The following is a 55,222-nucleotide window of genomic DNA, read 5'->3' as shown; positions in this document are numbered from 1 at the left end:
CAGCGCCTGCGACAGCGGCGCGGTGTAGCGCACCTGCGCCTGCCTCGCGAACACCGTGCCTTCGCTCGGCCCCAGATAGTCCGTCGTTTCCGGCAGCGCCGGCAGATACTGGAAGTTCGTCCATTCCTGCCCGATCAGCAGGTTGTCGAAGGTGATGAATGCGCGGCGCAATGCCGGATTGTAGGCATTCGTAAGGCGCTGGGTGCCGACGCCGGGGGAGGACTGGAAATCCACTTCCAGCAGGCCGGCAAGCCGGTGCCCGGCCACAGGCGTGTTCGCCTTCACGACGATGCGGGTCTGTTTGGCATCGCCGCGGAACGAGGTGCTATCGTCCCCGCCGGAAACCGGGATCGTGGCTGGAATGTAGAAGTCGTTGCCGGCCGAGGTGCTCGCCAGCGCACCATCGGACAGCCGGCTCAGCGAAACGTGCGTCTTGAAGAAGCCGGACAGTTCCACCGAAGTCTTCGCGGGCGGGGCAGCCGGATCGGCCCGCTGCGCGGGCGCTGCGTGCGCAGGGTCGGACGCGGCGCCATCCGCCTCGCTCGCGCTTCGTGCAGCGGCGAGCTGCGCGCGCAGTTCGGCCATTCCCGCTTCAAGGGTCTTGAGCCGCGCCTCGAGGGCTTCGACGTCGGAGGTCTGGGCCATCGCTGGCGTGGCAGTCAGGCAGGTGCCCAGCGAGGCCACGCCGCACAGCAGCGCAACCCGCCGCTTGGATATCGTCTTCATGGGTTTTCTCCTGCGGGATATCGATCCCGGCTTGGGGCAGTGGCCAGCCGACGTGCGTGTCCGGCTGATCGAAGCGCGGCTAGGCCGCTATTGATGGAGGCTGCGAAGTCGCTGCACCGCGGGAGCCGGATCTGGATACGGGCGCCGATGCGGAGCCATGATCCGTCTTGAACTGTGCCGCGCCCTCGCTGAGATGGACCACTTCGAGCGCGAGATTTCGCGCAGCTGCAGAGGTTTCCTCGACCATCGCAGCGTTCTGCTGGGTCGACTGGTCCATGCTTCCCATTGCGGTGGTGATCTCGCCGATTGTCAGCGATTGCGCGCGGTTGTCTTCCACCACCGTCCCGACGAGCTCGTTGACCTGCTGAACGCTGCCGATGATGTTCTCCAGCGCTTCATCGACCCCGCGGACGGTTTCCACCGCCGTCGAGATGTCGGCCTGGGTCGTCGTCAACTGCTCCCGGGCGCGCTTCGCCTCCTCTTCGGAGCGCATCGCGAGCGCGGAGACCAGATCGGCGACAACGGCGAAGCCGCGGCCGGCTTCACCGGCCCGTCCCGCCTCGACCGCGGCATTCATGGCGAGAACGCGCGTCTGGAAGGCGATCTTGTCCAGCCCTTCGATCACGCTGTCGATGCCTTCGGCCCCGCCCGAAACCCTGTTCATGGCGCCGACGGCCTTTTCGGCGGTCGCCCGGCCAACGTTCACGAGCTGCGTTGCCTCGACCGTCTGTTCGGCTGTCCGGCTCGCCGCCTCTGCCGTCGTGCGAAGGCGTGTTTCCATCTGCGCGATTGCGGCGGAGGTTTCTTCCAGGCTCGCCGCATTGCTTTCGGTCCGCTGCGCAAGATCTTCGGAAGCCTGGGCGATCTCGTTGGATCCGGTACGGATCGCGAGCGTCGCGGCCGAGAACGACCCGATCAGTTCGCGCAGTTCGCCGATGGCCCGGTTGAAGTTGTTCTTCAGCGTCGCATAGGCAGACGGGAATTCGACGTCGATCTGGGTCGTCAAATCTCCGTCGGCGACTTTGGACAATCGCTGGGACAGCTCCTCGACGACGAATTTCTGCTGTGCGTCAGCCTCGGCCTTCGCCGCTTCGGCTTCGTTCTTGGCCACGGCAGCATCGCGGAACACGCGGAGCCCGCGGGCCATTTCGCCGACCTCGTCTGCGCGATCGATACCCGGAATGGAGGTGTTCGTGTCGCCTTCGGCAAGTCCGCGCATCCGGGTTGTGACCGCAGAGATCGGGCGTGTGATCGATCGGCTGAGGAACAGGTTGAACCCGCCGACCAGGAGCGCGATGACGAGGGCGAGCGTGCCGATTTCCACCGCGACCTTGGTGACCGCCGCCTGGATATCGTCAACATAGACCCCGGAGCCTATCACCCAGCCCCAGGGTGCGAAGCCCTGGACGAAGGAGATCTTCGGCTGCGCCTCTTCGAAGCCCGGCTTGGGCCATTTGTAATCGACGAAGCCGCTGCCGTTTTCCTTCACGACGCTTACCATCTCGCGGAAGATGTACTTGCCGTCCGCGTCCGCGTTGCCACTGACATCGGTGCCGTCGAGTTCGGGCTTGATCGGGTGCATGACCATGTTCGGGGCCATGTCGTTGACCCAGAAATACTCGGTTTCGCCGTAGCGCATGGACCTGATCGCGTTCAGCGCTGCAGCCTGCGCTTCCTTGCGCGTCATCTGGCCCGAGCGTTCCAGCTCATGGTAGTGGGCCGCCGTGCTGTGCGCGATCTCCACGACCTTTTGCGTGCGATCGGCAATATCGCTGCGCATCACGCTATCGATGCGGACCAACGACAGCACGAGGACAAGCGCCAGCCCCGCCAATGCCACGAGGCTCACGACGTTTAACCGCCCACCGATCTTCAACCTACCCATCCGGAAAGCTCCTGTAATTCTCCCGAATTATAGGCTGCCGACCGACTTTCGGGCCGGTAGGGCGCGCTTTTTTGAGCTTTGGGTTGGAGAGCCGGTGGCATGGCCGGGTCGGCCCTGTGGCTTATCCCTGCGCCGGTCGCGGAACGCGCCCGCACGATGTGCGCCGCGCGTTTTCCTACTCGCGCGGCCGGTGCTAGCGTCGCTGGCCCGCTCTTTCACATCGTGATCCGCCACGCCGCCACGCGCGCTTCTTCAGACGCGCTGCGCTGCATGTGCTTCGTCAACTTGCGTTTCGTGCAACCGGGCGTCGCCCCGGGGTGTCAGGCAGGCTCCAGCTCGGCCTGCATCTCGTCGCTCGCCGCTTCGACAAGCGCGGTGCGGATATTGCCCAGACGCGCCTCGTCGAGGATTTTCTCGCCCGTCAGGTCGGTCACGTAGAACGTGTCCGCCGCGCGTTCACCGTAGTGCGTGATGTGGGCGGAGCGGATCATCGCGTGCTGTTCGAACAACGCGCGCGCCAGCCGGTTGAGCAGGGCGGGGCGGTCGCGCGCGGCGACCTCGATCACGGTGAAGCGGTGCGAGGCGTCGTTGTCGAACGAGACGAAGGGCCGCACGTCGAAGGCGCCTGCGCCCCGGCGCGGCAGCGGGCGCTGCGCCAGCTTGGGCACCAGCCGCGCGCCGCTTTCGAGTGCTTCGGCGATGCTCGTCTCGATCCGGTTGAGCTGGTTGTCCTCCCCGAACGGCCGGCCCAGTGGGTCCTGCACGAGGAAATTGTCGATCGCATAGCCGGTCCGCGTGGTGTGGATGCGCGCGTCGATGATGTTGCCGCCGACGAGGTGGATCGCGCCCGCGATCCGCATGAAGATGCCCGGATGGTCGGCGGCGATTACTGTGACGAGGGTCGCGCCGCGCTCCTCGTCCGCCTCGCAATGGACCGACAGCGCCTCGCCCAGCTCGCGCGAGACCGAATATTGCACCAGGTTCTTGGCTGCGATGTCGGCGGGTTCCGCGATCCAGTAGGGGGCGGTGAACAGTTCGCCCAGTTCGTCCATCAGGGCGGCCCGGTCGCCCAGCGCATCTCGCACATGCGCCTTCTTCGCCGCCACACGCTCCTTGCGGCCGCTGGTGACATGGCCGAGCCGGAGCCGCTCGTGGCTGAGATCGTACAGCTCGCCCAGCAGCTGGCCCTTCCAGCTGTTCCAGGTGCCGGGGCCGACCGCGCGGATATCGACCGAGGTCAGGATCGCGAGCTGGCGCAGCCGGTCGAGCGTCTGCACCTCGGCGACGAAATCCTCGACCGTCTTGGGATCGGCCAGATCGCGCTTGAAGGCGGTGTGGCTCATCAGCAGGTGCTGGCGAACCAGCCACGCGACGAGCGAGGTTTCCTCCTCGCTCAGGCCGAAGCGTGGGCACAGCTTCTCCGCCACGTCGGCGCCGAGCACCGAATGGTCGCCCCCGCGCCCCTTGGCGATATCGTGGAGCAGGGTCGCGACGAACAGCGCGCGGCGGCTCTTGAGCTTGGGGAACTGGCGCGTGGCGCGCGGATGCTCTTCCGCCAGTTCGCCCTTTTCGATCATGTTGAGGAAGCCGATGGCGCGGATGGTGTGCTCGTCCACCGTGTAGTGGTGATACATGTTGAACTGCATCTGCGCGTTCACACGGCCGAAATCCGGCACGAAGCGGCCGAACACGCCCGCCTCGTTCATCCACCGCAGAACCATTTCCGGGTCGTTGCGACCGGCCAGCAGATCGAGGAACAGCGCGTTGGCGCGCGCATCTTCGCGCACCTCGTCGTTGATCAGGCCGCTGTCGCGATCGGCCTGGCGCATGGTGCGCGGGTCGATTTCGAGCTGCTCGACCTCGGCGATCTGGAAGATCTCGACCAGGCGCACGGGATCCTTGCGGAACCAGTCGTCCGATGGCGCGGCGAGCTTGCCCGCGAAGACGGTGTAGCCGCGCAGCGTGCGCGGGCGCGCAGTGAAGCCCGCCAGCAGGCCGCGCCGGGCGCGCTTCTTCGCGAACTGCTCTTCCAGCTGGCCGAGGAACACGCCGGTCAGCGAGCCGACGCGCTTCGCCTGCAGGAAGTAGTACTGCATGAAGCGTTCGACCGCGCTCTTGCCGCGCCGGTCGGCGAAATGCATCCGGCGGGCGACTTCCTTCTGCAGATCGAAGGTCAGCCGATCCTCCGCCCGGCCCGTCATTTCGTGCAGGTGGCAGCGCACCGCGAGGAGGAAGCCCTCGGCCCGGCGGAAGCTGCGATATTCGGCCTTGGTGAACAGGCCGGCATCGACCAGCTCGGCGGCGTTGCGCACGCGGTGGATATACTTGCCGATCCAGTACAGCGCCTGGAGATCGCGCAGGCCGCCCTTGCCCTCTTTCACATTGGGTTCGACCACGTAGCGCGTATCGCCCATGCGCTTGTGCCGGGCATCGCGCTCGCGCAGCTTTTCGGCGACGAACTGGCGCTCCGTCCCGTCGACCACATCGGCATAGAAGCGGCGCTTGGATTCCTCGTACAGTGCCTCGTCGCCCCACAGGTACCGGCATTCGAGCAGCGAAGTCAGGATCGTGCCGTCCGCCTTCGACATCCGCACGATCTCGTCCACCGTGCGCACCGAATGGCCGACGGTCAGGCCGAGGTCCCACAACAGGTAGAGGATCGCCTCGACCAGCGCGACGGTCCGCTCATCCTCCGCGCGCTCGACGATGAAGCCGATATCGACATCGGAATGCGGCGCCATCTCCTCGCGCCCGTAGCCGCCGGCCGCGACCATCGTGATCGCGCGCGCGCGCTCGCCATCGGGCACCGGGGCAAGATGGTCGGCTGCGTAATCGTGGATCAGGCGGATCAGCTGGTCGAGCAGGAAGCTGTGGCCGCCGGTCTGCGCATGGCCCGCCGAAGGATGTTCCGCCAGACGACGCGAAAGCTCTGCCCGGCCGTCCTCCATCGCCTTGCGCAGCAGTGCGAGCACCGCATCGCGCGAGGCGGCGCCGTCACCCGCCGCCTCGCCGATCTGCTGGGCCAGCCTGCGCCGATCGATGATCGCGCGTTGGTCTTGGAGGGGCGGTGCGCTCAAGCTGCGGTGTGGACCTTTGTATAGCGCTCGCGCAGGGCCTTGCGGTCGATCTTCTGCGTGCCGAGGCGCGGGAGGGTGGATGTCTCGCGCCAGATGTGCGCGGGACGCTTGAAGGGTGGCAGCTTCTGTTCGAGGAACGCCGAGAGTTCTTCCTCGCTCAGCTGCGCGCCCTCGCGCGTCAGATACACCGCGCCGACGACCTCGCCGAAGCGATCGTCGGGCAGGCCGAAGACCGAGCATTCGGCGATGTCGTCATGCGCGTAGATCGCCTCTTCGACTTCGAGACAGCCGATGTTCTCGCCGCCGCGGATGATGATGTCCTTCTTGCGGTCGACGATGAACAGGTAGCCATCCTCGTCCAGCCGACCGAGGTCGCCGGTGCGGAAATAGAGATCATCGGTGAAGGCCTGTTCGGTGGATTCGGCGTCGTTCCAGTAGCCGAGGATATTGGCCACCGTGCGGATGCCGATTTCACCCACTTCACCGGTCGCCAGAGGCTCGCCGGTCTCGCCCAGGATCGCCAGGTCGACAAGCGGGCGGCTCGCCTTGCCCGTGCTCGACGGTTTGGCAAGATAGTTCTCGTTGAAATTGCCGCAACCGATCGCGTTGGTTTCGGTCAGGCCATAGCCGAGCAGCGGGAAGCCGCCGGGGAATGCATCCTTGATCGCAGTGACGTGGTCGGTCGGCCGAGGTGCGCCGCCCGCGGCGAAGGAGGTGCAGGTGGAGGTGTCGTATTTCTCGCGATCGGGATGGGTCGCCATCTCGTAGCTCATCAGCGGAACGCCGGTGAAATAGGTCACCTTCTCGCGATCGATCAACCGCAGCGCCTCCCCCGCGTCCCACTTCTTCATCAGGACGAGCTTGCGGCCCAGCGCGAAGCTTTGCAGGAAAACCGGGATCTCGCCGGTCACATGGAACAGCGGTACGGCGACCAGCGCGCACGGCTGCAGCGCCGACGCCTCCCCCTTTCCGGAGAGGTAGGTGAGCGCCATCAGGCTCTGCACGACATAGCTCATCGTGCCGTTCAACACCGCACGGTGGTCCGAATAGGCACCCTTCGAACGTCCAGTGGAACCAGAGGTATAGAGCAGCGTCGCGTAATCGTCCGGGCCCAGTTCGGGCAGCGGCGTCGCTTCCGGATCGCCCCACACTTCGGCGAGGCCGTCGGCCGGTGCACAATCGTGCTTCAGGAGGACCAGCTTCGCGCCGTGATCGGTGCCGTCCAGCCGCGCGGCCCGCTTGCGATCCGCCAGCACGATGCGGCAGTCGACCATGCGGAGGGCATCGGCCATTTCCTCGCCATTGGAGAACCCGTTGATCAGCGCGGCGCATCCGCCGGCCATGGTGATGCCCATGTAGGCGATGATCCAGCTGACCGAGTTGCGCGCGGCGATACCGATCCGGTCGCCCTTGACCAGATCGTGCTGCGAGAGGAGCCCTGCCGCGACATGGCGCGCCGCATCATAGGCCTCGCCGAAGGTCAGCCGACACCCGTCATCGACGAGGAATTCGACGTCTTTGTGCTGGGCGCAATAATGCGCGAAATAGTGCGCGAGGCTGGGCGGTGCATTCTTGAAGCTCGGCATGGTCACGCCGTTGCGCGTGAACGGCACCGTCTCGGCCGGACCGCCCGGGGCGACCAGCTGGTCCATGATCGTATCCAAAGTAACGTCGAGCTGCGTCGGCATGCGTATCCTCTCTCGTGATGCCGCGCATGCCCTGTGGCTGCGCGTGCATTGTCCCTTTTGTCCTCGCCCAGCCTGTGCCAATGCACGCCGCATTGACGCAAGACGGGGCCGTTCAGGCGTTATCTCTAAGGGGTCGATGGAATGCTGTCACTAGTCGCGCAAGCCGCAAGCGATCCGATCTACTGGTCGGACCTCGGGCTGACCCCCGGGATCGATCTGGGGTTCTTCACCCTGCGATGGTACTCGCTCGCCTATATCTTCGGGATCATCCTTGCCTATTTGCACCTGCGGCGGATGATCAAGGCGCCCGGCGCGCCGATGAACCAGCAGCATGTCGAAGACCTGCTGTTCTATTGCACACTGGGCGTGCTGCTGGGCGGCCGACTGGGCTATGCGGTTTTCTACAAGCCCGATCTGTTCGTCGATTTCAGCCACGAAGGCTGGATGCCCTGGGCCCTTCCTCGCCTGTGGGACGGCGGCATGTCGTTTCATGGCGGGGTCATCGGCGTGGTGCTTGCGCTGCTCTGGGTGAGCTTTCGCAGCAACCTCAACTGGCTGCGCGTGGCGGACTATATTTCGGTCAACGTGCCCTTCGGCATGTTCTTCGGCCGCCTCGCCAATTTCGTGAACGGCGAATTGTGGGGCCGCCCGGCCGATGTGCCATGGGCGATGGTCTTCCCGTCGGACCCGCTGGGCATCGCGCGCCACCCCTCGCAGCTCTATCAGGCGGGGCTGGAGGGGCTGGCGATGATGATCATCATGCTGTCGCTGTTCTGGCTGACCAAGGCGCGGTGGAAGCCGGGCGTGCTCGTCGGCGTGTTCACCATCGGGATCGCGACCGCGCGCTTCATCAACGAATTCTTCCGTCAGCCCGATGCGCAGCTGACCGAATTTGCTGCGTCGACCGGCCTTTCGATGGGCCAGTGGCTGTCCATTCCGATGATTTTCGTAGGCCTGGCGGTGGTGGTCTACGCGCTGTCCGGGCGGTCTTCGGCATCGGTACGCACGCCCGGCCGGGTGAGCGAATCCTGAGCGGCTCGACCCAGCCTGCCAGCCTTGCAGCGCGCTTCCGGAGGCTGATCGCGACCCACGGCCCCTTGCCGGTGGCGCGCTTCATGGGGGAGAGCAACGCGCATTACTATGCCGCGCGCGATCCCCTCGGCAGCGCGGGCGACTTCACCACCGCACCCGAGATCAGCCAGATGTTCGGCGAGCTGGTCGGCCTGTGGCTCGCTGATATCTGGACCCGCGCAGGATCGCCCGGCGATGCGGTCTATTGCGAGCTGGGCCCGGGCCGGGGCACGCTGGCGAAGGACGCCCTGCGCAGCATGGCCCGCTTCGGCCTGACCCCGCAGGTCCATTTCGTGGAGGGTTCGCCCGCCCTGCGCGCCCTACAGGGTGAGGCTGTACTCGGCGCGAGCTTCCACGACGATGCGACGAGCCTGCCCGAAGGCCGGCCGTTGCTGATCGTCGCCAACGAGTTCTTCGATGCGCTCCCGGTGCGCCAGCTGGTCCGCATGGAGGCGGGGTGGCGCGAACGGATGGTCGGGCTGGGGGAGGACGAGGCCTTCGTTTTCGTCGCGGGCGACCAGCCGATGGACAGCGCCGTCCCCGCTGCACTGGGCGATGCCGCGCCCGGCACCATCATCGAGACATGTCCTGCGGCGAGCGCGGTGATGCAGGAGATGGCGCAGCGGCTGGCGAGGCAGGGCGGGGTCGCGCTCGCCATCGACTACGGCCACCTCGTGCCGCGCACCGGCTCTACACTGCAGGCGATCGCCCGGCACGAGAAGGTCGATCCGCTGGCCGATCCGGGCACGGCGGACCTGACCGCGCATGTCGATTTCGCCGCGCTCGCCGAGGTTGCGGAGGCGGGCGGCGCACGCGTGCTCGGCCGGGCGACGCAGGGCCAGTGGCTCGGCGCGCTCGGGATCGATATGCGCGCGCAAGCGCTGGCGCAGGCCGCGCCCGAGCGAGCGGACGAGATCGCGGCGGCGCGCGCGCGGCTCGTCTCCCCCGATCAAATGGGCGACCTTTTCAAGGCGATCGCCTTCGCCGGGCCCGGCTGGCCGGATGGGGCGGGGCTGGCCTGAGCCGTTCAGCTTGCGCAATGGTGCGCCATGATAGAGGTATGATCGCTATGAAAAAACTCCTCTCCGCTTCGCTTGCCGGTGCCGCCGCCTTGGCCGCGCTGGCCTCCCCCGCCTTCGCTGCCGATCCGATCGATGGACGATGGGTGACCGAGGAAAAGAACGCCATCGTCACCATCGGCGATTGCGGATCTTCGATGTGCGGGAGAATCTCCAAGTTCCTGAAGACGCCGCCGCAGGGCGCCGATCAGCGCGACACCAAGAACCCGGACAAGAGCAAGCGCAGCCGCAAGCTCATGGGCCTGCCGATCCTGACCGGTCTCAGCGAAGACGGGGATCTGTGGCGCGGTGACATCTACGATCCCAAGGCGGGCAAGACCTACCGTTCGGTGATCCGCCGCAAGAGCGCCAACACCCTCGAAGTGAAGGGCTGCATCGGTCCGTTCTGCCAGACCCAGATCTGGACACGGCCGTAAACCGCCGGGGCCGGTATCCCGGCCCCATTGCCCAACGCTATTCGAGCCCGATTTCCTGCGCGAGCCATGCTGCGGCCTCGCGCGGGCTGTGCTTGTCGCCGTCGGTCCGGTCGACCGAGAAATTCGCCTCGCGCATTGCCTCCACATTGATGCTGCCTAGCAGCGGGCGCAGCGCGGCTATCAGCCGCTCGTCATCGGCACGTTCGGGCGAAAGGATGATGAGCGTGTCGTAGCTCGGCAGCGCCTCGCGCGGGTCTTCGAGGATCATCAGGCTATCCGCCGCGATCCTCCCGTCGGACGTGTAGGCGCTGATGACGTCGGCATCGCCGGACCTGAGCGCGTTGTACATGAAGGTCGGCGAGAAATTGCGCTCGTTCGCGAAGTTCAGTCCGTAGGCATCGCGTACCGCGAACCATTCGGGCCGCTCGAACCATTCCGGATCGCCGCCCGCCACCAGCCGCGGTGCGGCGCGTGCCAGATCCTCGATCGTGCGGATGCCCAGCTCTGCCGCGCGATCTTCGCGCATGGCGAAGGCATAGGCGTTTTCGAACCCCAGCTTGCCGAGGACGCGGGTGCCCTGCACCTCGCGCTCCCAGTCGACGATCGCCTGGTACATCGCATCGCGCCCGGGATTGTCGGTTCGCTTCATCTGGTTGGCCCAGATCGTGCCGGTGTAGTCGAAATAGATGTCGATCGATCCGTTGGCGACCGCCTGCGCGACCACCGCCGAACCGAGGCCTTCGCGATATTCGACATCGTAGCCGGCCTGTTCGAGCTGCGCGCCGACCAGCCGCCCGAGGATCAACTGTTCCGAAAATTGCTTGGTGCCGATGATGATCGTCTCGCGCCCGTCGTCCCGGCTCCAGTCGACCTGGCTGGCGAAGGCGGCGGCCACGCCCAGCGCCACGGCGATCGCGCCGCCCAGCCACAGCCGCCGGTCGCGGCGCCGGAAACCCGCCTCGATCGTGCCGAGCAGCGCGTCGGCGATGATCGCGAGCCCCGCGCTGGCGATGCATCCGGCCAGCACCAGCGACCAGTTCTGCGTCTGCAGCCCGGCAAAGATCGGATCGCCCAGGCTCGGTTGGCCAATGGTGGTGGAAAGCGTCGCCGCGCCGATGGTCCACACCGCAGCGGTGCGGATCCCCGCCATGATGTAAGGCGCGGCGAGCGGTGCCTCGACCAGCCGCAGGCGCTGCCAGAAGCTCATCCCCACGCCGTCGGCGGCTTCGAGCACACCGGGGTCGAGATTCGTTTGGGCGGTGACCGCGTTGCGCAGGATCGGCAGCAGCGCGTAGAGCGCCAGCGCCAGCAGCGCGGGCAGGAAGCCGAGAGTTGGCAGGCCTTCACCGAAGACCGCGCGCAGGCTCAGCAGGATCGGGAAGAACAGCGCCAGCAGCGCGAGCGCGGGGATCGTCTGCACGAGGCTCGCAAAGCCGAGTGCGCCGCGCGCGACCGCCTGCGATCGGCTCGCCCATACGGCCAGCGGCAGCGCGACCGCGATGCCCAGCCCGATGGCGCAGGCGGCGAGGATGACGTGCTGCGCCAGCACATCGCCGAGGCCCATCAGCGCGTTCCACACGCCGTTCACGCCTCAAGACCTTTCAGCTTTTCGGCTTGGTGGCGCGGGACGGAAACCAGTTCCTGAGCCACTTCGCCGCCCTTGCCGCTGGCGAGGGCCTGCGGTGTTTCGTCGGCCACGATCCGTCCCTTGTCCATCACCAGCACCCGGTCGGCCAGGATCAGCGCCTCGGCCATGTCGTGCGTGACCATGATGGTGGTGAGGTCGAGTGTCTCGTGCAGGTCGCGCACCCGGGTGCCGAGCGCATCGCGAGTGACCGGATCGAGCGCGCCGAAGGGTTCGTCCATCAGCAAAAGGGAGGGATCGCCTGCCAGCGCCCGGGCCACGCCGACGCGCTGCTGCTGCCCGCCAGAAAGCGCATCGGGCAGGCGATTGGCCATCGCGGGATCGAGATCGACCAGCGTCAGGAGTTCGCCGATCCGCTCCGCGCTCAGCCTGTCTCCGACGAGACGCGGGCCGATCGCGATATTTTCCGCCACGCTCATGTGCGGGAACAGGCCGATCCGCTGGAAGACGTAGCCGGTGTTGCGCCGCATCGCGGTGGGATCGCGGCTCGCCACATCCTCATCGTTCAGCAGGACGCGGCCTTCGGTAGGCTCCACCAGGCGGTTGATCGTCTTGAGCAGGGTCGACTTGCCCGATCCCGAGGCGCCGACCAGCGCCACGAAACTGCCGGGCTGCACGGTCAGGTCGATCCCGGCCAGTGCCTGGGTGCTGTCATAGCGTTTGCTGATGCCTTCGAAGCGAAGCGCGGATGCCATGCGAGCGGTGCTACCCGGTCAGCATGGGCAGGGAAAGGTCGAGTACGACCGAGAGGCCGTCGTCGTCCCAGCTGCGCCCGATGCTGCCCTGCATCTGGCCTTCCACGCTCATCCGTAGCAGGCGCGAGCCAAAGCCCTCGCTCTGTTCGTCGGGCGGGGTGACACCGGGTTCGTGCCACACGATTCGCAGCGTCTCGGCTTCGGGCAGCGCGATCGTGACGGCGACCGCGCCGTCATCCTTGGACAGCACGCCGTATTTGGCGGAATTGGTCGCCAGTTCATGGAACACCAGCGCCAGCGGGGTGGCACTGCGCGCCTGGATCGACGGGTTCTCGCCCGACACCTCGACCCGTGTGCCGTCCTGCCCCGAATAGGGCGCGAAGATTTGTTCCAGCAATCCGTGCAGCGAATTGCGCTCCATCCGCCCGGTGGGCGCGACGAATTCGTGCGCGCGGCCAAGCGCCGAGATCTTCTCGGTCATTTCCGAAGCGAAGCTGCGCAGCTGCGGATCGCGCCGGGCGGACAGGGTGATGAGGCTGGCGACGACCGCGAAGATGTTCTTGATCCGGTGCGACAATTCGCGTGCCAGCAAGTCGCGGCTTTCGGACAGGCGGTGGGCATCGTCGATATCGATGATCGTGCCGACCCAACGCCAGCTGCCATCGTCCATTTCGATCGGCACCGCGCGGCTGAGTGCCCAGCGATAGGACCCGTCCTGGAGCCGCAGTCGCCATTCGTCGCTGAAGACCTGCTTCTGGCGGCTCGCCAGTTCAAGCCTGGCGATCGTGCCCTCGAACTCTTCGGGATGAATATGCGGGCGCCAGTCTTCCAGAGACGCTGGCGGGGGCGCTCCGGTCACTTCGTGCCAGCGGGCATTGAAGAAGTCGAAGGTGAGGCCTTCATCGGCGGACCAGGCGATGCCCGGCACCGTGTCGAGCACCAGCCCCAGCATGCGCGCGCGCTCGCGCGTCTCCTTGCGCGATCGCAGCGCCTCGCGCTCGTTGACGAAGCGCCGCAAAGCGGATCGCGCGAGCACCCGCAGCCCGTCCTCCTGCAGGGGGGAGAGGCCATGCGGATGCGGCTCGGTATCGATCACGCACAGCGCGCCAAGCTCGGTCCCGTCATCGGCGACCAGCGGCGCGCCTGCGTAGAAGCGGATATGAGGATCGCCCGTGACCAGCGCGTTGTCCGCGAAGCGAGGGTCTTGGGTCGCGTCGGGCACCACGAACAGATCGCGCCCTTCCATCGCATGCGCACAGAAGCTGACCGAACGCGGCGTTTCGCGGCTGTCCATCCCGTGGCGGGCGAGAAAGCGCTGCCGCTCATGCTCGACGATGGTGACGCTCGCGCTCGGCGTTTCGCACAGGCGTGCCGCGAAATCGGCAATGGCGCGCAGCTCGGGATCGTCCTCGAGCGAATCGATGCCGTACCGGGCAAGCTCGTCGAGCCGGTCTTCCGCGCGTCTGCCCGTGCCTTCCAGACGATTCGCGCCCAGGCTACTGCTGTCGATCGGCTGGTCCATGTGCCCCCCTCGGATCCCAATCCAGGATCGGTGAATATAGGGCGCCTGACGGTCTTCGCCACAAAAGCTTGCCACGCAATGATTTTTGCCAACGCCGTCGCCGCGGTTTGCCTGCGCCCGAGCGCTTGCTATGCGCAGCCCGCAAGAGAAGGAAGCACCCCCGATGCGCGCAACCCCCGATTTCGATTTCCAGCTTGGCGAAAGCGCCGCGATGATCCGCGAAAGCGTGTCGCGCTTCGCCGACGAACAGATTGCCCCGCTGGCCGAGAAGGTCGACCGTGAAGACTGGTTCCCCCGCGACGAGCTGTGGGAGCAGATGGGCGCTCTGGGCCTGCACGGGATCACCGTGGCCGAAGCCGATGGCGGGCTGGGGCTCGGCTATCTCGAGCATGTCGTTGCGGTTGAGGAAGTGAGCCGTGCAAGCGCCTCGGTCGGCCTGAGCTACGGCGCGCATTCCAACCTGTGCATCAACCAGATCGCGCGCTGGGGCAATGACGAGCAGAAGGCGAAGTACTTGCCCAAGCTCGTCAGCGGAGAGCATGTCGGCAGCCTCGCGATGAGCGAGGTGAATGCGGGTTCGGACGTCGTATCGATGAAGCTGAAGGCCGATGCGGTGGACGGCGGTTACCGGCTCAACGGCACCAAGTTCTGGATCACCAACGCACCCTACGCCGATACGCTGGTGGTCTATGCCAAGACCGACAGCGAAGCCGGATCGCGCGGGATCACCGCCTTCCTGATCGAGAAGGGGGACGAGGGCTTTTCCATCGGCCAGAAGATCGAAAAGGTCGGCATGCGTGGCTCGCCGACCAGCGAGCTGGTGTTCGACGATTGCTTCGTACCCGAGGACCGCGTGATGGGCCCGGTTGGCGGCGGCGTGAGCGTGTTGATGAGCGGGCTGGATTACGAGCGCGTGGTGCTCGCCGGGCTTCAGCTGGGCATCATGCAGGCTTGCCTCGATACCGTGATCCCGTACCTTCGCGAACGCACGCAGTTCGGCAAACCGATCGGAAGCTTCCAGCTGATGCAGGCCAAGGTGGCGGACATGTATGTCGCGCTGCAATCGGCGCGCGCGTACACCTATGCGGTGGCCAAGGCCTGCGATGCCGACCAGACGACCCGCTTTGATGCGGCGGGCGCGATCCTGCTGGCCTCGGAAAACGCCTTCCGCGTCGCGGCGGAAAGCGTGCAGGCGCTGGGCGGGGCGGGTTATACGCTCGACTGGCCGGTGGAACGCTATATGCGCGATGCCAAGCTGCTCGACATCGGCGCGGGCACCAACGAAATCCGCCGGATGCTGATCGGGCGCGAGCTCATCGGCGCGGCGGGATAAGGGACCGGACGATGTTCAGAAAATTCGCCATCACCCTCGGCCTCGCCGCAGCGCTGGCCATGCCCGCCGCCGCGCAGGAGGCCGCGCGGCTCACGATCGAGACCGTCCACAGCCCCGCGATCGAGGGCAATCTGGAAGGCAACACCGCCGACCGCGAGGTCTATGTCATCACCCCGCCGGGCTATGACGAGAACCCCGATGCGCATTATCCGGTGGTCTATTTCCTCCACGGCTACTGGGGCTCGCCCAAGCGCTACATCGAGCATCACATCGATTTCACCGCCGCGGTCGACAAGGCTGCCGAAGCGGGGCATCCGATGATCCTGGTCGTCCCCAACGGCGACTCCAAGTGGAAGGGCGCCTTCTATTCCTCCGGGCCGACCGTGGGCGACTACGAAGGCTTCGTCGCGCATGATCTGGTCGGTTGGGTGGACGCCAATTACCGCTCGATCGCCGATCCGCAGAGCCGCGGCCTTTCGGGCCATTCGATGGGTGGATACGGCACGGCGCGCGTCGCGCTGAAGAACCCGGGCATCTTCTCCAGCATCTACATGATGAGCGCCTGCTGCCTCGAACCTTCTGCGATGACGCCGCAGGTGGCGCAGCGGATCGAGCAGATGAGCCCCGAAGAGGTCGAGAATGCGGAGTTCTTCCAGCTCGCCGCGATCTCCACGCTGGTCGCCTGGTCGCCCGATCCCACGGATGAAGGCTTCCTCAAGGCCGATACCGGCCTGCGTGAGGACGGCACCATTGACCCCCTGGTCAACCAGCGCATTGCCGCCAACGCACCGGTCGTGATCCTGCCGCAATATCTGCGCTCGCTCACCACGCTCGACGGGTTTGCGATGGATATCGGCGACAAGGACTTCCTGCTCGACGGCAACCGCATCTGGCGCGCCGAGCTGGACCGGTTCGGCGTCGACTATGATTTCGAACTCTACGAAGGCGACCACACCAACCGCGTGAACGAGCGTTTCGCCGATCACGTGATGCCCTTCTTCGCCGATCATCTCGAAGGACCATCGCAATGAGCGCCGACGAAGATTACGTCTACGACGAGGAAAGTGGCGAATGGATGCCCGCCTCCGAACTCGCGGCCAAGCAGGCTGCCGAGGGCCAGGTGGAAGTGCGCGACGCGGTCGGCAACCTGCTTCAGGATGGCGACCAGGTGACGCTGATCAAGGACCTCGAGGTCAAGGGCGCGGGCAAGACGCTGAAACAGGGCACGCTGATCAAGTCGATCCGCCTGACCGGCGACGCGCAGGAGATCGACTGCAAATACCCCGGCATCAAGGGCCTCGTCCTGCGCGCCGAGTTCGTGAAGAAGCGTTGAGATAGATCATATGACCGCACCCACCCTCACCTCGACGCTCGACCGCGACGCGCCGGATGCCAAGGCGCGCTTCGATCACAATAAGGCACTGGCCACCGAACTGCGCGAGAAGGTCGCCGAGGCGGCGCTGGGCGGGAGCGAGAAGCATCGCGAGCGGCATGTCTCGCGCGGCAAGCTGCTGCCCCGCGAGCGGGTCGAGCGGCTGCTCGATCCCGGCTCGCCCTTCCTCGAGATCGGGCAGTTGGCCGCGAACGGCATGTACGGCGGCGACGTCAACGGCGCCTCGATGATTTGCGGCGTCGGGCGCGTCAGCGGGCGGCAGGTGATGGTCGTGTGCAACGATCCGACCGTGAAGGGTGGCTCCTACTACCCGATGACGGTCAAGAAGCATCTGCGCGCGCAGGAAATCGCGCAGGAAAACCGCCTGCCGTGCATCTATCTGGTCGATAGCGGCGGGGCGAACCTGCCTTTTCAGGCCGAGGTTTTTCCGGACAAGGAACACTTCGGACGCATCTTCTTCAACCAGGCGCAGATGAGCAGCCTGGGCATTCCGCAGATCGCCTGCGTGATGGGCAGCTGCACCGCGGGCGGGGCTTACGTGCCCGCGATGAGCGACGAGAGCGTGATCGTACGCAACCAGGGCACGATCTTCCTCGCCGGACCGCCGCTGGTGAAGGCCGCGACGGGCGAGGAGATCAGCGCCGAGGATCTGGGCGGCGGCGACTTGCACGCCAAGAAGTCCGGCGTGGTCGATCACCTCGCCGAGAACGACGAGCACGCGCTGACCATCGTGCGCGATATCGTCAGCCACCTCGGCGAGAACACCGACGCCGCCACCAACATCAAACTGCAGGACCCGCGCCCGCCGAAGTTCGACGCCGAGGATCTCTACGCCCTGGTCCCCGAGGATGTGCGCGCACCCTACGACGTTCACGAGGTGATCGCGCGGCTGACCGACGGCAGCGAGTTCCACGAGTTCAAGAAGGACTACGGCAGCTCGCTCGTGTGTGGTTTCGCGCATATCTGGGGCATGCCGGTGGCGATCCTCGCCAATAATGGCGTGCTGTTCTCGGAAAGCGCGGTGAAGGGCGCGCACTTCATCGAGCTGGCGTGCCAGCGGCGCATCCCGCTGCTGTTCCTCCAGAACATCTCCGGCTTCATGGTCGGCGGGAAGTACGAAGCGGAAGGCATCGCCAAGCATGGCGCGAAGCTGGTGACGGCGGTCGCCACCGCCACGGTGCCCAAGGTCACCATCCTGATCGGAGGCAGCTTCGGCGCGGGCAATTACGGCATGGCGGGGCGCGCCTATTCCCCGCGCTTCCTGTTCAGCTGGCCCAACAGCCGCATCTCGGTAATGGGCGGCGAACAGGCGGCCAGCGTGCTCGCCACGGTCCATCGCGATGCGGATAGCTGGACAGAGGATCAGGCCGAGGAGTTCAAGGCCCCGATCCGCCAGAAATACGAGGACGAGGGCAATCCCTACTACGCCACCGCGCGGATGTGGGACGACGGCGTGATCGACCCGGTGCAGACCCGCGACGTCCTCGGCCTCGCCTTCGCCGCCTGCCTCGAAGCCCCGATCGAGGATCGCCCGCGCTTCGGCGTCTTCCGGATGTAGACTTGGTGCCGGTGACACTGGGTGACACGTGTCACCCATGTGTCACCCTCGAAAAGAGACGTTCTTGCAGAGCCTTGCGCGACGCAGAGTGACATATTGCCGTTTTGCACTCCGCAGGGAGTGAAGGGCACTTGTGCGAGCAGTCACGAGACGACGATGGGAAAGAGCGGCGGCGATGGTAGCGCCTGATGCCCGGGTAGGAAAATCGCGCCGCCGATGTTTATCCGAGCGACGACGGCGTCCGTGACGGCCCTGGTCGATCTGTGAGACGCCTTTGACGCGGTCGACTTGACGCTTTCCTCTGCCTCGGGTGCTCTCGGCACCGGGTAAACAGGGGAATACCGATGCTGCATCCCATGAAACAGGTCGGGCTGACCGCCGCGATCGTCCTCGTCTGCAACGTGCTGCACGAAATCGGCCATCTCATGGCAGCAAAGCTGCTTGGCTACGAAGCGGCCATTCGGATCAACAGCGTCTCGCTCGTCGGCGGAGCTCAGGGCTGGCGGGACGCGGCGCTGGTCGATGCCGCCGGGCCGCTGGTCACCGGGGTGCTGGCAATCATCGGCGTGGCCCTCGTCAAGCGCGGCGGCACGCTTGGGCCGACCATCGTCTTCGCTGCGCTCATGATGCGCATCCTTGCGACCGCCGTGAGCGTGCAGGCTCCGAACGACGAGGCACGGATCGGTGTGTTGCTGGGGATCGGGACATGGGCGCTACCCGCACTCGTCGTGGGCGTGCTGGCGGTGCTCATGGCCATCTCCGCGCGCCGGTCGCGCGTTGGCTGGAGATGGCTGCTGGCGTCCTGGATCGGTGCCTCGATCGGCTTCGTGATCGTGGTGTTCGGGGAGCCCATGCTCCCCGCGATCACGCTCTGATCGCCTATTCCACCACCGTGATCCGGTCGGTCGCGGGCAGTGCGCGCACGCCTTCGCCGTCGAGGTAGGCTTCGGTCGCGTCGAGATCGACCGGGCCGGTGACCGCGTCGGTCCCTTGCGCGAACATCTCGAATCCGTCGCCGCCGGTGGCGAGGAAGCTGTTCATCGTCACGCGGTAGGTCGCCGCCGGGTCGATCCGGCGGCCGTTCAGCGTGGCGGAGACGAAGCGGTAGGAATCGCCGTCGCGCGCCAGCGTCTGGCGGAAGCCTTCCGACCCGGAGAAGATCGTGGTGCCATCCTCGCGGAACTGGCTGCGCAGCAGCGCGAGCAGCTGCGCGCCGGTGAAGCTCTTGGTGATCAGCGTGTTGCCGAAGGGCTGGACGGTATAGATCTGGCCGAAGGTCAGCGTGCCGTCTCCGTCCGGCACCAGGTCGGCGCGGATGCCGCCGGGGTTCATCAGCGCGATCTGCGCGCCCGCGCTGCGCGTGGCGGCGAGCTGCGAATCGGCGATGATATTGCCCAGCGCGTGCTCGATCCCGTCCTTCGTCGCCGCGCCCGAGAGCTTGCCGACCGGGCGGCTTTCGGCGCCCTTCGCGGCCTTCGCATACCGCGCGACATAGTCGGCGATGTCCCGACGCGCGGCGGGGCGCAGGATGCCATCGCGCGCGGTGCCTTCATCATTCGCGATCACGAGGTTGCGGGCGTTTTTCGCGATGACGCGACCCGCCGCCGGATCGATGGTCAGCGCGATATCGGTCAGCATCTGGCCGCCCCACGCCGCGCTGGTTACCAGCATCGGCCGTGCGGGATCGACGCTGGCGTAATCGCACACATAGGGCCGGTGCGTGTGGCCCGAGATGACGACGTCGATACCGGGATCGAGCCGGTCGAGGATTTCGCGAAGCGGGCCCGAGATCGCCGCGCAGCCGAACACGTCGGGCTGTTCGTCGGGCGCGAGGCCCTGATGGATCGCGACCACGATCGCATCCGCACCCTCGGCCCGCAGGCGGGGCAGGGCGGCGTTGATCGTGTCCGCCTCGTCGGCGAAGGTCAGGCCTTCGATCCCGTCGGGCGACACGATCTGGGGCGTGCCTTCCAATGTCAGGCCGATAATGCCGATCGCGACCTGCCGCTCGCCCTCACCCAAGCGACGGATCGCGGTGCCGGGGAACAACGTGCCGCCCTCTGCGATCTCTGGGCCGGCGAGCACATTCGCAGCGAGGAAGCCGAACTCTGCGCCCTTGTAGTCGGGCTCGACCGCACAGGGCTCGCGCATGGTCAGCTTCTCGCACCCGCCCTCGGCAAGACGGCGCAATTCGCGCCAGCCGCGGTCGAATTCGTGGTTGCCGACCGCGTTGAAATCGAGCCCGATGCGATTCATCGCGCCCACGGTCGGTTCGTCGAGGAACAGCGAGGAGACCAGCGGGCTCGCGCTGATGAGGTCGCCCGCCGAGATCACCAGGCTGTTTTGATGCTCGGCGCGCAGGGTGTCGATCGCGGTGGCGAGGTAGGCCGCGCCGCCTGCCTGCACCTGCGTCTCGCCGTCTACTTCCAGCGCACGCTGCACCGGCTGCAGGTTGCCGTGGAAATCGTTGAGCCCGATGATGCCGATGGTCACCGGCTCGGGCGCAGTGCTCTGCTCTTGGGGGACGGTGGCGCATGCCCCCAGCGAGAGGGCGAGCAGGGCGGCGAGGGTTGTGCGTGCGAACATGCTCGCGGCGTTGCTCCCGCCGCGTTGCAACTTCAAGAAGGCAATTGCGCGAGGCGGCGCTTTCGCCGCGTCAGAGCGCCTCGCCGCAGGCCTGCCCGCTCGCCCAGGCCCACTGGAAGTTATAGCCGCCCAGCCACCCCGTGACGTCGACCGCCTCGCCGATCGCGTACAGGCCGGGCAGCTTCTTCGCCTCCATCGTCTGTGAGGAGAGTTCGGCGGTCGAGATGCCGCCCGCGGTCACCTCGGCCTTGGCGAAACCCTCGGTGCCGTTGGGGTGGAACTGCCAGCCGCGCAGCCGCTCCTCCGCCTGGCGCAGTGCCTTGTCCGACAGGCCCTGCATCGGCCCGTCGAGCCCGAGGCGCCCGGCGAGCGTATCGGCCAAACGTTCGGGCAGGTGTTCGCGCAGCACTTGGGTGAGGGTGGCGCGCGGGGCGCGCGTCTTGGCCTCGACCAGCCAGCCGGGGGGCAGGTCGGGCAGGAAATCGATCCGCAGCACTTCGCCGTGGCGCCAGTAGGAACTCGCCTGCAGGATCGCGGGGCCGGACAGGCCCTTGTGCGTCAGCAGCGCGGCTTCGCGGAACTTGCTCGCGTGCTTGCCTTTGCCCGCATGGGCCTCGACCGGGGCGGAGACGCCCGAGAGCTCGCGGAACAGCACATCCTCGCCGCCCAGCGTCAGCGGGACCAGCGCGGGGCGCGGCTCGACCACCTTGAGGCCGAACTGGCGCGCGAGGTCGTAGGCGATGCCGGTCGCGCCCATCTTGGGGATCGACGGGCCGCCGGTCGCGATCACCAGCGCGGGCGCGTGATGCGTCTCGCCGTTCGCCTCCACCGAAAAACCTTCGCCGTCCCGCGCAATGCCGCCGATCTCCTGCCCGGTGCGGATATCGACCCCGCCCTTCTCGCATTCGGCAAGGAGCATGGCGACGATCTGCTTGGCCGAACCATCGCAGAACAGCTGGCCGAGCGTCTTTTCGTGCCAGTCGATCCCGTAGCGCTCGACCAGGTCGAGGAAGTCGCGTGGCGAGTAGCGGGCGAGCGCGGACTTGGCGAAGTGCGGGTTGGCCGAAAGGTAGTTTGCAGGCCCCGCGCCCAGATTGGTGAAATTGCAGCGCCCGCCGCCCGAGATGAGGATCTTCTTGCCCACCGCCTCGGCCTTTTCGAGCACCAGCACGCGCCGCCCGCGCTGGCCGGCCACGCCGGCGCAGAACAGGCCGGCCGCTCCGCCGCCAAGGATGATCGCATCGTATTCCATCGCCGCGTGCCGTGCCCGCTCCGCGCGGCGCTGTCGAGCGGGCGCGGGAAGGTTTCGGCGAAGACTCGTCCTATGCCGAGACAGCCCCGCCGGCGGGCGCGACAGCGGGACGCGAAGGGGGCAGCGCTGGGCCATGCCCGAGGCATCGCCCAGCACGAGCGCGCAGCGCTATCACCACCTCGACGCGGGGCGGGCGCTGTTCATGCTGCTGGGCATTCCCTTCCACGCCAGCCTCGCCTTTGCGGGCGGCCACTGGCTGGTGATGAGCGGCACGCGCGATCCTTTCCTCGCCGCCATCCCCCCGATCCTGAGCGATTTTCGCATGCCGGGTTTCTTCCTGATCGCGGGCTTCTTCGCCGCCATGCTGCTGGAGCGGCGCTCTCGTGCAGAATGGCTGAAGGGCCGGGCCGAGCGGCTGGGCGTGCCGCTGCTGTTCGGCATGGCGACGATCGTGCCCATGCAGGCGGCGATCCTGAGGGCGGGCCCCACGACGATTATCGACCGGGCCGCTCCGGCCGATCCGCTGTCGCATCTGTGGTTCCTGCCGACGCTGCTGGTGTTGTGCGCACTGCTCGCCGCGCTCTGGCCGTTGCTGACCCGCGTCCGGCCGATGCGCACGCCGGGCGTCATCGCGCTCGGCCTGGGTATCGCGGTTTACGAGCTTGCGCTGCTTGTGGGCGAACATGTGCTGCACAGCGATCTGAGTTTTGCGGGCGGGCTGCTCAGCTTCGATTCGCTGGCGCGGTTCGCGCCCTTCTTCGCGATCGGCGTCGCACTCCGGCGATCGCCTGCCCTGTGGGACCGCTTTGCGCGGTTCGATCCGACGGTCGCGATCATCGGGCTCGTCGCACTGGGGGCGCATGTCTGGCTATGGGAGGGCGAGGCGCGGGCGGAGCTGGTGCTCGACATCCTGTTCGACGGCTTGTCGTCGCTCTGTCTGGCGCAGACCATCCTTGCGCTGCTGCTGCGCGTGGTGAGGACCGGTTCGGCCACGATTGACCGGCTGGTCGACGCCTCTTTCACGATCTACCTGCTGCACCACCCGGTGGTGGTCGCGCTGGCGATCCTATGCATCGGCGCCAGTCTGCCGCCGCTGGCATCGTGGCTGATCATCTGCGTGGGCGCCTTCGTGCTGCCCTACGGCGCGCACCGCCTGCTGCGGCGCAGCCCGCTGGTGCTGTGGCTGATGAACGGCGTCAGACCGAAGGGGAGCCGCCGGGGCCTGCTGATGCCCCGGCCGGCGACCGATCTGAGCGCCTAGATATCGAGGTTCGCGACATTCAGAGCATTGTCCTGAATGAACTCGCGCCGGGTTTCGACCACGTCGCCCATCAGCCGCGAGAAAATCTCGTCGGTCACGTCGGCATCCTCGATCTTCACCTGCAGCAGTGCGCGGTTGTCCGGGTCTAGCGTGGTCTCCCACAGCTGTTCGGCGTTCATCTCGCCAAGACCCTTGTAGCGCTGGACTGACAAGCCCTTGCGGCCCGCCGCGATCACCGCGTCGAACAGCTGGGTCGGGCGGATGATCGTGCCCTGGCCCGCAGTGGCCGAGCGATCGGGCGTGGCGACCTCGTCCTCGCCATCGGGCTCGGGCGTATCTTCGACCGCGCTCGGCTTTACCAGCTTTGCCGCGCTTTCATAAGCGTCGAGGTTTTCGGCCGCGATCTTGTGCAGCTTGCGCGCTTCGGCGCTTTCGAGGAATTTCTCCTCGATCAGGTGGCTGTCGGTCACTCCGCGCCACAGGCGGCTCATCATGATGCCGCCGTCGGGCGAGCGTTCGCCGCTCCACTTGGCTTCGGTGTCGCCCATCTGAAGGCGCGCGGCGGCGCGGTCGAGCGCGTCGCCCGCAGCGAGGTTTTCCGGATCGAAGGCGCCCGCCATCGCCAGCGTCTCGACGATCGCGGTATCGTACTTGCGCGGCGCATAGGCGAGCAGGTTGCGCATCCGCAGCGCATGGTCGACCAGCGCTGAAAGGTCCGCCCCGGCGCGCACGCCGGTGGCGCTGTCGAGAACGCGATCCTGCAGCCCTTCGGCGACCAGATAGCGATCCAGCGCGCGCTCGTCCTTCAGGTAGACCTCGCTGCGCCCGCGCGCGACCTTGTAGAGCGGCGGCTGGGCGATGAAGAGATGCCCGTTCTTCACGATTTCGGGCAGCTGGCGGTGGAAGAATGTCAGCAGCAGTGTGCGGATATGCGCACCATCGACGTCGGCGTCGGTCATGATGACGATCTTGTGGTAGCGCAGCTTCTCGAGGTTGAAGTCGTCGCGAATGCCGGTGCCCATCGCCTGGATCAGCGTGCCGACTTCCTTGGATGAAATGATCCGGTCGAACCGCGCGCGCTCCACGTTCAGGATCTTGCCCTTAAGCGGCAGGATCGCCTGCGTCTTGCGGTCGCGCCCCTGCTTGGCAGAGCCGCCGGCCGAGTCACCCTCGACCAGGAAGAGTTCGCACTTGCTGGGATCGCGTTCCTGGCAGTCGGCCAGCTTGCCGGGCAGGCTGGCGACGCTCATCGCGCCCTTGCGGCTCATTTCGCGCGCGCGCCGTGCAGCTTCACGCGCGGCGGCGGCATCGACGACTTTCTGGACGATCGCCTTGGCGTGGTTGGGATTTTCCTCCAGCCACTCGGTCATCTTGTCGCCCATCAGGCTTTCCAGCGGAGAGCGGACCTCGGATGAAACCAGCTTGTCCTTGGTCTGCGAGCTGAACTTGGGATCGGGCAGCTTGACCGAAACGATCGCGGTCAGCCCTTCGCGCATGTCCTCGCCGCTGAGGCTGACCTTCTCCTTCTTGAGCAGGCCCGATGCTGCGGCATAGTTGTTGAGCGTACGGGTCAGCGCGGTGCGGAATGCGGCAAGGTGCGTGCCCCCGTCGCGCTGCGGGATGTTGTTCGTGAAGGCGAGCACGTTCTCGTAATAGGAATCGTTCCATTCGAGAGCGACGTCGATGCCGATCCCGTCCTTCTCCGCCGAGACGGAGATAGGCTCGGGGATCAGCGCATCCTTGTTGCGGTCGAGATAGTTGACGAAGGCCGCGATCCCGCCCTCGTAGAACAGGTCGTGCTCGGCCACGTCTTCGCTCCGCCGGTCGCGCAGCTTGATGTGCACGCCCGAGTTGAGGAAGGCGAGTTCGCGGTAGCGGTGCTCGAGCTTGTCGAAATCGAACTCGATGACGTTCTTAAACGTGTCCTCGCTGGCCTTGAAGGTAACGCGCGTGCCCTTTTTCAGGCCGTTCTCGTCGCCGTTGGAATCCACCGGCGGCGCATCGCCGCGCACTTCGAGGCTGGCGACCGCATCGCCGTGCTCGAAGCGCATCCAGTGCTCCTTGCCGTCGCGCCAGATGACCAGTTCGAGCCATTCGGACAGCGCGTTGACGACCGAGACGCCCACGCCGTGCAGGCCGCCGGAGACCTTGTAGGCATTGTCGTCGCTGGTGTTTTCGAACTTCCCGCCCGCGTGCAGCTGGGTCATGATGACCTCTGCGGCGGAGACGCCTTCGCCCTTGTGCATGTCGACCGGAATGCCGCGGCCATTGTCTTCCACCGAGACGCTGCCGTCCGGGTTGAGTTCGATCAGGACGAGGTCGCAGTGGCCCGCCAGCGCTTCGTCGATGGCATTGTCGGACACCTCGAACACCATGTGGTGCAGGCCCGAACCATCGTCGGTATCGCCGATATACATGCCGGGGCGCTTGCGAACCGCATCGAGGCCCTTGAGCACCTTGATCGAATCCGCGCCATATTCGCCGGTTCTCCGGCCATTTTCACCATTGTTCTGTGTGTTCTCGTCCATCGGGCGAATATAGGCGCGCGGGCCCCGAAACCCAAATGAAACATGGCGAAAACATGGGCTTTTCCACGGGGTGTGGAAGGAGGCGGGCACTTATCCGCCGGGCGCGCGTAAGTCCGGTGATGATGATGACCCTGATCGTGGTCGCCGTGGTCTCCGGCGCGCTCATTCTCGGCGCGGCCTGGGGGCTGTTCGCACCGCTGAACAAGAAGACCGAAGGCTTCCTGGTGGCGCTGGCCGGGGGCGCTCTGCTGCTGTCGGTCACGAGCGAACTGATCCAGCCGTCGATCGAGCGTGGATCGCTGATTGTCGCCGGGCTCGCGGTGCTGGCGGGCGCGGGCGTCTTCACCCTGGCGGACTGGCTGGTGAAAACGAAATGGGGCGGCGGTTCGGGCGGCGGGCTGCTGGCCGCCATCACGCTCGACGGAATCCCCGAAAACCTCGCGCTGGGCGTTGCGCTGATCGGTGCGGGGCCGATGGAGGTCGCGGCGCTCGCCGGATCGATCCTGCTGTCCAACCTTCCCGAAGCGGCGGGCGGCGCGAAGGAAATGCGCGGGGACGGGCGCAACAAGATGAAGGTGTTCGCGCTGTGGGCGGCGACCGCCGCGCTGCTCTCGGCGGCGGCAATTGCGGGCAACCTGCTGCTCGAAGGGGCGAGCGAGAGCCAGCTGGGCGCGATCCGCTGCTTTGCCGCAGGCGCGGTGATCGCCAGCCTCGCGATCGAGGTCTTCCCGCAGGCCTTCAAGGAAGACGATTACTGGGCCGGGATCGCCACCGCGATCGGCGCCGTCCTCGCCTTCCTGCTCGGCTCGCTCGGCGGCGGCGGATAGCAAAGCCTGCCGCTACGGCATGATCGATTGACGCGCCCGCCTGCCTGACGCATCGCGCGGCCCATGCTCTCTGTACTCGACATCTTCCGGATCGGGATCGGCCCGTCTTCCTCGCACACCGTCGGCCCGATGCGGATCGGCGAACGCTTCGTGCGGGGATTGAAGACGGCGGGCCTCGCCTCGCAGGTCGCGCGGGTGCAGGTCGAACTGCAGGGGTCGCTGGCGCTGACCGGGGTCGGGCACGGCACTCTTGATGCCAGCATCCTCGGCCTTGCCGGGTTTGCGCCCGACCGGACCGACCCCGACGAGGCGGCGCAGGTGCTGGCGGATATTCGCGCCGGCCACCGCCTGATGCTGGGCGGCGCGGACGAGATCGCCTTCGATCCGCAGGCGGACATCGAGCTTGCCGGGCATATCATCCCCGAACTCCACCCCAATGGCATGGTCCTGCGCGCCTTCGACGAGGCTGGCGAGCTGCTGCGCGAGCGGACCTTCTATTCGACCGGCGGCGGCTTCGTCGCCTCCGAGAAGCAGTTGCGTGCCAAGCCCAAGAACGACCGGGTCAAGGCGGGCCCCAGCGTGCCACATCCCTTCGGCTCGGCGGAAGACCTGCTGGCGCTGTGCGCGCAGCTCGACCTGACGATCGCCGACCTGATCCTCGCCAACGAGGACTCGATGCGCCCGCGCGAAGAAACGATCGCCGGGCTCGACGCGATCGCCGAAGCGATGGATGGCTGCATCGACCGCGGGCTCAGCCAGCGGGGCGTCCTGCCCGGCGGGCTCAAGGTGCAGCGCCGCGCGCCCGACCTGTGGGAGAAGCTCTCGGGCAATCCGCTCTCGAACGAGCGCGAGCAGCTGTTCGACTGGCTCAATTGCTACGCGATGGCGGTGAACGAGGAGAACGCGGCGGGCGGCCGCGTCGTCACCGCGCCCACCAATGGCGCGGCGGGTATCATCCCGTCGGTGATTCGCTTCTATTGCAAGACCGCCGACGACAATGACTGCATCGAGAAGCGGCGGCTGTTCCTGCTGACCGCGGGCGCGATCGGCCTGCTCTACAAGCAGCGCGCGAGCATTTCGGGCGCCGAGATGGGTTGCCAGGGCGAGGTCGGTGTCGCCTGTTCGATGGCGGCGGGTGGCCTCGCGGCGCTGTGGGGCGGATCGCCGGTGCAGATCGCCAGCGCGGCGGAAATCGGGATGGAGCACAATCTGGGCCTCACCTGCGATCCGGTCGGCGGGCTGGTGCAGGTGCCGTGTATCGAGCGTAATGCCATCGGCGCGGTCAAGGCGGTCAACGCCGCGCGCCTTGCGCTCCACCGGACGGGGGCGGAAAGCCTCGTCAGCCTCGACCAGGTGATCGAGACCATGCGCCAGACCGGGCTCGACATGAGCAACAAGTACAAGGAAACCAGCCAGGGCGGGCTCGCGGTGAACGTCGTCGAGTGCTGATTCTTTCGGCCTGATCCCGAACGGGCCGTTGGCCTGCCCGGCTCCGTTGCGCACAAGAAAAGGCCCGCCTGCCGGATGGCAGACGGGCCTCGATCCGATACCCTTTGGAGGAGAGTTTTTCGGAAGAAGGGGATCAGATCGTAACGGCGCTGACAAGGACGACGGAGCTGATCGAAACCGCCGCCAGCAGCGCGAAGACGTGCGTCGTCATCGTGCGCATGGTGTTATCCTAGTTTTTCTAAAGTTGGCCGGGGGACAGGCTTAGGGGGGGGAGAGGACAGCCCGTCGCCCCGGCTCGAGGGGGGAAATAATGTTACGCCCCGATATATGAAAGTGAGAAAACTTGCAGGTATGTTCAGTTTTTTGCACCAGACTTTAGTGCGTCCGGCGCAAAGGCAGCACTGATCTTACAAGCGCGCGATCCGCGACCGCTTGCTATCGGGCTCGTCATCATCCTCTACACCATAATTGGAGGTGGGCATGGGGGCGACCGAGCTGCCATGTTCGAGAAGCGCATTTACGCGTAGCGCAAGCTTTTCCCGGTCGAACGGCTTGCTGATGTAATCGTCGGCACCTGAATAATACGCGATCTCCTGATCGGTGCGCGATCCGCGTGCCGTCAGCATCAGGACCGGTACCCGGCGACAGACGTCCGATCCGCGAATCTCGCGCAAGACATCGATGCCCGACTTGCCAGGCATCATGCAGTCCAGGATCAGCAGGTCGGGCTGCTTGCGCTCAACCACCTCGCGCACCGTGGTGCCATCCTCGAGCGCGCCCACAATGTGGCCTTCGGGTTCCAGAATGCTGCGAACCAGCTCGACGATCAGCGGATCATCGTCGGCGATGATGATGCGTGCCATGGCGACCTCCTCCGGATGAGTGGCATTGCCTATAATTATAGACGATAAACTAAAAGCTTAAGCTGCGCGCGCGTTCCTTGCCGGGCGCACTCGCTTGCCATCGCAAGCGCGCACGGCCTAACGGGACCAATGCCCAAGAAAGCCCACCCCGATTCCATCCTCATCGTCGATTTCGGCAGCCAGGTAACCCAGCTGATCGCGCGCCGCGTGCGCGAAGCGGGGGTCTATTCCGAGATCGCGCCCTTCAGCCAGGCCGAGGAGGCGTTCCACCGGCTCAAGCCCAAGGGCATCATCCTGTCGGGATCGCCCGCAGGCGTACCCGACGAAGGATCGCCCCGCGCGCCGGAGATGCTGTTCGAGGCGGGGCTGCCGATCCTCGGCATCTGTTACGGCCAGCAGGTCATGACCCACCAGCTCGGCGGGGAAGTGCGGCCCGGCCACGAAACCGGCGAAGGCGGCGAATTCGGCCGCGCCTTCCTGACCGTGACCAAGTCCTGCGCGCTGTTCGACGGCTTGTGGAACGAGGGCGAGCGCCACCAGGTATGGATGAGCCATGGCGACAAGGTCACGCGCTTTGCCGAAGGGTTCGAGATCGTCGCGGTCTCCGACGGTGCGCCCTTCGCGGTGATCGCCGACGAAGGCCGCAAGTTTTACGGCACCCAATTCCACCCCGAGGTGGTCCACACGCCCGACGGCGCGAAGCTGATCGCCAATTTCGCGCACAAGGTCTGCGGGCTGGCGGGCGACTGGACGATGGCCGAATATCGCGCGACCAAGATCGCCGAGATCCGCGAGCAGGTCGGCGACGGCAAGGTGATCTGCGGCCTTAGCGGTGGGGTCGATTCCTCGGTCGCCGCGATCCTGATCCACGAGGCGATCGGCGAGCAGCTGACCTGCGTCTTCGTCGACCACGGCCTGCTGCGCCTGAACGAGCGCGAACAGGTGGAGACCATGTTCCGCGATCACTACAACATCCCGCTGGTGGTGGTGGACGCCGAGGAACGCTTCATGGCGGGCCTTGCTGGCCAGACCGACCCCGAAAAGAAGCGCAAGTTCATCGGCGGCGAGTTCATCAACGTGTTCGAGGAAGAGGCGAAGCGCATCGGCGGCGCCGATTTCCTCGCCCAGGGCACGCTTTATCCCGACGTGATCGAGTCGGTCTCTTTCACCGGTGGACCGAGCGTCACGATCAAGAGCCACCACAATGTCGGCGGCCTGCCCGAACGCATGAACATGCAGCTGGTCGAGCCTCTCCGTGAACTCTTCAAGGACGAGGTCCGCGAACTGGGCCGCGAGCTGGGCCTGCCCGACATCTTCGTCGGCCGCCACCCGTTCCCCGGACCCGGCCTCGCCATCCGTATCCCGGGCGAAGTGACCAAGGAACGCTGCGACATCCTGCGCAAGGCCGACGCGATCTATCTTGAGGAGATTCGCAATGCGGGCCTCTACGACGCGATCTGGCAGGCCTTCGCCGTGCTGCTTCCGGTCAAGACCGTCGGCGTGATGGGCGATCACCGCACCTACGACAGCGTCTGCGGGTTGCGCGCGGTGACCAGCACTGACGGCATGACCGCAGATGTGTATCCGTTCGACGCGGGCTTCCTGACCAATGTTGCGACCCGCATCGTCAACGAGGTGCAGGGCATCAACCGCGTGGTCTACGACTATACGTCGAAACCGCCGGGCACGATCGAGTGGGAATAAGGGCCTGACGCGAAGACATCGGGAGACCTTCCATGAGCGACACGCTGCGCCTCATCGTCAAGGATTTCGGCTGGATTCACACCTCGCTGGGCCTGGTGGGGAACGTGCTGTTCTTCGTCGGCAGCATCTTCTTCCTGCCTAGCTTCGATTCGTACCAGACGCTGGGCGTGTGGCTGTTCATCATCGGGTCGTTCCTGATGCTGATCGGAGCTTTGGGCGAACTCGGCGTGAAGATCGTCGAGAGCCGCGAATAGCGGATGCGGGCGCGAGGCAGGTGCAACTCCCCCTCGGCGATGACCCGCGTACGGATATCCTCCGCGCGCTCCAGCCCCTGCTGGTCCAGCGCTTCGGCCATATAGAGCGCGCTCCGAGAGAGCGCCGCGCGCCGGAATGGGTGCTGGTGCAGGGGGTGATCGGGGCGCGGACGCGGTCCGAGGTTTCCAATGCTGCGACCGATCGGTTGCTGGCGAGTTATGGCAGCTGGGAAGCGGTCGCGCATGCGCCGCTGGAGGAACTCCAAGCGGAGCTGACGACGCAGACCTATCCCAATGTCGCGGGCGAACGGCTCAAGGCGTGCCTCGAAGCGCTGGTTGAGCGGCGCGGTCGCGTGGACCTGTCGCATCTGGAGGAGATGGAGACGGGGGCTGCGATGGACTGGCTCGAGCAGCTTCCCGGCATCGGCCGCAAGATCGCGGCGGGGGTGATGAACGCCTCGACGCTCGACCGCGCGGTGCTGGTGCTCGACAGCCATCACCGCCGCATCCTCCAGCGCATGGGGCTGGTGCCGCCGCGGGCGGACACCGCGCGCACCTATGCCACGATCATGCCTGCGATGCCGCCCGAATGGAGCGCCGCCGATTTCGATGAGCACCACCTGCTGATGAAGGAGGTCGGCCGCACCTTCTGCCGCCCGCGCGCGCCCGATTGCCCACCGTGTCCGGCGCAGGCGCTGTGCAAGACGGGCCAGCTTGAGCCGGGCCCGGGCAGGGCGGAGCAGGCGAACCCGCGCTGACGCACGACAAATCGCGAACCCTTCGCGCCGCTCGCCCGTTGGCCGGGAAACACCCCCATTCAAGGAGCGCGCCCATGCAAGCCGTCAAAGTCCGCAACCCCGCCAGTCTCGACAGCCTCGAAGTGGTCGATATGGCCGATCCCGGCGAGCCCGGCCCGGGCGAAGTACGCGTGAAGCTGCACGCCTCCTCGCTCAACTTTCACGATTATGCCGTGGTCGCTGGGATGATCCCGACCGACGACGGCCGCATCCCGCTGTCCGACGGGGCAGGCGAAGTCGTCGCAGTGGGCGAGGGCGTCGAAGCGTTCGCAGTCGGCGACCGGGTGATCTCCACCTTCTTCCCCGACTGGAACGACGGCACCCCGCCGATGGGCAGTTTCGAGACCACGCCCGGCGACGGGATCGACGGTTTCGCCCGCGAAGAGGTGGTGAAGCCGGTGCGCGCCTTCACGCATGCTCCCGCCAATCTCGACTACGTGGAGGCGGCGACCCTGCCGTGCGCCGGGCTGACCGCGTGGCGCGCGCTGATGGAAGACGGCAAGATGAAGCCCGGGCAGACCGTGCTGGTGCAGGGCACCGGCGGCGTCTCTATCTTCGGCCTGCTGTTCGCCAAGGCGGCGGGCGCACGGGTGATCGCGACATCGAGCTCTGACGCAAAGCTGGAAAAGGTCCGCGCGCTCGGCGCCGACCACACGATCAATTACAAGACGACCGAGAACTGGGGCGAGGCCGCGTATGACTGGGTCCGCAGCGAGCTGGGCGCGCAGGGCGTCGACCATGTGATCGAAGTCGGCGGTCCGGGCACGGTCAACCAGTCTATCGCCGCGATCCGGCCGGGCGGGCACATCCACCTGATCGGCGTGCTGACCGGCCAGTCGGGCGAGGTCGAGACCGCCGCGCTGATGCGCAAGATGGGACGTTTGCAGGGGCTGACCGTCGGCAGCCACGCGATGCAGCGGCGGATGGTCGCCGCGATCGAGGCGAACGACATTCACCCGCAGATTTCGGACCGCTTTGCGCTGGCCGACCTCGCCGATGCCTTCCGGCACGAAGAAGGCGGATCGCATTTCGGCAAGATCGCGGTGGAGATCGGCTAGGCACAACCGCACCGCCTGCCAAAGAAAAGGGCCGCCCGGTTTCCCGTGGCGGCCCTGCTATTCCAATCGGGTCGGATGAAAGCGATCAGCCTTCCTTGTCGACCTTCTTGTACGGAATGAAATCTTCGAGGAAGATCACGCCGCTGAAGAAATTGCCAGTGCGATCGCGCGTGGTGATCTGGGTCGTGTTGCACAGGCTTGGGTTGGGATCGCGCACGACCAGGTAATCACCGTCGTCCAGCGCTTCGGGATCCCTCGTGTAGTTCACGTAGATCGTCGATCCGGTGTCGTAGATCAGCGCGGTCTCGTCGATGATATAGAGCCGGGCTGACGGGCGGTGCGGTACGCATTTCATCGGTTCGCCCGCAACGCGATCCTTCAGCAGTTCGTCGAGCCGTTCCTGGCCGCTCTTCGAATCGGCGGCTGCGGGAGTGGCAAGGGCCAGCGCGCCCAGCGCGGCAAAGGCGGGAAGTGCGATACGAAGGTTCATGACGTCGTCCTTTCGAACATGTGTGTATCACCCCTACATTGGGCTGGATAACACACCTTGCCTGAACAACGCATGAGGGAGCGAATGAGAGCCTGGGGGCTCCCCTTCGGTGGAATCACCTGTGGCCGGGGTCGGCACCTTCGCTTATGTCGCGCAAAGTTGCCTGGTCGACGCCATCGGCGGGGCCGCCTTCGAGGACGAAGCGGCGGTCGCAATAGCCACAATCGACATAGCCGTGCTCGTCGATCTCGAGATAGATCTTCGGATGGCCGAGCGCGGCGGGCTTGTAGTTCTTGCCCGTCCGGATGTCGGTCGCGCCGTCGCACCACACGCGGCGGGTGGTGACCTTGGAGACTTCGGGCGGAGGCGGAATGATCGACATGGCGTTTGCGCATATCCTCACGCCGCGCGGGCGGCAAGGGGCCGATCGCCGACAGGCGAACGCCGCGCAAAGCTGTGGCCAAGCGGCGGCGCGCGAACTAGGGCAGGGCCCATGACTGACCGGCCCGCGATATCGATCACGAATCTGACCAAGCGCTACGCGCCCCACAAGGGCGAGGGGGAGGGCAAGCTGGCGCTGAAGGGCGTCAGCTTCGACGTGCCGCAGGGCGGCGTGTTCGGCCTGCTCGGCCCCAATGGCGCGGGCAAGTCGACCCTCATCAACATCCTCGCCGGACTGGTCTCGAAGACCGATGGCAGCGCGGAGATCTGGGGTTTCGACACCGCGAAGAACCCGCGCAACGCGAAGCGTTCGATCGGGATCGTGCCGCAGGAAATCGTGTTCGACCCCTTCTTCACCCCGTTCGAGGTGCTGGAGAACCAGGCCGGCTTCTACGGTATCCCCAAGGGCGAGCGCCGCAGCGAAGAGCTGCTGAAGGCGGTGCACCTGTGGGACAAGCGCGATGCCTATGCCCGCACGCTGTCCGGCGGCATGAAACGCCGCCTGCTGATCGCCAAGGCGATGGTCCATTCACCGCCGATCCTCGTGCTCGACGAGCCGACGGCGGGCGTCGATGTCGAGCTGCGGCGGCAATTGTGGGAACTGGTGACCGACCTCAACCGGCAAGGCGTCACCGTGGTGCTGACCACGCACTACCTCGAAGAGGCCGAGGAGCTGTGCGACCGGATCGCGATCATCAATCACGGCGAGCTGATCGCCGACAAGCCGACCGGCGAAATGGTCGGCATGGCGCGCGAGAAGATCATCCGGCTGGAGGTCGACAAGGATCTCGCCGGTCCGCCGATGGACGAGTTGTTTACGCGGGCGGAAGTGACCGCGCCGCGAACGCTCGAGATTACCTATGATCGCGACAGGGCGACCGCGGGCCAGGTGCTCACCATCGTGCAGGGCTATGGCTACGCGATCGAGGATGTCTCGACGCTCGAACCCGATCTGGAAGACGTCTTCGTCCAGCTGACCGGCGCGGGCTGAACGCGCAATACGTTAATATTTCCGGGCTGTGCGCTAACCTTTGGTCAATGCGTAGCCGCTAGGGCGACAGGGTGAATTTCTCGTCACTCTTCAGGACGGTGCGGCAGATTGTCGCGCCGTGCGCCCTCTGTGTGGCGCTGATCGTCGGCGCGCCAGGCAGCGAAGCTTCTGCCCGGTGCTATGGAAGCGAGAATCGCGTCGTCGAACGGCTGGAGGTCGAAATTGGTCGCGATCCGGCCGCCGCAGTCGATCTCATCGCGGAAGAGATTGCCCGCACCGATCCGGCCCGCACGACCCTCCTCGCAGAACTGTATCTCGTGCAGTCGATCGCCCTCCACATGAGCGGCAAGCCGCGGGGGGAAGCTATAGAGAGGACGCGCAACGCGGCGAGCGGTCTTGCGCCCGGCCATCCCATCAACCTGATGCTGGGGCTCGACGAAGTCTACGAGATCGAAGACGATGCCGAGAGACTGCGGAGCCTCGCCCCGCTCGAGCGCGATTATCGGAGCCTTCAATCCGGAACTCCCGCGAAAACGTGCCGGGCGGTCGATCTCGCGTTCTATCACGCGCGGCTCGACAATCCGCGCAAGGCCTTCGCCTACGCGAAGCAGGCTTATCGCAACAGTGCGGGCGAGGATGAATCGCCTTATCGCGCCGAAGCCATTTCGATGCTCGCCTACTTCATTTCGACTGGGCACGATTATGATTATGCACAAAAGCTGCATTCGGACGCGCTTCGCATACAGACCGACCTCGGCATGAGCGATCTGGCTGCACAGGAACTGGCGCAGCGTGGCTACACCGAACTGGCCAATGACAAGCCCGAGCAGGCGGTGAAAGATTTTGCTGCTTCGGCAGAGCAGGCGCGCAGCTACGGCAACGCGTACGCGGTCGATTACGCTTTGCTCGGACTGTGCGAAGCGGCATTGGAAGCCGACGATATCGGGCGGGCCGCCCCTGCCTGCGAGCATGCCTATACCAATCTCAACAGGCCAAGTGAGCTCATGGCCTACCCTTCGACCGCGCTGATGGCGGATCTGCTGGTGCGACAGGACAAGCCGCGCGAGGCGCTTGGCCTGCTAAATCCGCTGATCGCCAGCGGCCGGGGCGACGAAGATCCGGCGACATGGATCCGGACGCTGAAAGCCCGTGCCGCGGCCCATTCAGCGCTCGGGCGCAACGCCCAGGCCTATGCCGATGCGCGCAGGGCCATGGAAGAGATCGAGGCTTATCTCAGGGAGGAACGGGCGAGCGGGCTAAATGCCTTGAGGGCCCGCTTCCAGACCGAAGAATTGGAGGGCCGCCTCGCGGACGAGGAGCGCGCAAGCAAAGTGCGCCTGCGGCTCGCAATCGTGGTGATTGCGGGCTCCGTTCTTGTGCTTGCGTTGCTGGGCACGTTGGTTTTCATCCTGCTGAGCCACCGTCGCCGCTTCCGCCGCCTTGCGATGATCGATCCGCTGACCGGGCTCGGCAATCGGCGCGCGACGCTGGAGAAGGCGGACGAGGCTTTGCGTGAGGTGGGCGTGGCAAGGCCGCGCGCTTCGGTGGCCCTGTTCGACATCGACCATTTCAAATCGTGCAACGACCGGTTCGGTCACGACGCGGGCGACGATATCCTGAGCGAGTTCGCGCGGATCGTGGAAGCGTGCGTCCGCCCGGGCGATATCGTCGGGCGCTGGGGCGGGGAGGAATTCCTGGCCATCTTCCCTGCCACGGACGCGCAGGAGGCGGCGGGTATCATCGAGAGGATACGCGTGCGGGCCGCACGGGAAAGGTTCGATTTCGCGCCCGATTACCGGCTGGAATTCAGTGCCGGGATCGCAATGCTCGACGAAGCGGGCGACGATATGGGCGACTGCATCAAGCTCGCGGACGAGCGCCTCTATGCAGCCAAGGCGCTGGGGCGCAACCGGACCTGTCTTGTCAAAGGCGAAGGCGAAGGCGACGCGCCGGCACGAAGCGGCGTGGAGCCCTGAACCCACGCAAGACTACTCCGCCTTCTCGGCTGCCTGCCCATCGCGGAGCAGGGTGAGAAATTCCGCCCCGGCTTGCGGCCTCCGCCCGGTCCGGCCATGACGCGGGAATGATCGACAAACACGACGGGACCACGCACGATGTGCTGGTCATCGGATCCGGCGCGGCTGGACTGACCGCAGCGCTGGCCCTGGCCGAGGAAAAGAAGGTGCTGGTGCTGGCCAAAGGCTCGCTCACCGGCGGTAGCACCGCCTGGGCGCAGGGCGGGATCGCCGCCGTGCTCGACGCGGGCGACACGTTCGAGGATCACATCCGCGATACGATGATCGCGGGCGCGGGGCTCAATGATCGCGACACGGTCGAGTTCGTGATCGAGCGTGCGCCGCATGCGATCGACCGGCTGATCGAGCTGGGCGTGCCCTTCAACAAGGAAAGCGGTGCGCTGCACCTCACCCGCGAGGGTGGCCACTCGCACCGCCGGATCGTGCATGTGAACGACGCGACCGGCTGGGCGGTGCAATCCGCGCTGCTCAAGGCGGCGGAAGAGAATCCCAACATCACGCTGCTGCCGGGCCGCACCTGCGTCGATCTGATCACCGGGCGGCACGAGCTGCGCTATTCGGGCGCAGGCCAGGTGTGGGGCGCGTATGCGCTCAACGAGGAGACGGGCGAGGTCGAGGCCCATGTCGCGCGCGCTACCGTGATGGCTGCGGGCGGGGCGGGGCGCTGCTACCTGTTCTCGACTGCCCCCCGGGGGGCGACCGGCGATGGCATCGCGATGGCCTGGCGCGCGGGTGCGCGGGTCGCGAACATGGAAATGATGCAGTTCCACCCGACCTGCCTCTACAATCTGGAGGTCAAGAACTTCCTCATCACCGAGGCCGTGCGGGGCGAGGGCGGGCGGCTTTATAACCCGCGCACGGGCGAGCGCTTCATGGAGCAATACGATCCGGAGCGGATGGAGCTGGCCCCGCGCGACGTGGTCGCGCGTGCCAACGACGATCAGATCAAGCGCTACGGGCTCGATTACGTCCATCTCGACATCAGCCACCAGCCGCCCGAGTTCGTGCGCGAGCATTTCCCGACGATCCACGAAAAGCTGCTCGGCCTCGGGATCGACATGACCAAGGAGCCGATCCCGGTGGTGCCCGCGCAGCACTATACCTGCGGCGGGGTGCTGGTGGACCTGTTCGCCCGCACCGACCTGCCGGGCCTGTGGGCGGCGGGCGAGTGCATCGAAAGCGGGCTGCACGGGGCCAACCGCCTCGCCTCCAACTCGCTGCTCGAATGCTTCGTCTTCGGCGAGGCGGCGGCGCGCGATATCCTCTCGATGTGGGAAGAGCTCGACGCGCCGCCCGAGATTCGCCCGTGGGACGCGAGCCGGGTGACCGATTCGGACGAAGAGGTCGTCATCAAGCAGAACTGGACCGAGATCCGCCGCTTCATGTGGAACTATGTCGGCATCGTGCGTACGACGAAGCGGCTCGAACGTGCGGCGAACCGCATCCGCCTGTTGCAGTCGGAGATCGAGGATTACTACGGATCCTTCCGCGTCACGACCGATCTGATCGAGCTGCGCAACCTCGTCCAGGCGGCCGAGCTGATCGTCGGCTGCGCGCTCAAACGCACGGAAAGCCGGGGCCTGCACTATACGCTCGACCATCCTCAGACCGATCCGGTCGCGCTCGACACGGTGCTGCTGCCGCGCTGAGAAAAGCGCGAGAACTTGATGCATGTTAGTTTGTGGCCGCATCGTGGCGGCTGGCCATTGCCTGTGTGAGCCCCTCCGAGGGGGTGGAGCCAACAGAGGAACTCAACCATGAAGAAGCTTGCAATTTTCGCCGCCCTTCCCGCCGCCGCCCTTGCGCTGAGCGCATGCGGTGAAGACAGCGCCGTCGAAGAGCAGGGCGACATGCTCGAAGAGCAGGCCGATGCTGTCGAAGATTACGGCGACGACCAGGCCGCCGCGCTCGAAGAGCGGGCCGACGAAGCGCCGACCGACGCCCAGGAAGACGCGCTGAACGCGCGCGCCGAGGAAATCGACGATATCGGCGACGAAAAGGCCGAGGCGATGAACGAACGCGCCGACGAAATGGAATAAGGCTTTCGCCTGATCCGCCGGCTAGCCGGCAAGGGGCCTCCGCCAGCAATGGCGGGGGCCTTTTTCGTTGGCTCCGAATTCGCGGCGCAGGCTGCTAGCCGACCGGCGCGACAAGCTGAATCCATCGAGCGAATTTTTCCCACAGTTTGGTTGTGCGTCCGGGCGGCTTCCGAATCGGCACGAGCGGTGCCTTTGCCGTCTCGTCCAGACCCTTTGGTAGGCCGTTCCGCCCTTTTTTGCCCATCGCTCCCCTTGCGCCTCCAGCCCGCCTGATTCATGCTTGTCCTCCTTCGCGATCCGGATAAGTCCGGGCGGCCTGCAACAGGGTTTCGCGAGGGGCGCATCCATTGTGTGGGGCAGCCCGCCAATGCGCATTTAGGACACGGAAATGGGGCGCCTGGCTGCGCACCATCTGGGCGAAGCTTTAGGGGCGAGTCATGGAATTCAGCACTGGCGAAACCGATATGTCCACCACGGACGAAGATACGGCCGACAGGCTGACCGAGACACGCAAGAACGCCGCCCCCGAGGCGAAGGCACCCGCGAGGGGCCACGACGCAAAGACTTCCGCCGCGGCGGACGCAAAGGCAATGACGATGGAAAAGAACGATACGGGCTCCGACGTGCTGGTGGAAACCGCTGCAGCAGATGCCGTGGCCAAGGCCGTCGCGGCAAGTGCGGCGGACGTGGCCGACAGCAAGAAGGTCAATCCGCGCCGGTTCAACATCGTCACTGACGAATCGCGCGATGCGAACCTGACCGAATTCGGCAAGGAAACGCTCAAGGACCGCTACCTGCTTCCGGGCGAGAATTTCCAGGACCTGTTCGCGCGCGTCGCCGATGCCTATGCCGACGACCAGGCGCACGCGCAGCGGCTCTACGACTATATCTCCAACCTGTGGTTCATGCCCGCGACCCCCGTTCTGTCGAACGGCGGCACCGCACGCGGCCTGCCGATCTCGTGCTATCTCAACTCGGTCGAGGACAGCCTCGACGGGATCGTGAACACCTGGAACGAGAACGTGTGGCTCGCCTCCAAGGGCGGCGGCATCGGCACCTACTGGGGCAATGTGCGCGGGATCGGCGAGCCGGTCGGCCTCAACGGCAAGACCAGCGGCATCATCCCCTTCGTGCGCGTGATGGACAGCCTGACGCTGGCGATCTCGCAGGGTTCGCTGCGCCGTGGTTCGGCCGCCTGCTACATCGACGTCAACCATCCGGAGATCGAGGAATTCCTCGAAATCCGTAAGCCCAGCGGCGACTTCAACCGCAAGGCGCTCAACCTGCACCACGGCGTGCTGGTGACCGACGAGTTCATGGAAAAGGTCCGCGCGGGCGAAGAATTCGACCTCGTTTCGCCGCGCGACGGCTCTGTCCGCAAGACGGTCGACGCGCGCAGCCTCTTCCAGAAGCTGGTCGAGACGCGCTTGGCGACGGGCGAGCCCTACATCGTGTTCTCGGACACGGTGAACCGCATGATGCCAAAGCACCACCGCGATCTGGGCCTGAAGGTTTCGACCTCGAACCTGTGCAGCGAGATCACGCTGCCCACGGGTCGCGACCACCTCGGCAATGATCGCACCGCGGTTTGCTGCCTGTCCTCGCTCAACCTCGAGAAGTGGGACGAGTGGAACGGCGACAAGCAGTTCATCGAAGATGTGATGCGCATGCTCGACAACGTGCTGCAGGATTATATCGACCGCGCTCCGCCCGAAATGGCGCGCGCCAAGTATTCCGCCAGCCGTGAACGCAGCGTCGGCATGGGCGTGATGGGCTTCCATTCTTTCCTGCAGGCGAAAAACCTGCCGCTCGAAGGGCCGATGGCGAAGGCGTGGAACATCAAGATGTTCCAGCACATCTCCGCCGCCGCCAACGAAGCTTCGATGGTTCTCGCGCATGAGCGGGGCCCGTGCCCCGACGCCGAGGAAATGGGCGCGATGGAGCGCTTCAGCTGCAAGATGGCGATCGCGCCGACCGCGTCGATCAGCATCATCTGCGGCGGGACGTCGGCCTGCATCGAGCCGATCCCGGCGAACATCTACACCCACAAGACCCTGTCCGGCAGCTTCATCGTGAAGAACCCGTACCTGCAGGACCTGCTCGCGAAGAAGAGCAAGGATTCGACCAATGTGTGGAATTCGATCCTCGAGCGGGGCGGCAGCGTCCAGCACCTCGACTTCCTGACCCCGGAAGAGAAGGCGACCTACAAGACCAGCTTCGAGATCGACCAGCGCTGGCTGCTCGAATTCGCGGCCGACCGTTCGCCGATGATCGACCAGGCGCAGAGCCTCAACCTCTTCATCCCCGCCGATGTCGACAAGTGGGACTTGATGATGCTTCACTTCCACGCGTGGGAGAAGAAGATCAAATCGCTCTACTACCTGCGTTCCAAGAGCATCCAGCGTGCAGGCTTCGCAGGCGGCGTGGAGGCGGACAACACCTCCGAAGCCGCGAAGTACGAACTGGCCGCGGGTGCGGGCGAAGAGACCGACTACGAGGAATGCCTCGCCTGCCAGTAGCCAGCAGGGGGCAGTCTGCGCCGTTCATTTGCCGTCTGGCGGAACGAGTGCGCTGACTCTCGCAGAACTGGAGGACGAGCATGGACGCGTTGCCCATATTGACCCTGGTCTTAGCGGTCATTGTCGTTGGCGTGGCAGTCGCGCTGCTGCGCCGACCGACCGACCTGCTCCGCAAGCTCAACGTGTATCTGGTGGCGCTACTTGCGCTTATGCTGTTGCTGTCTTTGCAAGGTTCGTGATCCGCAGCATTCGCGAATGAAAAACCCCCGGCTCGCGCTTCTGCGGGCCGGGGGTTTCCTTATTCGGTAAAACGAGCTTTATGAGGCCGCGCCGCGGGTGCGCTCGCGACCTATGCGATCACCCGGCCGTCTTGAGTGCCTTCAGCAGGGCCTCGGCGGCGGGAGCGGACGAGGCGGGGTTCTGCCCGGTGATCAGTAGCCCGTCCTCCAGCACGTAGGGCCCCCAGTCAGGGCCGCTGGAGTAGTCGCCGCCCTTGGCCTTCAGCTCGTCCTCGACGAGGAAGGGAACCACGTCGGTCAGGCCGACGCCTTCTTCCTCGGTATTGGTGAAGCCGGTGACGCGCTTGCCCTCGACCAGCGGACGGCCATCGGCTGCTTTCACGTGGCGCAGGGCCCCAGGCGCATGGCAGACCAGCGCGACGGGCTTGTCGGCTGCAATGAAGCTCTCGATCAGCGCGATCGAGGTCCTGTCCTCGGCCAGGTCCCACAGCGGGCCGTGGCCGCCGGGATAGAAGACCGTGTCGAAATCGGCCGCCTTCACATCCGCCAGTTTCACGGTCTCGCCCAGCCGCTTCATCGCCGCGTCATCAGCTTCGAAGCGGCGCGTGTCATCGGTCTGGGCATCGGGCTCGCTGCTCTTGGGGTCGAGCGGCGGGCGACCGCCGCCGGGCGAGGCGAGCGTGATGTCCGCCCCGGCATCCTTGAACGCGTAGTAGGGCGCGGCCAGCTCTTCGAGCCAGAAGCCGGTCTTCTTGCCGGTGTCGCCAAGCTCGTCGTGCGACGTCAGTACCATCAGGACCTTCATGATAATCTCCTTCGTTGCGGCCCGCGTGGGCCGCTGGTGAACAGCCCGGTCGGCAAGATGGCCGCCGTCGCTTGCGCGTCGATCGCGCAAGGGGGGCGGCACCAGGGCCGATCGATGACTCGGATGTAGGAATGAATAGACCGGTCGTCTAGTTCCTCGCATCTTCCCTTTATGGCCACTGCGCTCGCGAGCTGGCCGCCGGACGCGCCAACACTCGTCGAGCCATTCGCACTTCACGGCAGCGTGGTCGGAAGAGTCTCAGCGGCTAGACGATCGGTCCAGATCGTCCTATGTCGGGACCATGGTTGCCGTTTCATCCCCGCACGACACCCGTTCCGCAATCCTGTCCGCCGGGCAGGCGATTATGGGGCGTAAGGGCTATTCCGGGGTCGGGCTGAGCGAGATCCTGACCACGGCCGGTGTGCCCAAGGGATCCTTCTACCACTATTTCGGGTCGAAGGACGCCTTCGGGGAGGCGATGGTCTCGGCCTATTTCGAAGACTACCTTGCCCAGATGGATGCGATACTCGCCAAGCCCGGCCTGACCGGGGCCGAGCGGCTGATGCTGTATTTCGCCGACTGGCGCGAGAATCAGGTCGCGTATGATTGCCAGGGCCGGTGCCTTGCGGTGAAGCTCGGCGCCGAAGTCGCCGACCTGTCCGAACCGATGCGGCTGGCGCTCAAGGCGGGCACGGGCGGGGTGGTCTCGCGCATCGAGACTATGCTGGAAGGCGGTGCCTCCGATGGCTCGATGCGGTTCGAGGGAGAGGCGCGCGATGTTGCCGCGTCGCTCTACAACCTGTGGCTGGGTGCCAGCGTGATGGTGAAGATCGAGCGGACGCACGAACCCTTCGAGGTGGCCCTGCGATCGACGCGGCGGATGATAGGCAGCACCGGATCGTGACCCGCCACGAAAAACCCCGACGCGCGTGATGCGGGCCGGGGTTTTCGTCAGGCTGCGCTGGCAGCCGTCAACTCGGTGCGCCGATTATACGGTCGTCGCCTTGTTGCCGAGGCCGACGGGAAGGGGCGTGCCTTCCTTGAGGTAGATCCGGTTGTCGTCGATCTTGTCGACGGCATCCATCGCGATGAAGTGGTGCTGGCTGTCGGCAGCATCGGACTTCGTCAGCTTGATGCGCTCGTCTTCCACTTCGTCCACCGTACCGACATGCTGGCCGGTCGAATCGGCGATTTCCATATGTTCCTTGATGCGAATCTTCTCGAACATGACTGCTCCAATCTTCTCTTGGTTTTCAAGGGCCTGCTTGGGCCCGCCTTACATGAACACAATGACTGGGCCGGGTGAATCGTTCCTGCCCGTGCCCAAAGGCGGTAGTCCGAGCGCGTGGCTTGCGAGCGAGGGGCTCGTGGGGCATCCTCGTCGGCATGGGGGAGGGCGCAGCTCTGCAGATCGGCGTGGCGGGTTTGTCGTGGGAGGAGCTGCGCTGGCTGCCTCTCCCGGTGCTGGCCGTGGCGGGGTTTGCGCTCGTCCCCTGAGCGCGGTGGGAGTTTCGCGACTGGCGCATCCGCCGGGCCGAAGCGCGCGGCGACCACGAGCGGGCCGAAATCCTCGCGCTGGAGCATGAAGTGCAGGAGCCGCCGCGCACGCTGCGGCAGATCGCCGGGGGGTGGCCCTGGCGACCTTCCAGCAGAACTTCGCCAGCGAGCTCGAGCATATGCTGGGCCAAGGCTGGAGCTTTGCCGCCGGCTGCTTACCTTCGTCTTCGTCTTCGTCTGCACCTCGATGCGGGACACGGTGCGGCGCAACGCGATGCCGCCCGAAGAGCTCGCCGCGCTGGAGGAAGAGGAGGAGCATCGGCGCTGGCTCCGCTCGATCGACGGCGATTGGATGACCGGTCTAGCCGTGGCACTCGCCTTCGGCGCCGCGATCCTGGCAGGAATATTTTCTTCGCCGGCGCGATAACCCCGCTCTGAGGCCACCCCGCCGAAAGGCGGTAGGCGCGCATGCCGCTTATCCCCCACCCATTCGCCACGCTTGCTATCGAATCACCGCTGTGATTCCTTATGTTGGTACACCCGATACGATCACAAACACCGAAGAAGGCCCCCGCGCCCCGGAGAACGCCCCATGTCGCTGCTCGAAGCCCGCAAGACCTACAAGCCTTTCGAATATCCGTGGGCGTACGACTTCTGGAAGCGCCAGCAGCAGGTTCACTGGATGCCCGAGGAAGTTCCCCTGGGCGAGGATTGCCGCGACTGGGCGCAGAAGCTGTCCGATCACGAGCGCAACCTGCTCACCCAGATCTTCCGCTTCTTCACCCAGGCCGATGTCGAGGTGCAGGACTGTTATCACGAGAAATACGGCCGGGTGTTCAAGCCGACCGAGATCAAGATGATGCTCGCCTCGTTCTCCAACATGGAGACGATCCACATCGCGGCCTACAGCCACCTGCTCGACACGATCGGCATGCCCGAAAGCGAGTACGGGATGTTCCTCGAATACGAGGAGATGAAGGACAAGCACGACTACCTGCAGCAGTTCGGCGTCGACACGGACGAGGATATCGCCCGCACGCTCGCCGCGTTCGGCGGCTTCACCGAAGGCATGCAGCTGTTCGCCAGCTTCGCGATGCTGATGAACTTCCCGCGCTACAACAAGATGAAGGGCATGGGACAGATCGTCAGCTGGTCGGTCCGCGACGAGAGCCTCCACTGCGAAGGCATCATCCGCCTGTTCCATGAATTCGTGCGCGAGCGCGATTGCTACACCAAGGCGGTGAAGGAAGACATCATCGACATCTGCCAGAAGTCGGTGCGGCTGGAAGACAACTTCATCGACCTCGCGTTCGAGATGGGCCCGGTGTCCGGCATGACCGCGAAGGAGATCAAGAAGTACATCCGCTACATCGCGGACTGGCGGCTGGGCCAGCTGGGCCTGCAGCCGATCTACATGATCGACGAGCACCCGCTGCCCTGGCTCACCCCGCTGCTCAACGGCGTGGAGCACGCCAACTTCTTCGAACAGCGCGCCACCGAATATTCCAAGGGCGCCACCAAGGGCGACTGGAACACGGTGTGGAGCACCTTCGACAAGCGCCAGGGCGCCGGCAGGGCCGCGAACGAGGAAGAGGCCGACGACGGCCCGGGGCTGTTCGGGGATGATGCTGGCGGGAGTAGTCAGCCCGAGGCTGCGGAGTAGGATCCGAAATGGACTGGCGGGGTTGACCTCGCGCGGTCGGCAGGTAAGATCCTGTTTTGTTCTTCTGGAGGTTGCGATGCTGGATCCCGATGGCGTGCCTTGCGCTGCAACTGATTTGTTGAGAGTTGCCGGAGATACTCCGTACAGTACGATTTTGGCAGATCCGCCTTGGCAATTTCAGAACCGCACAGGCAAGGTCGCCCCCGAACACAAGCGACTGAATCGATATGGAACGATGGAGTTGGACGAGATTTGCGATCTGCCAGTTGAGGCAATCGCAGACAATCCTGCGCACCTGTATCTTTGGGTTCCTAACGCACTTCTGCCCGAGGGCTTAAAGGTGATGAATGCTTGGGGCTTCCGCTACGTATCCAACATCATTTGGGAAAAGGTTCGCAAGGATGGGGGGCCTGACGGGCGCGGCGTTGGCTTCTATTTTCGCAACGTCACCGAGATCCTTCTTTTTGGCGTTCGTGGCAAGAATGCCAGAACGCTCCAGCCGGGCCGGAGGCAAGTGAACATCATTCGCAGCCAAAAGCGCGAGCATTCCCGTAAGCCCGATGAGCAATATAAGATTATCGAAGAGTGTAGCTGGGGGCCCCGCATTGAGCTCTTCAGTCGCGGTACGCGCGAAGATTGGACCGTATGGGGAAATCAGGCCGACGAAAGCTATAAGCCCGATTGGCAAACCTATAGCTACAATAGCGGTGTGGCGATCGCGGCTGAATGACCACTGTGCACCTCATTCCGAAAGATATTTCGGAGCTCTACGAAATCCATGAATGGCGGAACGCGACAGGAGTTCTCGCCACTGCTTGCACGTCGGAATGGGACGAAATTCAAGACGCACTGCGCAAGTTTAGACTTCTCCGTTCGGAGGTTGTGGCTCCGGGCAAGAACCGGTCCAAAATTGTAGAACGCCTAGAACGTCCGTTAAAGAACATGGGCTGGATTGAGAAGCAGTTTGAAACTGCGATAGTGGTTGACGATGTAGAGCGCCCCTCGCCCACGCACAAGGTCGATTGCTTCAAGCGTCGAGTTGCTATCGAGGTCGAGTGGAATAATAAAGATCCGTTCTATGACCGAGACTTCAACAATTTCCGTTTACTCTTCGACCTTCAGGTTATCGACGTTGGAGTGGTAATAACTCGCTCGTCGGAACTGCAAACGATCTTTGATCGATTGGGTAAGGGTAAGAGCTACGGAAACTCAACCACGCACATGGGGAAATTGCTTCCTCGCCTGCGTGGTGGTTCGGGGGGAGGATGTCCGATCCTCGCCTTTGGGATATCTGAGAAGCTCTACATCGATGACTAAGGCTCCTCGTCCGACGCTGCCTACATCGCTAAACCGTGCCAAGCGGAATTAAGCGAGCACCCCGGACGAACCTCTCAGCCCGCCCGGAGCACTCCACCACTCACCGCCAGTAATCCTGCCGCTCGGTGCCGTCATAGCGGCCCGTGCGCAGGCAGCAGCGTTTGAAATCTCTTCCCCGAACCGCAGGGGCACGGGTCGTTCCGCCCGAGCTTTTCGAGCAGTTCGATCTGGCCGCCCTTGATGGCAACGGCAGCGCATTCACCGCCTCGCGCCAAGACACGCAGCTTGCGGCCTTCTTTGCCGTACTTGCGCTCTGGTCGTCTGGATCGCGGACCGCTATGTTTTAGGAACCGAAGGGGAGGATCACCGAATGATAATGCGACTTCTTCATCGTATCTTCAGACGGTCGCGAACTGACGATGACTCGCCAGCAATCATCTCATCTGTTGCCTCTAAAGACACCGTCCCGATTGCAGGGCGTCCGCTAAGGAGAGCTATACGCTCGAACAGAGGCAAGAATGGCTGCGCGAACAGTTGCGGCGCGACATTGCCACCGGCTTCATGAAGCGAAAAGATATCCTGCAAACTGCCGAAGACTATTTCGAGAAGGAATTCCCGGCTGCCGAGGCGCGGCGTCTGGCGATGGCGATGCTTCCCGAACTGCTCGCCGAGCGCCGCGCGGAACAGGCGGTGTGGCCAGAGACAACCGATTGCGACCGCCTCGATGCGGCATTTGCAGCGCTGGAGACCGACGGAATTGTCTCGCGGCAGAACTTCAGTTGCTGCGGCAGTTGCGGTTCGTACGAGATTTGGGACGAGATGGCGGCAGTCAAGGACGCTGGCGGGCCGACGCGTGGATACGCTTTCTATCACATGCAGGATACCGAAAGCGCGGCTGATGGTGGCAGGCTCAATCTAAATTACGGCGCAGCGGAGGAGGGCGAAACAGCCAGCCTGCAGGTCGCCGCGGAGATTGTCGCGAAGCTCGAAGAGCACGGTCTTGAGACCCATTGGAACGGAAGCTTGGATCAGCGGATCGGGATATCCCTCGACTGGAAGCGACGCAGCATGATCGAAGACGGAACACTGTTGCACTAACGTCCCCTCAGCACCACCGCTTCCGTGCCTCGCCCCGGCGCGTAGCAACACCCTCCGCCTCCAGCGCATCCACCGCACTAGCGCCATCCCGCTCCAGCACGCGCAGCTTGTTGCCGTAGCGGTCGGTGTCGCGGCCATCGGGGGTGGGGTGGACTTCGAAGGCTCCGGCATTGAGCCACGCGGTCAGGCGCTCGGTCGCGCGGGTTGCGGCGATCCGCTCCGCCTCGCAGGCGGGCTGTGACAGCTCGGGCGCCTCGATGTCGGCAATGCGGATCTTCTCGCCCTGCAGCCAGATCGTGTCGCCATCGACCACGCAGGTCGTCCGCGCCCCGGCCACGCAGGCATGGAAGGTGGCGGAGACGGTGGCGGGCGCGGGGGCGGGCTCCTGCCTCAGCGCCTGCCACGGAAAGAACGCCGCCAGCACGCCGAGCGGCAGCAGCACAGTGAGCGGAGTGAACGCGCTGCGCCAGGACGAGGCGGCGCGCACCTCGCGCGGGGTGCCACGCTGGTATGTGCGTGTCGCCACACGCCGATAATGAACTTCCCGACCCATCACTCTCTTGTAGATGAAAAGTCACCAACAAGGGGTGAAGGGGCATGATTAATAAATCTGCTAAGTCACTCAAAAAAGGTAAGTTTTTGGCCTAGCCATAGGCTGGCAGCTGGTCGCCCGCGCAAGCGACAGGATCGTGCGGATGCACGACCACACGAACAGCACCATGCCCAGGATCGCCGCACCCACAACGGCCAGGAGCACGGCGGGCGCGTCCGCAGCCTGCCCGGAGACATCGGGCGTCGATAGCTCCCCCACCGCCGTGGCCAGCACCGCGACCAACACACCCGCAAACGCGAGGACACAGAACCAGAAGACGACCCAGAAGGTGCGGATCAGATAGGTGAAGTGGGTCTTCTCCCACTCCGGCGTGCTCTCGTCCCCGCGCCAGACATAGGCGAGGATCAGCCCGATCAGCACGGTCACCCCGTTCATCAGCCCGATGAGGTAGAGCGCCGATACGATGATCGGCCGCTGGAGCATCACGCCCCCTGTTTGTGGGGTGGCTGCCTGCGGGGTGGCGTCCCCCGTCGCCCGCTCCGGCGCAGCGGCGGGTGCGCCGCGTTGGTAGTCCTCGGCCATGGCGCGTGCTTTCCCCTTCGCGTGACTGATCGGGGGACATCATAGGGGGGCGCTGGGGGCTGGCAAGGCGCGGCTCTGCCAACCGTGCGCGCTTCCTGCGGGGTGCCTCGTGCCTGGCAGTCGACAACACGTTCCGGCCCCGTGCGGCGGGCTTGCCAAGTGCCCTGCGCGGTGCGAGGTTCCGCGCGATTCACACCTTCGCAAGGAGCTTTGCCATGGCCGTCCGTTTCGCACCTTTCGCCCTCGCGCTTGTCGGCGCGGTGATGCTCACCGCCTGCAGCGCGCAGGAAGAAAAGACCTACGAGGTCGACGCGACCGACGAGAGCGGGGGCGAGCTGATCGTCGCCGACGAGAATCCCGAAGGCGTCGCGGTCGACCTGCCCGAAACCGAAATGACCAATGTGCCGCCCGAGGAACAGGCCGGCGCGATGGGCGACAAGGGCAACGGCGACGCGGCCGACGCCGCCGAATAGCACTGGCCGCCGGGGCAGCGGGGCGGTTGCCGCGCTGTCCTACAGGCGGATCGCGATGCTATCGCGGCGGGCATGGCCACTACCTTTTGCCCGCACCTTGCCCCCGCTCTGGCAGCGCGATTTGCGCCGTACAGGCGGGGAGCGCTTTTTCGGTTCAGGACACTGTGTCAGGTGTGTCAGGGCCAAGTGGGGCCGGGCGCGCGGCGGCTCTTTCGGAACCCCTCGTGCGGGCCGCTTGTTGCAATCCAGACGAACGCGCCCGGTGGCTCCGGGCCGGATTGCAACAGGAGACGACCAATGGCCAATTTGAACGACGATGCCCCGATTCAGGAAAAGGGATCGAGCAAGTGGCTGTGGGTGGGCGTGATCGTCGTCCTCGCCATCGCGGCGGTGATCATCTTCCTCAATGCCGACGGCGACGAACCCGAGTTGCCCGACAGCGCGGTGACCACGCAGGAAGAACGGCTCAACACCGATCTGACCGACGAATCCGGGCTGGCCGACGAAGCGCCCGACGGTATGGACTCGGTGGACCAGCTCGACACGCCTGAAGAGGGCGCAACGGACGAAGCCGACGGCGACATCGCAACCGATCCGGGCGCGATCCAGCCCGCCGAATAGGGCAGGTCCTGGCGGGTAAGGAGGCGGGGCCGCCGCGTCCCGCCTGTCCGTCCCGCCTTCCCAAACCGCGCATGGCGGGCTAGCGCGCGCGGCATGAGCGAGACTTCGAACCCCGCCGCCCAGCCCGCGGCAAGCAACGCCGCCACCGTGGACGCCGGTGCCAAGGCCAGCGTCCTGATCGAGGCACTGCCCTTCCTGCGACGCTACGCCGGGCGCACCTTCGTGGTGAAGTACGGCGGCCACGCGATGGGCGATACTGCCGCCGCCGCCAGCTTCGCGCAGGATGTCGTGCTGCTGAAAGCGGTCGGCATCAACCCCGTGGTGGTGCATGGCGGCGGGCCGCAGATCGGGGCGATGCTTGGCCGACTGGGCGTCGAAAGCCGCTTCGTCGATGGCTTGCGGGTGACCGACGAAGCGACGGTCGAGATTGCCGAGATGGTTCTCTCGGGCGCGATCAACAAGCAGATCGTCGCCGCGATCCAGGCCGCCGGCGGGCAGGCGCTCGGCCTCTCGGGCAAGGATGCCGGGCTCGTTACCGCGCGCAAGGTCTCGCGCGAGACGCGGGTCGAGGACAGCGCGATCGAACAGATGGTCGACCTGGGCTTCGTCGGCGAGCCTGCCGCGATCGACACGAAGGTGCTCGAAATGGCGACGCAGAGCGGCCTCATCCCCGTGATCGCCCCCATCGCCGCGGGCGAGAACGGCGAGACCTTCAACATCAATGCGGACACCATGGCCGGCGCGGTCGCCGGTGCGCTGGGCGCGGCGCGGCTGCTGCTGCTGACCGATGTGGCCGGCGTGCTCGACGGGGACGGCAGGCTGGTGACCGATCTGGACGGCGACGGAATCGCGGACCTGCGCCAACAGGGCGTGATCACCGGCGGGATGATTCCCAAGCTCGAAACCTGCCTCGCCGCGACCGAGGCCGGGTGCGAGGCGGCGGTCATCCTCGACGGGCGGGTACCGCATGCCATGCTGCTTGAGTTCTTCACCGCCAGCGGCGCCGGCACGCTCGTCAGGGCCGCACAAAACCGCTAGGGCGGCCTTGCCTTCAGGGCGGAGCGTCTTACTCTTGTAAGGCACCGCCGCCACAGACACCAGGAGACCGGGCCCCATGCAAGCCCTCTATACCATCTACCAGATCGTCGAGCTGCTGACGAACGTGCTGGTCATGCTGATCATCGTGCAGTTCGTGATCGGCCTGCTGCTCGCCTTCAATGTGGTCAGCCGCGGGAACGACTTCGTCGTCGCGGTCTATCGGTCGATCAATTCGCTGCTTGAACCGGTGCTGGGGCCGATCCGGCGGATCATGCCGCAGACCGGGGCGATCGACTTCTCGCCGCTGGTCCTCATCATTGCGCTCCAGATCCTCCTGATCGTGCTGGAGTCGATCATCCGGAGCATCGCGTGACCGCGGAGCTGATCGACGGAAAGGCCTTCGCCGCCAGTCTGCGCGAGACGGTCGGCACGCACGCGGCCACCTTTGCCGAGCAGGCGGGTCGCAAGGCGGGCCTCGCCGTGGTCCTTGTGGGCGCGGATGCCGCCAGCGAGGTCTATGTCCGCTCCAAGGGCAAGGCGACCGTCGCCGCCAATATGGCAAGCTTCGAACATCGCCTGCCCGCCGATACGTCCGAAGCCGATCTGATCGCGCTGGTCGAAAAGCTCAACGCCGATCCTGCGGTCGACGGGATCCTCGTCCAGCTGCCGCTGCCGGGCGATCTGGACGAACAGGCGGTGATCGCCGCGATCGATCCGGGCAAGGACGTCGACGGCTTCCATGTCGAAAGTGCAGGCCGGCTGATGGTCGGGCGCGAAGGCTTCGTGCCGTGCACGCCGCTGGGCTGCATGATGCTGCTGCGCGACCGGCACGGAGACCTTTCGGGCAAGAGCGCGGTCGTCATCGGACGGTCCAACATCGTCGGCAAGCCGATGGCGCAGTTGCTGCTCGATGCTAACGCCACCGTCACCATCGCGCACAGCCGCACGAAAGACCTGGCGGACGTGGTTCGCGGGGCGGACATCGTGGTCGCCGCGGTGGGCCGCGCCGAGATGGTCAAGGCGGACTGGCTCAAGCCCGGTGCGACCGTGATCGACGTCGGCATCAATCGGCTCCCGCCTGCCGAGGGTGAAACCAAGGGCCGCCTCGTCGGCGATGTCGACTTCGAAGGTGCGCGGAACGTCGCCGGCGCGATCACGCCCGTGCCGGGCGGCGTCGGCCCGATGACCATCGCAGTGCTGCTGCGCAACACGCTGGTCGCTGCCCATATGCACGAAAACCTCACTCCGCCGGAGGACCTGTGATCCGCGCGCGGCCGCTCCTTGCGCTGGCCATGGCCGGGCTCGTCCTGTCCGGCTGCGCCGATGGCCGCCAGCGCATGCAGCGCACCGCGATCGACCGCGCGCTCTCCAGCGCCCAGTATGCCGCGCAGCCGAGCCTGATCGTGGCGCGCGAATCGGAGTTCGCGCGGGCCGCGCGCGAGGACGGGCAGTGGACCGCGTTCCGCCGCTTCGCGAGTGGCGATGCGCTGCTGCACGGCCGCAACGGACCCGTTCCGGCCCGGCGCGTTCTGGCGACGCTCGACGATCCCGCAGCCCCGGTGCAATGGTCGCCGCGCACCGTCGTGATGAGTTGCGACGGCAGGCTGGCGGTCAGCACGGGCCGCTTCCGCGAACCCGAAGGCTATGTCGGCAATTTCGTCACCGTGTGGGAGCGCGACCGCTACGATGACGATTACGAATGGTCCTACGACGTCGCCGGACGCGACGATCCGCAACCCACGCCGGTAGAGCCGGTCGAGGGAGAGATCGTCGCGACCGCATTCGATGCGGTCCAGGGCCGTGTTGCCGATTGCCCGCGTGGCGGCGAACCCGTGCCCGCACCTCCGGCCGTGACGACGCCTGCGGATGTGCGCAGCGGCGAGCAGGTGTCTGCCGACGGCACGCTGCGCTGGCGCTGGGAACACCGGGCGGATGGAACGAAGCACGTCCGCGTAGACTATTATACGTCCGGGGCGTGGGAGAAGATCATCGACAAGGCCCTCGCCTCGCCGCCAGAATAACTTGCCCGTCCGCCCGTTTCAGCAGGAAGCCAAGCGCCGCACCCCATGCCCGAACTCTTCTTCTCCGCCTTCGTGACCTTCTTCGTCGTGGTCGATCCGCCGGGCTGTGCGCCGATCTATGCCGGGCTGACCAAGGGGGCGAGTGCGGAGCAGCGCCGCAACATGGCGCTTCGCGCATGCCTTATCGCCGCCGCGATCCTGCTGGTCTTCGCACTGTTCGGCGTGGATCTGCTCGCCGCGCTGCATATCGAACTCGACAGTTTCCGCATCGCAGGCGGGCTGATGCTGTTCTGGATCGCGTGGGAAATGGTGTTCGAGAAACGCACCCAGCGGCGCGAGGAACGGGCCGAGAAGATCGCCGCCAGTCCGGAGGTGGAGGATGTTTCTGTGTTCCCCATGGCGATGCCCATGCTCGCCGGGCCGGGGGCCATCGCCGCGATCATGCTGCTGATGAACGAAGCCAGCTCGATCGAGGAAATGGCGGTCGTGCTCGGCGCCCTCGCCAGCGTTCTCGTCATCACCGCCATGGCGCTGATTGCCGCAGGCCCGCTGATGCGCATGTTCGGTGACCGGGTGGAGGCGGTGGTGACCCGCCTGCTCGGCGTGCTGCTGGCGGCGCTGGCGGCGCAATACGTGATCGATGGGCTGCGCGGCTCCTTCGCATTGTGACGCCGCTGCACCGTTACTGCAGCGTAACCCGGTCATCCGTGCCGCTCTGGCGGCCGAAGAAGTACATCAGCTGGATCAGCAGCTCGCACCGTGCGGCAAGATCGGGCGCTTCGAGCAGCGCCTGCTTGGAGGCACCGTCGAACGGTGCGATCTGACTGACTCCGTTGATGAGCGACTGGTCGTCCAGCTGGGCGACCGCGTCCCAGTCGACGCTGTAGCCCTGCGCATCGGCGAAGCGGCGCGCCTCGCGTTCGAACCCGGCGCGCTCGATCCCGCTCAGCACCTCGTCGCCGTCCTCCGCGATCAGTTCGCCTTCGACCTGGCGGAAGGGGGTGGCCACATCGAGTTCGCGGATGATCCGGAAGCGGCTCTCGCCATCGAGGACGAGGTTGTAGCGGCCATCGTCCAGCGCCTCGACCTCGCCGATCTTCCCGATGCAGCCGACCTGGTAGAGTTCGGCCCCCTCGCGCGCGACCTTGGGCTGGATCATCGCGATGCGCCGGTCGCGGGCCAGCGCATCGCCGACCAGCGCGCGATAGCGCGGCTCGAACATGTGTAGCGGCAGCTGCAGGCCGGGAAACAGAATCGCATCGGTCAGCGGGAAGATCGAAAGCCGCATCGCCCTATCCGAACAGGATCTTGGACAGGCGCCGCCGCGTCGCGACGACCCACGGGTCTTCGAGGCCGGCCGCTTCGAAGATCTGGAGCAGCTTGGTGCGCGCCGCGCCCTCGTTCCACTCACGGTCCGCTTCGATCATGCCGAGCAGTTCGTCCGCCGCCGCATCGCGCTGGCCAGCGGCAAAGGCGGATTCGGCATAGGTGAAGCGCGCGTCCATGTCGCCGCCCTGCGCCTTTTCGCGCAGGGCGGCGAGTTCGCCCTCGTCGACCCTGTCGGCGGAAAGTTCGAGCTGCGCACCCGCCTGCGCGACGGCGGGGTCGGCTTTCTGCTCGTCGGTCAGCGCGTCGAAGGTCGCCTGCGCCTGGTCATGCTGCCCGTTTGCCAGCAGTGCGCGAATCAGGCCGGACTGGATTTCGGGCCGGCCCGCGATTTCGGGCGGCGCGGCACTCGCGATCTCACTATAGAGCTGGACCGCCTTCTCGTTCTCGCCCGCTTCCAGCAGCTGTTCGCCCATCGCGATCAACTGTTCGACGTCGGGCATGCCATCGTTCTGGCCGCCTTCGCCGCCTTCATCATTGGGATCGAGCGGCAATTGCGCGAGGATCTGGTCGAGCGCCTGCTTAAGCTGGCTCTCGCTGCGCGCGCTGGTGAGGTCCGCAACCGGGCGGCCCTGGAACAGCGCATAGACCGTGGGAATCGACTGGACCTGGAACTGGCTGGCGATGAATTGCTCTTCATCGACATTGAGCTTCTTAAGGACGACGCCCTTGTCGGCATATTCCGCCGCAACCTTTTCCAGCATCGGGGCGAGCGCCTTGCACGGCCCGCACCATTCGGCCCAGAA

At 65.6% G+C, this 55,222-nt stretch carries 54 protein-coding genes (2 of these 54 only partly in view); 34 read left to right on the top strand and 20 right to left on the bottom strand.

Annotation, left to right across the window (positions count from 1 at the left end):
* The 4 genes from ACYQ0L_RS06255 to ACYQ0L_RS06240 form a co-directional block, all read right to left on the bottom strand.
* Nucleotides 1-726, bottom strand: the 5' portion of a protein-coding gene (locus tag ACYQ0L_RS06255; protein ID WP_459788177.1) for a DcaP family trimeric outer membrane transporter. The gene continues 633 nt to the left of window position 1, outside the view; the window shows 726 of its 1,359 coding nt (coding positions 1-726); it begins with the start codon at nt 724-726; its stop codon lies off the left edge, out of view.
* A 79-nt stretch (nt 727-805) separates the two neighbouring features.
* Nucleotides 806-2,611 carry a methyl-accepting chemotaxis protein gene (locus ACYQ0L_RS06250; RefSeq protein ID WP_459788176.1) on the bottom strand — a complete coding sequence of 602 codons (1,806 nt, stop codon included), beginning with the start codon at nt 2,609-2,611 and terminating at the stop codon, nt 806-808.
* Between the two features lie 320 nt (nt 2,612-2,931).
* Nucleotides 2,932-5,688: a [protein-PII] uridylyltransferase gene (locus ACYQ0L_RS06245; RefSeq protein WP_459788175.1), complete on the bottom strand. Its 2,757-nt coding sequence runs from the start codon at nt 5,686-5,688 to the stop codon at nt 2,932-2,934.
* Entirely contained in the window at nt 5,685-7,376 is a 1,692-nt protein-coding gene (locus ACYQ0L_RS06240; protein ID WP_459788174.1) for a class I adenylate-forming enzyme family protein, read from the bottom strand. Before ACYQ0L_RS06240 ends, ACYQ0L_RS06245 begins: the two co-directional genes overlap by 4 nt.
* Nucleotides 7,377-7,517: 141 nt before the next feature.
* Between ACYQ0L_RS06240 and lgt the strand changes: the two genes are divergently transcribed.
* From lgt to ACYQ0L_RS06225, 3 genes are all read left to right on the top strand, one after another.
* On the top strand, nt 7,518-8,408 hold the full coding sequence (lgt, locus tag ACYQ0L_RS06235) for a prolipoprotein diacylglyceryl transferase (protein WP_459788173.1): 891 nt from the start codon (nt 7,518-7,520) through the stop codon (nt 8,406-8,408).
* A gap of 83 nt (nt 8,409-8,491) precedes the next feature.
* Nucleotides 8,492-9,469 (top strand): class I SAM-dependent methyltransferase, encoded by a 978-nt coding sequence (locus tag ACYQ0L_RS06230; protein WP_459788172.1) that lies wholly within the window; start codon nt 8,492-8,494, stop codon nt 9,467-9,469.
* Between the two features lie 47 nt (nt 9,470-9,516).
* On the top strand, nt 9,517-9,942 hold the full coding sequence (locus ACYQ0L_RS06225; RefSeq protein WP_459788171.1) for a DUF2147 domain-containing protein: 426 nt from the start codon (nt 9,517-9,519) through the stop codon (nt 9,940-9,942).
* A gap of 37 nt (nt 9,943-9,979) precedes the next feature.
* Here the strand turns inward: ACYQ0L_RS06225 and ACYQ0L_RS06220 are convergent, their stop codons facing one another.
* From ACYQ0L_RS06220 to ACYQ0L_RS06210, 3 genes are read right to left on the bottom strand one after another with little or no spacing between them, the layout of a single operon-like run.
* Complete coding sequence (locus tag ACYQ0L_RS06220; protein WP_459788170.1) at nt 9,980-11,530, bottom strand: ABC transporter permease/substrate-binding protein; 1,551 nt, start codon at nt 11,528-11,530, stop codon at nt 9,980-9,982.
* A complete protein-coding gene (locus ACYQ0L_RS06215; protein WP_459788169.1) occupies nt 11,527-12,282 on the bottom strand; it encodes an ATP-binding cassette domain-containing protein in 756 nt (251 codons plus the stop codon). Before ACYQ0L_RS06215 ends, ACYQ0L_RS06220 begins: the two co-directional genes overlap by 4 nt.
* A 10-nt stretch (nt 12,283-12,292) precedes the next feature.
* The gene (locus ACYQ0L_RS06210; RefSeq protein ID WP_459788168.1) at nt 12,293-13,804 is read right to left on the bottom strand and encodes an HWE histidine kinase domain-containing protein; all 1,512 of its coding nucleotides are present in this window, start codon (nt 13,802-13,804) and stop codon (nt 12,293-12,295) included.
* A 163-nt stretch (nt 13,805-13,967) separates the two neighbouring features.
* On the opposite strand from ACYQ0L_RS06210, the gene ACYQ0L_RS06205 reads away from it, so the two are divergent.
* From ACYQ0L_RS06205 to ACYQ0L_RS06185, 5 genes are all read left to right on the top strand, one after another.
* Nucleotides 13,968-15,137: an isovaleryl-CoA dehydrogenase gene (locus ACYQ0L_RS06205; RefSeq protein WP_459788167.1), complete on the top strand. Its 1,170-nt coding sequence runs from the start codon at nt 13,968-13,970 to the stop codon at nt 15,135-15,137.
* Nucleotides 15,138-15,148: 11 nt separating this feature from the next.
* Complete coding sequence (locus ACYQ0L_RS06200; protein ID WP_459788166.1) at nt 15,149-16,168, top strand: alpha/beta hydrolase; 1,020 nt, start codon at nt 15,149-15,151, stop codon at nt 16,166-16,168.
* Nucleotides 16,165-16,470, top strand: coding sequence for an alkylphosphonate utilization protein (locus ACYQ0L_RS06195; protein ID WP_459788165.1), 306 nt, complete (start codon nt 16,165-16,167; stop codon nt 16,468-16,470). The genes ACYQ0L_RS06200 and ACYQ0L_RS06195 overlap by 4 nt, the downstream gene beginning before the upstream one ends.
* A gap of 10 nt (nt 16,471-16,480) precedes the next feature.
* Nucleotides 16,481-18,088, top strand: coding sequence for a carboxyl transferase domain-containing protein (locus tag ACYQ0L_RS06190; protein ID WP_459788164.1), 1,608 nt, complete (start codon nt 16,481-16,483; stop codon nt 18,086-18,088).
* Nucleotides 18,089-18,432: 344 nt separating this feature from the next.
* Nucleotides 18,433-18,963, top strand: coding sequence for a hypothetical protein (locus tag ACYQ0L_RS06185; RefSeq protein ID WP_459788163.1), 531 nt, complete (start codon nt 18,433-18,435; stop codon nt 18,961-18,963).
* A 4-nt stretch (nt 18,964-18,967) separates the two neighbouring features.
* Here the strand turns inward: ACYQ0L_RS06185 and ACYQ0L_RS06180 are convergent, their stop codons facing one another.
* Nucleotides 18,968-20,674 carry a bifunctional metallophosphatase/5'-nucleotidase gene (locus ACYQ0L_RS06180; protein ID WP_459788162.1) on the bottom strand — a complete coding sequence of 569 codons (1,707 nt, stop codon included), beginning with the start codon at nt 20,672-20,674 and terminating at the stop codon, nt 18,968-18,970.
* 70 nt (nt 20,675-20,744) lie between these two features.
* On the bottom strand, nt 20,745-21,926 hold the full coding sequence (locus ACYQ0L_RS06175; RefSeq protein ID WP_459788161.1) for a BaiN/RdsA family NAD(P)/FAD-dependent oxidoreductase: 1,182 nt from the start codon (nt 21,924-21,926) through the stop codon (nt 20,745-20,747).
* Nucleotides 21,927-22,059: 133 nt separating this feature from the next.
* On the opposite strand from ACYQ0L_RS06175, the gene ACYQ0L_RS06170 reads away from it, so the two are divergent.
* Complete coding sequence (locus ACYQ0L_RS06170) at nt 22,060-23,187, top strand: acyltransferase family protein (RefSeq protein WP_459788160.1); 1,128 nt, start codon at nt 22,060-22,062, stop codon at nt 23,185-23,187.
* Here ACYQ0L_RS06170 and gyrB read toward each other — a convergent pair.
* Nucleotides 23,184-25,715, bottom strand: coding sequence for a DNA topoisomerase (ATP-hydrolyzing) subunit B (gyrB, locus tag ACYQ0L_RS06165; protein ID WP_459788159.1), 2,532 nt, complete (start codon nt 25,713-25,715; stop codon nt 23,184-23,186). The genes ACYQ0L_RS06170 and gyrB overlap by 4 nt on opposite strands.
* Nucleotides 25,716-25,834: 119 nt before the next feature.
* Here gyrB and ACYQ0L_RS06160 point away from each other — a divergent pair, with 119 nt between their 5' ends.
* Nucleotides 25,835-26,542: a ZIP family metal transporter gene (locus tag ACYQ0L_RS06160; RefSeq protein ID WP_459788158.1), complete on the top strand. Its 708-nt coding sequence runs from the start codon at nt 25,835-25,837 to the stop codon at nt 26,540-26,542.
* Nucleotides 26,543-26,605: 63 nt separating this feature from the next.
* Nucleotides 26,606-27,991, top strand: coding sequence for an L-serine ammonia-lyase (locus ACYQ0L_RS06155; RefSeq protein ID WP_459788156.1), 1,386 nt, complete (start codon nt 26,606-26,608; stop codon nt 27,989-27,991).
* Between the two features lie 407 nt (nt 27,992-28,398).
* Here the strand turns inward: ACYQ0L_RS06155 and ACYQ0L_RS06150 are convergent, their stop codons facing one another.
* On the bottom strand, nt 28,399-28,854 hold the full coding sequence (locus tag ACYQ0L_RS06150) for a response regulator transcription factor (protein WP_459788155.1): 456 nt from the start codon (nt 28,852-28,854) through the stop codon (nt 28,399-28,401).
* Nucleotides 28,855-28,983: 129 nt separating this feature from the next.
* Between ACYQ0L_RS06150 and guaA the strand changes: the two genes are divergently transcribed.
* The 4 genes from guaA (at nt 28,984) to ACYQ0L_RS06130 (ending at nt 32,667) form a co-directional block, all read left to right on the top strand.
* The gene (guaA, locus tag ACYQ0L_RS06145; protein ID WP_459788154.1) at nt 28,984-30,558 is read left to right on the top strand and encodes a glutamine-hydrolyzing GMP synthase; all 1,575 of its coding nucleotides are present in this window, start codon (nt 28,984-28,986) and stop codon (nt 30,556-30,558) included.
* 32 nt (nt 30,559-30,590) lie between these two features.
* A complete protein-coding gene (locus ACYQ0L_RS06140; protein ID WP_459788153.1) occupies nt 30,591-30,812 on the top strand; it encodes a YrhK family protein in 222 nt (73 codons plus the stop codon).
* Nucleotides 30,813-30,832: 20 nt separating this feature from the next.
* Entirely contained in the window at nt 30,833-31,570 is a 738-nt protein-coding gene (locus tag ACYQ0L_RS06135; RefSeq protein WP_459788152.1) for an endonuclease III domain-containing protein, read from the top strand.
* Between the two features lie 74 nt (nt 31,571-31,644).
* On the top strand, nt 31,645-32,667 hold the full coding sequence (locus tag ACYQ0L_RS06130) for a zinc-dependent alcohol dehydrogenase family protein (protein ID WP_459788151.1): 1,023 nt from the start codon (nt 31,645-31,647) through the stop codon (nt 32,665-32,667).
* A gap of 85 nt (nt 32,668-32,752) precedes the next feature.
* On the opposite strand, the gene ACYQ0L_RS06125 is transcribed toward ACYQ0L_RS06130, so the two are convergent.
* Both ACYQ0L_RS06125 and ACYQ0L_RS06120 read right to left on the bottom strand, forming a co-directional pair.
* On the bottom strand, nt 32,753-33,157 hold the full coding sequence (locus ACYQ0L_RS06125) for a hypothetical protein (protein WP_459788150.1): 405 nt from the start codon (nt 33,155-33,157) through the stop codon (nt 32,753-32,755).
* A 115-nt stretch (nt 33,158-33,272) separates the two neighbouring features.
* Nucleotides 33,273-33,539: a zinc-finger domain-containing protein gene (locus ACYQ0L_RS06120; protein ID WP_459788148.1), complete on the bottom strand. Its 267-nt coding sequence runs from the start codon at nt 33,537-33,539 to the stop codon at nt 33,273-33,275.
* 111 nt (nt 33,540-33,650) lie between these two features.
* On the opposite strand from ACYQ0L_RS06120, the gene ACYQ0L_RS06115 reads away from it, so the two are divergent.
* From ACYQ0L_RS06115 to ACYQ0L_RS06090, 6 genes are all read left to right on the top strand, one after another.
* Entirely contained in the window at nt 33,651-34,589 is a 939-nt protein-coding gene (locus ACYQ0L_RS06115; RefSeq protein WP_459788147.1) for an ABC transporter ATP-binding protein, read from the top strand.
* 131 nt (nt 34,590-34,720) lie between these two features.
* Entirely contained in the window at nt 34,721-36,565 is a 1,845-nt protein-coding gene (locus ACYQ0L_RS06110; RefSeq protein WP_459788146.1) for a GGDEF domain-containing protein, read from the top strand.
* 107 nt (nt 36,566-36,672) lie between these two features.
* On the top strand, nt 36,673-38,274 hold the full coding sequence (gene nadB / locus ACYQ0L_RS06105; RefSeq protein WP_459788145.1) for an L-aspartate oxidase: 1,602 nt from the start codon (nt 36,673-36,675) through the stop codon (nt 38,272-38,274).
* 108 nt (nt 38,275-38,382) lie between these two features.
* Entirely contained in the window at nt 38,383-38,664 is a 282-nt protein-coding gene (locus tag ACYQ0L_RS06100; RefSeq protein WP_459788144.1) for a hypothetical protein, read from the top strand.
* 437 nt (nt 38,665-39,101) lie between these two features.
* Nucleotides 39,102-41,183 (top strand): ribonucleoside-diphosphate reductase subunit alpha, encoded by a 2,082-nt coding sequence (locus ACYQ0L_RS06095; RefSeq protein WP_459788143.1) that lies wholly within the window; start codon nt 39,102-39,104, stop codon nt 41,181-41,183.
* Nucleotides 41,184-41,263: 80 nt separating this feature from the next.
* Nucleotides 41,264-41,422, top strand: coding sequence for a hypothetical protein (locus ACYQ0L_RS06090; RefSeq protein ID WP_459788142.1), 159 nt, complete (start codon nt 41,264-41,266; stop codon nt 41,420-41,422).
* A gap of 118 nt (nt 41,423-41,540) precedes the next feature.
* Here ACYQ0L_RS06090 and ACYQ0L_RS06085 read toward each other — a convergent pair whose 3' ends face one another.
* A complete protein-coding gene (locus ACYQ0L_RS06085; protein ID WP_459788141.1) occupies nt 41,541-42,227 on the bottom strand; it encodes a type 1 glutamine amidotransferase domain-containing protein in 687 nt (228 codons plus the stop codon).
* A 301-nt stretch (nt 42,228-42,528) separates the two neighbouring features.
* Between ACYQ0L_RS06085 and ACYQ0L_RS06080 the strand changes: the two genes are divergently transcribed.
* Complete coding sequence (locus ACYQ0L_RS06080) at nt 42,529-43,131, top strand: TetR/AcrR family transcriptional regulator (protein WP_459788140.1); 603 nt, start codon at nt 42,529-42,531, stop codon at nt 43,129-43,131.
* Between the two features lie 84 nt (nt 43,132-43,215).
* On the opposite strand, the gene ACYQ0L_RS06075 is transcribed toward ACYQ0L_RS06080, so the two are convergent.
* Entirely contained in the window at nt 43,216-43,455 is a 240-nt protein-coding gene (locus tag ACYQ0L_RS06075; protein ID WP_459788138.1) for a DUF2171 domain-containing protein, read from the bottom strand.
* A 516-nt stretch (nt 43,456-43,971) separates the two neighbouring features.
* On the opposite strand from ACYQ0L_RS06075, the gene ACYQ0L_RS06070 reads away from it, so the two are divergent.
* From ACYQ0L_RS06070 to ACYQ0L_RS06055, 4 genes are all read left to right on the top strand, one after another.
* Nucleotides 43,972-44,151, top strand: coding sequence for a hypothetical protein (locus tag ACYQ0L_RS06070; protein ID WP_459788137.1), 180 nt, complete (start codon nt 43,972-43,974; stop codon nt 44,149-44,151).
* Nucleotides 44,152-44,316: 165 nt separating this feature from the next.
* Nucleotides 44,317-45,387, top strand: a complete 1,071-nt coding sequence (locus ACYQ0L_RS06065; protein ID WP_459788136.1) for a ribonucleotide-diphosphate reductase subunit beta — start codon at nt 44,317-44,319, stop codon at nt 45,385-45,387.
* Nucleotides 45,388-45,463: 76 nt separating this feature from the next.
* Nucleotides 45,464-46,117: an MT-A70 family methyltransferase gene (locus ACYQ0L_RS06060; protein WP_459788135.1), complete on the top strand. Its 654-nt coding sequence runs from the start codon at nt 45,464-45,466 to the stop codon at nt 46,115-46,117.
* The gene (locus ACYQ0L_RS06055) at nt 46,114-46,704 is read left to right on the top strand and encodes a BglII/BstYI family type II restriction endonuclease (RefSeq protein WP_459788134.1); all 591 of its coding nucleotides are present in this window, start codon (nt 46,114-46,116) and stop codon (nt 46,702-46,704) included. Before ACYQ0L_RS06060 ends, ACYQ0L_RS06055 begins: the two co-directional genes overlap by 4 nt.
* 131 nt (nt 46,705-46,835) lie before the next feature.
* Here ACYQ0L_RS06055 and ACYQ0L_RS06050 read toward each other — a convergent pair whose 3' ends face one another.
* Complete coding sequence (locus tag ACYQ0L_RS06050; RefSeq protein ID WP_459788133.1) at nt 46,836-46,979, bottom strand: SEC-C metal-binding domain-containing protein; 144 nt, start codon at nt 46,977-46,979, stop codon at nt 46,836-46,838.
* A 247-nt stretch (nt 46,980-47,226) separates the two neighbouring features.
* Between ACYQ0L_RS06050 and ACYQ0L_RS06045 the strand changes: the two genes are divergently transcribed.
* The gene (locus ACYQ0L_RS06045; RefSeq protein ID WP_459788995.1) at nt 47,227-47,802 is read left to right on the top strand and encodes a DUF6891 domain-containing protein; all 576 of its coding nucleotides are present in this window, start codon (nt 47,227-47,229) and stop codon (nt 47,800-47,802) included.
* A gap of 7 nt (nt 47,803-47,809) precedes the next feature.
* Here ACYQ0L_RS06045 and ACYQ0L_RS06040 read toward each other — a convergent pair whose 3' ends face one another.
* Both ACYQ0L_RS06040 and ACYQ0L_RS06035 read right to left on the bottom strand, forming a co-directional pair.
* The gene (locus tag ACYQ0L_RS06040) at nt 47,810-48,328 is read right to left on the bottom strand and encodes a thermonuclease family protein (RefSeq protein WP_459788131.1); all 519 of its coding nucleotides are present in this window, start codon (nt 48,326-48,328) and stop codon (nt 47,810-47,812) included.
* Between the two features lie 96 nt (nt 48,329-48,424).
* The gene (locus ACYQ0L_RS06035; RefSeq protein WP_459788130.1) at nt 48,425-48,937 is read right to left on the bottom strand and encodes a DUF4870 family protein; all 513 of its coding nucleotides are present in this window, start codon (nt 48,935-48,937) and stop codon (nt 48,425-48,427) included.
* A gap of 215 nt (nt 48,938-49,152) precedes the next feature.
* On the opposite strand from ACYQ0L_RS06035, the gene ACYQ0L_RS06030 reads away from it, so the two are divergent.
* The 7 genes from ACYQ0L_RS06030 to ACYQ0L_RS06000 all read left to right on the top strand — a co-directional run bounded on the left by ACYQ0L_RS06030 (nt 49,153) and on the right by ACYQ0L_RS06000 (nt 53,759).
* Nucleotides 49,153-49,410, top strand: a complete 258-nt coding sequence (locus tag ACYQ0L_RS06030; RefSeq protein WP_459788129.1) for a hypothetical protein — start codon at nt 49,153-49,155, stop codon at nt 49,408-49,410.
* 297 nt (nt 49,411-49,707) lie between these two features.
* Entirely contained in the window at nt 49,708-50,031 is a 324-nt protein-coding gene (locus ACYQ0L_RS06025) for a hypothetical protein (RefSeq protein WP_459788128.1), read from the top strand.
* 93 nt (nt 50,032-50,124) lie between these two features.
* Nucleotides 50,125-51,069 (top strand): acetylglutamate kinase, encoded by a 945-nt coding sequence (gene argB / locus ACYQ0L_RS06020; protein ID WP_459788127.1) that lies wholly within the window; start codon nt 50,125-50,127, stop codon nt 51,067-51,069.
* 76 nt (nt 51,070-51,145) lie between these two features.
* Nucleotides 51,146-51,442, top strand: coding sequence for a YggT family protein (locus ACYQ0L_RS06015; protein ID WP_459788125.1), 297 nt, complete (start codon nt 51,146-51,148; stop codon nt 51,440-51,442).
* Nucleotides 51,439-52,332, top strand: a complete 894-nt coding sequence (folD, locus tag ACYQ0L_RS06010; protein WP_459788124.1) for a bifunctional methylenetetrahydrofolate dehydrogenase/methenyltetrahydrofolate cyclohydrolase FolD — start codon at nt 51,439-51,441, stop codon at nt 52,330-52,332. The genes ACYQ0L_RS06015 and folD overlap by 4 nt, the downstream gene beginning before the upstream one ends.
* Entirely contained in the window at nt 52,329-53,090 is a 762-nt protein-coding gene (locus ACYQ0L_RS06005; RefSeq protein WP_459788123.1) for a hypothetical protein, read from the top strand. The genes folD and ACYQ0L_RS06005 overlap by 4 nt, the downstream gene beginning before the upstream one ends.
* Nucleotides 53,091-53,135: 45 nt before the next feature.
* Complete coding sequence (locus ACYQ0L_RS06000) at nt 53,136-53,759, top strand: MarC family protein (RefSeq protein ID WP_459788122.1); 624 nt, start codon at nt 53,136-53,138, stop codon at nt 53,757-53,759.
* A 13-nt stretch (nt 53,760-53,772) separates the two neighbouring features.
* On the opposite strand, the gene ACYQ0L_RS05995 is transcribed toward ACYQ0L_RS06000, so the two are convergent.
* Nucleotides 53,773-54,378, bottom strand: a complete 606-nt coding sequence (locus ACYQ0L_RS05995) for an LON peptidase substrate-binding domain-containing protein (RefSeq protein WP_459788121.1) — start codon at nt 54,376-54,378, stop codon at nt 53,773-53,775.
* Between the two features lie 4 nt (nt 54,379-54,382).
* Nucleotides 54,383-55,222, bottom strand: the 3' portion of a protein-coding gene (locus tag ACYQ0L_RS05990) for a tetratricopeptide repeat protein (protein ID WP_459788994.1). 90 nt of this gene lie beyond the right edge of the window; 840 of the gene's 930 nt are visible here — the last part of the coding sequence; its start codon lies beyond the right edge, outside the window; the stop codon is at nt 54,383-54,385.

This window comes from Alteriqipengyuania triglochinis (assembly GCF_054655655.1).
The sequence above is the reverse complement of the archived record's forward strand: the minus strand, read 5'-3'. Positions and strand labels throughout refer to the sequence as shown.

Bases quoted from the DNA above. Each gene is read 5' to 3' on its own strand.
- ACYQ0L_RS06250 (WP_459788176.1), bottom strand. From the start codon at position 2,611: ATGGGTAGGTTGAAGATCGGTGGGCGGTTAAACGTCGTGAGCCTCGTG.
- ACYQ0L_RS06240 (WP_459788174.1), bottom strand. From the start codon at position 7,376: ATGCCGACGCAGCTCGACGTTACTTTGGATACGATCATGGACCAGCTG.
- lgt (WP_459788173.1), top strand. From the start codon at position 7,518: ATGCTGTCACTAGTCGCGCAAGCCGCAAGCGATCCGATCTACTGGTCG.
- ACYQ0L_RS06230 (WP_459788172.1), top strand. From the start codon at position 8,492: ATGGGGGAGAGCAACGCGCATTACTATGCCGCGCGCGATCCCCTCGGC.
- ACYQ0L_RS06225 (WP_459788171.1), top strand. From the start codon at position 9,517: ATGAAAAAACTCCTCTCCGCTTCGCTTGCCGGTGCCGCCGCCTTGGCC.
- ACYQ0L_RS06215 (WP_459788169.1), bottom strand. From the start codon at position 12,282: ATGGCATCCGCGCTTCGCTTCGAAGGCATCAGCAAACGCTATGACAGC.
- ACYQ0L_RS06210 (WP_459788168.1), bottom strand. From the start codon at position 13,804: ATGGACCAGCCGATCGACAGCAGTAGCCTGGGCGCGAATCGTCTGGAA.
- ACYQ0L_RS06205 (WP_459788167.1), top strand. From the start codon at position 13,968: ATGCGCGCAACCCCCGATTTCGATTTCCAGCTTGGCGAAAGCGCCGCG.
- ACYQ0L_RS06200 (WP_459788166.1), top strand. From the start codon at position 15,149: ATGTTCAGAAAATTCGCCATCACCCTCGGCCTCGCCGCAGCGCTGGCC.
- ACYQ0L_RS06195 (WP_459788165.1), top strand. From the start codon at position 16,165: ATGAGCGCCGACGAAGATTACGTCTACGACGAGGAAAGTGGCGAATGG.
- ACYQ0L_RS06190 (WP_459788164.1), top strand. From the start codon at position 16,481: ATGACCGCACCCACCCTCACCTCGACGCTCGACCGCGACGCGCCGGAT.
- ACYQ0L_RS06185 (WP_459788163.1), top strand. From the start codon at position 18,433: ATGCTGCATCCCATGAAACAGGTCGGGCTGACCGCCGCGATCGTCCTC.
- ACYQ0L_RS06180 (WP_459788162.1), bottom strand. From the start codon at position 20,674: ATGTTCGCACGCACAACCCTCGCCGCCCTGCTCGCCCTCTCGCTGGGG.
- ACYQ0L_RS06175 (WP_459788161.1), bottom strand. From the start codon at position 21,926: ATGGAATACGATGCGATCATCCTTGGCGGCGGAGCGGCCGGCCTGTTC.
- ACYQ0L_RS06170 (WP_459788160.1), top strand. From the start codon at position 22,060: ATGCCCGAGGCATCGCCCAGCACGAGCGCGCAGCGCTATCACCACCTC.
- gyrB (WP_459788159.1), bottom strand. From the start codon at position 25,715: ATGGACGAGAACACACAGAACAATGGTGAAAATGGCCGGAGAACCGGC.
- ACYQ0L_RS06160 (WP_459788158.1), top strand. From the start codon at position 25,835: ATGATGATGACCCTGATCGTGGTCGCCGTGGTCTCCGGCGCGCTCATT.
- ACYQ0L_RS06155 (WP_459788156.1), top strand. From the start codon at position 26,606: ATGCTCTCTGTACTCGACATCTTCCGGATCGGGATCGGCCCGTCTTCC.
- ACYQ0L_RS06150 (WP_459788155.1), bottom strand. From the start codon at position 28,854: ATGGCACGCATCATCATCGCCGACGATGATCCGCTGATCGTCGAGCTG.
- guaA (WP_459788154.1), top strand. From the start codon at position 28,984: ATGCCCAAGAAAGCCCACCCCGATTCCATCCTCATCGTCGATTTCGGC.
- ACYQ0L_RS06140 (WP_459788153.1), top strand. From the start codon at position 30,591: ATGAGCGACACGCTGCGCCTCATCGTCAAGGATTTCGGCTGGATTCAC.
- ACYQ0L_RS06130 (WP_459788151.1), top strand. From the start codon at position 31,645: ATGCAAGCCGTCAAAGTCCGCAACCCCGCCAGTCTCGACAGCCTCGAA.
- ACYQ0L_RS06125 (WP_459788150.1), bottom strand. From the start codon at position 33,157: ATGAACCTTCGTATCGCACTTCCCGCCTTTGCCGCGCTGGGCGCGCTG.
- ACYQ0L_RS06120 (WP_459788148.1), bottom strand. From the start codon at position 33,539: ATGTCGATCATTCCGCCTCCGCCCGAAGTCTCCAAGGTCACCACCCGC.
- ACYQ0L_RS06115 (WP_459788147.1), top strand. From the start codon at position 33,651: ATGACTGACCGGCCCGCGATATCGATCACGAATCTGACCAAGCGCTAC.
- nadB (WP_459788145.1), top strand. From the start codon at position 36,673: ATGATCGACAAACACGACGGGACCACGCACGATGTGCTGGTCATCGGA.
- ACYQ0L_RS06100 (WP_459788144.1), top strand. From the start codon at position 38,383: ATGAAGAAGCTTGCAATTTTCGCCGCCCTTCCCGCCGCCGCCCTTGCG.
- ACYQ0L_RS06095 (WP_459788143.1), top strand. From the start codon at position 39,102: ATGGAATTCAGCACTGGCGAAACCGATATGTCCACCACGGACGAAGAT.
- ACYQ0L_RS06090 (WP_459788142.1), top strand. From the start codon at position 41,264: ATGGACGCGTTGCCCATATTGACCCTGGTCTTAGCGGTCATTGTCGTT.
- ACYQ0L_RS06085 (WP_459788141.1), bottom strand. From the start codon at position 42,227: ATGAAGGTCCTGATGGTACTGACGTCGCACGACGAGCTTGGCGACACC.
- ACYQ0L_RS06080 (WP_459788140.1), top strand. From the start codon at position 42,529: ATGGTTGCCGTTTCATCCCCGCACGACACCCGTTCCGCAATCCTGTCC.
- ACYQ0L_RS06075 (WP_459788138.1), bottom strand. From the start codon at position 43,455: ATGTTCGAGAAGATTCGCATCAAGGAACATATGGAAATCGCCGATTCG.
- ACYQ0L_RS06070 (WP_459788137.1), top strand. From the start codon at position 43,972: ATGCGGGACACGGTGCGGCGCAACGCGATGCCGCCCGAAGAGCTCGCC.
- ACYQ0L_RS06065 (WP_459788136.1), top strand. From the start codon at position 44,317: ATGTCGCTGCTCGAAGCCCGCAAGACCTACAAGCCTTTCGAATATCCG.
- ACYQ0L_RS06060 (WP_459788135.1), top strand. From the start codon at position 45,464: ATGCTGGATCCCGATGGCGTGCCTTGCGCTGCAACTGATTTGTTGAGA.
- ACYQ0L_RS06055 (WP_459788134.1), top strand. From the start codon at position 46,114: ATGACCACTGTGCACCTCATTCCGAAAGATATTTCGGAGCTCTACGAA.
- ACYQ0L_RS06035 (WP_459788130.1), bottom strand. From the start codon at position 48,937: ATGGCCGAGGACTACCAACGCGGCGCACCCGCCGCTGCGCCGGAGCGG.
- ACYQ0L_RS06030 (WP_459788129.1), top strand. From the start codon at position 49,153: ATGGCCGTCCGTTTCGCACCTTTCGCCCTCGCGCTTGTCGGCGCGGTG.
- ACYQ0L_RS06025 (WP_459788128.1), top strand. From the start codon at position 49,708: ATGGCCAATTTGAACGACGATGCCCCGATTCAGGAAAAGGGATCGAGC.
- argB (WP_459788127.1), top strand. From the start codon at position 50,125: ATGAGCGAGACTTCGAACCCCGCCGCCCAGCCCGCGGCAAGCAACGCC.
- ACYQ0L_RS06015 (WP_459788125.1), top strand. From the start codon at position 51,146: ATGCAAGCCCTCTATACCATCTACCAGATCGTCGAGCTGCTGACGAAC.
- ACYQ0L_RS06000 (WP_459788122.1), top strand. From the start codon at position 53,136: ATGCCCGAACTCTTCTTCTCCGCCTTCGTGACCTTCTTCGTCGTGGTC.
- ACYQ0L_RS05995 (WP_459788121.1), bottom strand. From the start codon at position 54,378: ATGCGGCTTTCGATCTTCCCGCTGACCGATGCGATTCTGTTTCCCGGC.